The following is a 57,671-nucleotide window of genomic DNA, read 5'->3' on the forward strand; positions in this document are numbered from 1 at the left end:
GTTATCTGCCAGCTTTAACTCAGCACGGCAATCAATATGGGTATTGTTTAATTGCTGATAGCGCAACTGTTGTTGCTGCAAGCGCGCCTGCAAGTCCGCCAGTTCCTGCTCCAGCGCCTGGGTATCTGCCAAATCCAATTGTTGCAGCTTGGCATCCAGCGCCTGGATTTTATGCTGTGCCGTCACCATGGTTTGCAGGATCTCGGCATAAGCAAGGACTTTTAATTGATCGATGGCAAATAATAGCGATTGGCACTCCTCTGCATGAGCCTGCGCTGACTGCCATTCGCTAACCAGATTGTGGAATTCCTGGCGTTTTGCCTCCAGAGCGCGTTCGCGCGCGCCCTGGCCAAACACCAGATCGCCCTCTGCCATATCGCAACGGAACATAGCGTAGTTACCCGACCCCATGGCATCACGCGTTATTCCACGGCGCGTATTTTTCAGGTCCCTGGCAGTTTCTACCCGCTGTACATTGCCATAGCTGGCTTTGACATAGGCTTCGGCTGTTGCATGGGCAAAACGCATCACCTCGATAATGGATTCACGCCCGTTGTCCGTGAGTTTCTCCAGGTCAAGACGGGCTTTATCGCCCTGGATAATCCGCGCGCGCTGCCCTTGCCCACTCAAACCGCGCACCAGTGCAATCGCTTCTGCTTCGTATTCCGACTCCACAATAATGCCAAAACGCGCAGCCCCCAGATAACCCTCAATTGCAGCCTGCCACTCTGGCGCTGTGACTTCTACATAATCGCAGAGGACCCTGGCATCGGCTTTGGGACATTGTGCGCCAATTGCCTCCAGTGCTGCCCGCACAAATCCGGGATAGCTCACCTGGCGCGCTTCCAGGGACTGGATATCACGGCGCTTTTGCTCCATGGATTTCTGCAGGCGCTCGGCCTGCTGCTTGCGTTTGTCGCGCTCTTGCGCCAATTGATCGCGCAGGTTAAGACGAATGGTGCCAGCATTACTGTCAATCTGGAACAGACTGGCCACAAAATGGTTTTGGTGCTTTTGTAATGTCAGAATTGCATCCAGGTGCTGATCTAACGGATTGTTATCCAGCCAGTCGCGGTTTAATAACTGGTGTAAATCCGGCAGGGTGCATTCTGTTTCCAGTGTCTTTGCAATTATTGATAAACCGGCCTCTTTTAAACCGGGCACATCGAGGCTGATGGATGTTTGACGCAAAGCCTGGGCTAACTGGCCTGCAGCATCCTGATTGGTTTGTGCTTGCTGGTGCTGGCGACGCAGCTCCGGTATTTGGGTTTGCAGGAATTTTTCCTGGGTTTGTTTTTCCTGCTCTAACTGGTCTTTATCGCGCAGTGCCGGAACACCCAAACGACGTGCTGTGGCTGCCAGGATTAATTGATGGATTTCATCGCGCTGGGCCTCGCAGGCGGACAGCGCTTGTTGTTGGGTATTCGCCGTTTCACGCAACAATTGTTGTTTATGTTTGGCATCCAGATACAAGCGCTGGGAATCATCAAAACGACGTTTGGCCAGGGAGTATTGCAATACCTGCTGTTCCAGCCAACCGGCAATAAACTGATCGGCCAGGTTTTTACCTTGTGCCATCCGCTCTATGCCCTGACGCAACTGGCGCGCATCAGTCTCCATCGTGTGAATACGTTTAAGCATGGTGGAAACAGTGCGAATAGCTTCACCCAGGTCGCGGTATTCCAGGATTTCATTCGCAACAAATTCGTCAATGCCCTTGATTGGCTTATAGGCCATAAAGCGGGAAAAAGCGCGCGCCGCACTCATGGCTTCGCGCTCTGATATGGCATCTTTTTTGCCGCGTAAAATACCGTAGAGACGACAGAGATAAGACTTTTTCTTATCGTATTTTTCCACCTGCTGCTGGCCATATTGGCGGCGCAGGCTGGCATAGAGTTTATCCAGGGGCATCACATACTTGTGTGTTTTTTCTTCCTTGAGGAGATCTTTTAAGCCAAGCACAACATCCGGCAGAATATAGAATTCACTGTCCTCCAGGCGCGCCACCTTTTGCAAAGCGCTCCCCTGCCCGGTTGTTTCCAGAAAAGCGCGCATGGCAATCAGTGCCGTAAAAGGTTCAGCGCTTTCACCCTGGGTTGGATAGAACACAGCGGCGAGGTAACCATCACACCCCTGGGGGCGCGCATAGGCACCATCATCACATCCCAATACATAGGATGCCAGGGTTCGTACCAGTTTTCCGCCACGGCCGCGTTGACTCGATTCATCTTGCCCAGGATTAAAGTGGAACAGATTGTCATGGGCAGCCGTCATAATCGTTTGTATGGCATCTGCCGCGGTGGTCTTGCCTGAGCCATTACCGCCGGAAAACAGATTGATGGGGCCGAATTCAAATTCGGTATTAGGTACATTACCCCAGTTAACGTAAATAAATTTCTTCAGGTACATAATCAGTTATCAACCGCGAACAGGGAACGTGACAAGTGTGGTGATTGCTTTCCTGGGCCCCTGTCATCTTCCTCATTCACGTCAGGTTCACTATGGGCTTCACTGTCATCCAGTAATAGCATCGAATCTGCCAAATGGCTGCGAATCTGTGCCAGCCATTCATTACTGACCAGATTGATAATCAAGGGACGGATTTTGATCCAACTCTCTGCGGAATCTATATCGGCTTCCGCCAGGAAATGAATTAAACGCATTTGGCGTAAACGGCGGAAGGTTTGACGACGCTCCCCCAGGTTTTCCGGTAAGCTGCGACGCAACAGGCTTTTCATTGCCAAGGCAATTGCTTCAAGAGACAAGGTTGCACCCCCCTGCTCATCAATACTGCCTTCACGCAATGCCTTGTCATATTCCGCACGCAACACCAACACCAGGGCTACCTCATGCTGGTTGAGGCGATTGCGCAAGCCCGCATTGAGTGGCTCATCACTTTCGTCATCCATACCAGGCATACGCGCACCCGGCGGTAATATGCGAACAAAACGAAAATGGGGATCGTGCTGGAAACGCAAGCCGATCAACCCCAGGTATTCATTAACTGTCGCCTGGATACGGATAAAGCGATCGTAGAGCTCAGCTTCTACCTGGCTATCATCGCGACAGAGTACACCATAGTCGAGCAAGCGCTGGATAAGCTCGCGCCAGTTATCCAGCGATATATTATGTTTGTCCAGTTGTGCCTGGAGTACCTGGGTCAGGGAATCACTCATGAGAAAATCTCGGATAAAGCCTGGTTGTCCAACAGGCGAATTATGAATTCATCGCGACGCATAAAATACTGGCCATCCTGTACACGCGGAGCCACTGCCAGCCAGGCATCCTCCTGTTCTACCCGAAAATAGTATCGGGAGGACAAATTACCCGCAGCGCCAACCTCAACCGCATGGGATAGATTCAGCAGTGCTTGCATGCTGTCAGCCACCAGTTCACGACTGCTGATTTCACCGCGCTCTCGCAGCGCCTGATAGACATAATCGCGCAGGTTGCTGGATTGGAAAATAAACGCGCGATCCAGTGCCTGTTGGATAAACAAGGTTTTTTGCGCGTCGATATCCAGGGCCTTTTCTTCTTCCAGGGTAGAGCGAATAAGCTGGGGGTTACGCCTGGCGCGCAATTGGATTTGCGCAGGGTCGATAAAGCCCATGTGCAACCCGGCAATGGCCTCACCCTGCTGCAACAAAACGGCATCCTGCTGTTCGACCGGCAAATGCGCCAGGGAGCGATAAATATCCATCAAGTCATCCTGGCCACGACTATTGATATAGCTCAACTGGCGAATAATGATGTCAGCGCGCTGGGTAAAAGTATTTAAGGCGCGACGCAAGGCAGGCAACATAATATCGCAAGCATTTTTCAGGCGGGAATCTATTGTTTGCAACAAGGTTTCCAACAGGGATACCCCAGATACAACCTTTTGTGGCAAGGCTTTACGCAGGCGAATTTCCATGACGGCCCGCCAATCTTTGGCAGCCGTTTCAGGATCGCCCTGGCCATATTTTCGCTTGCGGCGAATTTTAGTGATGATATCGCCGATTTGGTCGCGGTACTTTTCCACACTGTCAGCAGATAAGCGCACTTCCAGGTCTGGCTTGAATACCGTTTCCATAAAATCGAAAAACTCATCGCTGGCCTGCTGGATTAGCTGGCGCGACTCAACCTCACGTACCAACTGGCGCTTGCGCTCTTCCAGTTCGGCAATCACATCGGTGAAATCACTGATAATCCGCTCGGAATACTCATAAGCATCGAGCAAGTCATGTATTTCACCCTGTTCATAAAACGCTTGCAAACTGTTGCGGGTATTGCGCGTGTTGCGATTGCGCGTGCGAAATTCATTGGCATGGTGATCAGCAAAGGGCTGGGTAAACAAACGCCCCATACGACTGAAACCATAACTGCTCTGCAAACTGGTTTCGTCCACTTGTTTTTCAAGCCAGCCGTTGTCAATCAGGCGGTTGATGATAAAGATCGCCAGGTCTCGCTGGCTTTTAAAGCGTCCCTCAGTGGCTTCCTCACCGTCGTTTAGTTCCCCATTATCAATATCCAGGATCGGGGCTCGGGCAATGGCTTCCTTAAAAATATCCACAAGCTGTTCGCGATTCATGGCATGGCCATAATCGCGCAGATCAGTATAGAGGCGTTGATATAGTAAACGCAGGCATTCGGCCACCAACTCCCGGTATTTTCCAGTGAGTGGATTGAAAAAATGCGTGCGGGAATCGGAGAAAAACATCAGTGAATCATCAAAATAGCGGAGGAGGTCAAATACAGTGCCGGGCAAATAGACTTTGCTCTTCCAGTGTCCAGCTATCGGCATCCTTAACCATCATCCAATGACACCAATCTTCCGAGCCTTGCGCCGGCGCCTGGCCATTCATCGCTTTTACTTTTTCCACAGACTCTTGCGGGATAACATCCTCTATGGGTTCTTCAGCATGGGCTGCAGTGTCGAGTAATGTTTGCGTTGCCTCTTTAGCAATCTGATCCAGACGCTGTAACTCTTGTATTTGTGCCGCCTGTTGCTTATTGGTGTAACTAATCGTTAATAATCCGGCAATAATGACCAACACACTGGCTAGCATCACAATAACCAGCCATTTATGCTCACGAACAAAGCCCATAGATACGTCCAACTTTTTAGGGATTACAACCAATCGGCCATTTTTTCGGCGTAATAGGTAATAATTAAATCTGCACCTGCCCGTTTAAATGCTGTCATGGTTTCCAGCACAATCGCTTTTTCATCAATCACACCTGCCTGGGCGCCAGCCTTGATCATGGCGTATTCGCCACTCACCTGGTAAACCGCCAGCGGACGAATGGAATGTGCACGGATATTGGCTAACACATCCAGATAGGCCAGTCCGGGTTTCACCATCAAAATATCCGCACCTTCAGCCTCATCCTGCAATGATTCAGCTAATGCCTCGCGGCTGTTAGCAGGGTCCATTTGATAACTGCTGCGCGAACCTTTGAAATTGCTGTCAACCGCATCGCGGAACGGCCCATAAAATGCGGAGGCAAATTTGGTGGAATAGGACATCACCGGAATATGGTTAAACCCGGCTTCATCCAGTGCCTGGCGAATCGCAGCAATCATGCCATCCATCATGCCGGACGGGGCAATCATATCCACACCGGCCGCAGCTGCAAGCACAACCTGTTTTTGCAGATTGGCTAATGTTTCATCATTGAGCACATCCTGTTCGTGGATAACACCGCAATGCCCATGGCTGGTGTATTCACAGAAACAGTTGTCGCTGATCACCAACATTTCCGGCTGCGCCTGCTTGGCAATACGGATCATGCGCGCCATCAACCCATCGCTATGCCAGGTATCTGACCCTGTCTCATCTTTATGGCTTGATACACCGAACAAAATAATAGCGCGCACCCCTTTTCGCCAGGCGCGCTGGACAACTGCTGCCAATTCACTTTCCGGATAGCGGAACACATCTGGCATGGACTTGATTGGAACAGGTTCGGCTATACCCTCTTCCACAAAGATGGGCAGGATAAAGTCATTCATCGACAATTGGGTTTCGCGCACCAGGGCGCGCAATACCGGGGTGCGGCGCAAACGGCGAAAGCGAAAATCAGGTGTAACCAGTGACATAGAAAAAACCTACAAAATTTTATAAGTGCAGGCCACCTTCATGGCTCCACTCACAACGAACACGCATATCGCCAGAACCGGGACGGTGATAACTGCTCTTCGTCTCCCAAGTAAATGTATGCGTACCAGATAACTCGGTTTCCAGATGCACGGTGGCAGAGACCCAATACATCTTGCTCAGCAAGGCTTCAAACTGGGCGATCCATTGATCCCATTCATATTCAACAGCCTTATAGGATGCACCAAAGTGCATAACTTCTGTTTGGTAATTGCTATTGGGTGAATCCAGTTGTGGAATGGCGAACATTTCCTGGCTGATAAACGGCCACTCATCAGCATGAGGTAAAGACAGCATGGCCTCGCGATTGGCCCGAATATGTTCGGAAATTGCTAGTGTCGAGGCAGTATCTTTGATACAGCCGTAGACAATAGATTCTTGATCCATAATCACCTCTGTTTGTGGTTAAAATGGCCACCACCAACTACGTTTAAAGCGCGCTTCACAACCTTGCAGCTGCGTAGCATATTGCTTGGCCCGGGAGTCCACATTGCGCGCTGTATTGATTAACCAGGACTTTTTCTGATAAGTAGCGCGATTAAATCCACCATGTCCTTCGTGGTAAGCCAGGTACAGACTGTATCCATCATTCAAGCCTATGCGGCTGCGACGCTGGCTCTGCCTGTTATACCATCCGATAAAATCGATCGCATCCTTAAAACTGTCCCGCCTTGCCCAGCGACTGCCAATGGCATCCTGGTATTCGTTCCAGGTATCCGTTTTTGCTTGCGCATAACCAAAGGCATTGCTCGGGCGAGGCCCGGGGATAACCCACAAAATCTTGCGCCTGGCAGGCTTAGCATTATGTTTGAATTGTGACTCCTGATACATGATGGACATCATAACCGGGATGGAAGAGCCCCAGTTTTTTTCTGCATTACGGGCGTATTTGTACCAGGAGGGTTTATCATCAAAGATATCGCATAGGTTATTGGGATTGGATGGTGGCAGGGTTGAACAGCCACCTAACAACCCTGTACACACCAGGATAGCCAGCAACATCCACTTTTTTAGTTGGTTATTCATTCCAATCGCCCATGTTTGCGCAAAAGATCGAGTAAGGCCTCTTCATCCATAACATTCAGATTTAACTCCCGGGCTTTTTGCAATTTTGATCCCGCACCTGGCCCGGCAACTACATAATCGGTCTTGGCAGAAACGCTGCCGGCGACCTTTGCCCCCAGGGCCAATAGATGCGCCTTGGCGTCATCACGCGACATAACCTCCAAGGTTCCGGTCAACACATAGGTTAAACCCTTGAGCGGTAAATCCTCGATGGTAGAAACATCCAGGTCTTGCCAGTGGATACCCGCCGCGCGTAAATCGGCCACAGCCTGGCGATTGGACTCCTGCGCAAAAAACTCAGCAACAAAATGAGCCCCCACTGGACCTACATCGTTAACCTGGACCAGGGTTTCCTCATCAGCTTCTGCCAACTTTTCCAGACTGCCGAAATGATTAGCCAGGTTGCGTGCTGTCGCTTCACCAATCTCGCGGATGCCCAAGGCATAAATGAATTTTGCCAGGGTGGTATGCTTGGATGCTTCCAGCGCTTGTAACAGGTTATCCGCTGACTTTTCCCCCATGCGTTCCATTGCAGCCAATTGCTCACCAGTCAGCTGATAAATATCAGCGAGCTTTGAAACCAGTCCAGTATCCACTAACTGCTCAACCAGCTTGTCCCCCAGCCCCTCCACATCCAGTGCTTTGCGTGAAGCAAAATGCTTGATGGCCTCTTTGCGCTGGGCGGCGCACACCAGCCCACCGGAACAGCGTGCAATAGCTTCATCTTCAAGGGTTTCTACCGGCGAGCCACACACCGGACAATGGTCGGGAAATAAAACCGGACGGGCGTCTGTGGGGCGACGTGATTCAACCACCTGCACAATCTGTGGAATTACATCCCCGGCACGCCTGACAATAACGGTATCGCCGATCATGATCCCCAGGCGCTGGATTTCATCACGATTATGCAAGGTGGCATTGGAGACAGTAACACCACCGACAAACACGGGCTGTAAACGCGCTACCGGTGTCACTGCACCGGTACGTCCTACCTGAAACTCCACATCCTGGAGGACGGTCATTTCCTCCTGGGCGGGGAATTTATAGGCAATTGCCCAACGCGGGGCGCGGGAAATAAATCCCAGGCTCTCCTGTAACTCACGCGCGTTAACTTTAAAGACGATGCCGTCAATATCATAAGCAAGGCTGTCGCGCCGGGCCTGGATGGATTGATAAAATGCAATGCAATCTGCAATCGTGCTTGCCGTAGCAGTTTCCTTGTTGGTTAAAAACCCCCAGGATTTCAGTGCTGCCAAAATACCCGTGTGTGTACCTGGCAATTCACCGCCCTCGACCAAGCCAACACTATAAGCACACATTTCCAGCGGTCGACTGGCAGTAATGCGTGAATCCAATTGCCGAAGTGCACCTGCAGCGGCATTGCGTGGATTCACAAATAATTTTTCACCGGTACTCCTGGCTTTTTCATTGAGCGCATTAAAACCAGCCTTGGGCATATAGACTTCGCCGCGCACTTCCAGCACGGCCGGGTATCCCTCCCCCAATAACTTTAAGGGCACCGATGCAATGGTGCGCAGGTTCTGGGTAATATCCTCGCCTTTACTGCCATCGCCACGGGTCGCCCCACGCACTAAAACTCCGTCGCGGTACAACAGGCTAACCGCCAGGCCATCCAACTTTAGCTCGCAGGCATATTCGATGTTTTCAGTGGATTTAAGGCGATCCAGAATCCGCTGGTTAAACGCGATGACATCGGCCTCCTCAAATGCGTTGTCCAGGGATAACATGGGGATTTGGTGCTCAACGGTCTGAAATGCACTTAATGGCGCTGCACCAACACGCTGGGTGGGGGAGTCAGGGGTAACTGAGGCGGGATATTGCGCTTCCAGTTCGCGCAAACGCTGCATTAAGCGATCGTATTCCGCATCGGGGATTTGCGGCTCATCCAGCGCGTAGTAGCGATAATTGTGATAACGAATCTGCTCGCGCAATTGCGCAATTTCAGCGGAAACATCATCAAACAGGGAAAGGTTGGACATGAATAAAAACCAGAGTAATGTTGCGACAATTCATGTCTGTGCAGGCCGCACACTCCTTGTGCCGGCTGCTTGCTTAACGGGGGCGACGAAACAGGCGGCGGCGCTCAAAATCGAGGATACGCTGGCGACAATGTTCAATCGTTTGGCGAGTCATCACACTGCGCTGCTCATCTTTTAATTCACCATCCAGTGCGTCTGCAATGGATTTTGCCGTCTCAACCATCAGTTCAAAAGATTGCATGGAATCGGCATCCAGGGGCAAGGTCATAAATAAACTGACTCCCGGTGTTTCAAAGTCTTCCATCGCATCCAGATCAAAGGTGCCGGGCTTGACCATATTTGCCATGCTAAACAGCAAGGCGCCTTCGCCTTTACCGTCGGAATGGCGATGAAAAATATCCATATCACCATAGCGCATACCACATTTCAGCACGGCGTCCAGCAGGCGACCGCCAGGTAACATCTCACCCTTGTGAGCCATGATATTAATAATCAGGACTTCTTCCGGCTCATTGTGTAATTGGGATTTATTGGCTGCCCCCTGGGTGGTATGAGGGTCCTCTTCCTCAATATCATCTTCGTCATATTCATAATCGTCATCATCGCGGTTGTGGTCTTCTACATCGCGACCTTGCTGGCGATCGTATTCCAACTCATCCTCATAGGCGTGATCGTCTTCGTCATAGTCCTCGCCTTCATAAGGTTCATCTTCGTAATGCTCATCCTCATAGGTACCATGCGGGTCATCATAGTCATCTGCAGGGTAATCATCTTCACGGGCAGCAGGCGCCGACGCAGAGATGGTAGGCTCAATCCGCTCGTGTTTTTCATCTCGCCCATATGCTGCGTCCGGGATTTCTTCCATGAGCAATGGGACAGACTCACCCAGATTAAGTCTGGCCTGTTCCGGCTCGCGTAAAGGACGACGCGGCTCAACAGGTGCCAGTGGTTGGCGCTGTTGTTTTTCCAGATAGGATTTAGCCGCTGCTTTTTTCTCGATACTGGGCGCAGATGCCAATGGATCCCTGTGACCAACAACACGCGCGCCACCATTAGGTAGCTCACTGGTATAGGATGGCTCTTCCCGAGGCTCATCTTCTTCGTACACTTCCGGTTTGGATTTAGTGCGTTTTTTCATGGACGGCGACATGCGAATTTTACCGTAGCGCGCATTGCGCATACGTCGCCAGCCATCAAAAACAATGACGATAATCAACAAAACGATGATGAGGGTTAGCCACTCTTTCATAGCGTCATCCGTTAATTGTGATTCTGTTAGACCGCTGCCAATTCAGCAGCTTCATCGACGTCTACCGTTACCAAGCGCGATACACCAGGTTCGTGCATGGTAACCCCTAATAACTGATGCGCCATCTCCATCGCATTTTTATTGTGTGTAATATAGATGAACTGTACGTGTTCGGACATTTCTTCCACCATGCGAGCATAGCGCCCTACGTTAGCATCATCCAGTGGCGCATCCACCTCATCCAACATACAGAAAGGTGCGGGATTGAGACGGAAGATTGAGAATACCAGCGCAATAGCCGTCAAGGCCTTTTCACCACCGGATAGCAGATGGATAGTGCTATTACGCTTACCCGGCGGGCGAGCCATGATTGCAATCCCGGTATCCAGCAGCTCTTCCCCTGTCAGCTCCAGATAAGCATGTCCTCCGCCAAAGACTTTGGGGAAAAGCTCCTGCAAACTTTTGTTGACCTGATCAAAAGTTTCCTTAAAGCGCGTGCGTGTCTCACGGTCAATACGCTTGATCGCATTCTCCAGGGTTTCCAATGCCTCCACCAGATCGGCGTTCTGGGCATCCAGATAACCTTTACGCTCCGACTCGGTTTTGTATTCATCAATAGCGGCAAGGTTAATAGGACCCAGGCGCGCTATACGTCCGGCAATGGCCTCCAATTCTTCTTCCAGCGGTTTGATCTCAGTACCGTCCGGCATTTCTGCCAAAATGATGTCGAGATTCAATTCCTCCTCCGCCAGCTGCTCGGCAATACCGGCACGCTGCACCTCGAACATTTGCGCTGTCAATCGCTCCTGCTCAAGGTGGGCACGCACTGCCTGTACCTCTTGCTCGGCGCGATGACGCGCCTGCTCGGATTGACGCAACTCCTGTTCAACGGTTTCCAACGCGCGGCGGGCTTCAGCCAGTGAGCTTTCAACAGCCAGGCGCTTGGCAAGGCTAGCCTCCAGCTCCAGCTTAAATTCTTCCACCGGGTCGCGGTTATCGGCAATCGATGCCACCAGTTGCTCCCGGCGCTCCTGCAAACGCGCCGTTTGTTCACGCAACCGGCCAATACCCAGGCGTATAGCGTCCAGTTGGGTTTTCACAGACTGGAAACGCATTGCTAACTCATGGGCCTTGTCTTTATCGTGGCGTGCACGCTGGCGGGCGGTATCCAGGCCAGCACGGATATCATCGCGCTGCTGTAACAGGGATTCCCGCTGGTCAGTATCCTGCTCCATCATATCGATGGCTTCACTGAGGATCATCCGCGCCTCAGACAAGTGCTCAGCCTCCTGCTCCATTTGTTCGCGCGCTTCGCGAATTTCATTATCGAGGCGCTCACGGCGCATGTTGGTTTGCTCAACGCGAACCTGCCTGGCACTCAGTTGCGAGCGCAATTCACCATAGCGGCGGTTTTGCTCATCAGCGTCCCGGCGCAGTTGTTCACGCTGGTTTTCCAGCGTCTTGATAGTGGAGCGCGCCCCTTCCAATTGTTCACTGAGGTCGGCAACTGCCGCTTCTGCATCCTCAATGGCCGCCGTCAGCTCTTCAAGTTCCTGGCGACGAGCAATAACACCGGAACTGGCATCACTATCACGTGCCACGCGCACCCAGTGCGCACTTAACCAGATACCATCGCGAGTCACTACAGACTCATGGCCGGAGAGTTGTCGGCGCAACGCCAATGCCGTTGATAAATCCTCTGCGATATAAATACCCGCCAACAAACCAGGAACATCCCAGCTGGCAGTGACCTTGTCCGCCAGCAAGGGAGCTTTTGTTGCTGAATCGGAGAGAGCACGTTGTCGGGTGTCAAATAACACCAATTCACCCTGGGTAAGCTCGCCGAGCAAACCCGCACTAGCGTCAATCCCGTCAACACACACAGCCTGCAGGGCATTACCCAGCACGGTTTCCAGTGCCTTATCCCAGCCCTCGGCTACGGAAATAGTCTCCGCCAGGCGCGCGTTGGCAGTGAAGCCTTGCTGTACCAGCCATTCTTTAACAGCTTTATTTTTTTCACCGAGGGCGGCTTGTTGCAGGGCCTCCAAAGAGGCATGGCGACCGCGCATGGTCTGCAACTTACCGCGCGATGAATCCAGTTCACCTTGTAGCTGTTGGACACGATTGCGCTGTTGATCCAGTTGCTCACCAATCAATTCAACCTGTTCACGTTTTTCATCGGCCACCAAATCCAGCTCCGCAAGCTGTTCTGTCAGTTGGCCGATAGCCTCATCTTCGCCATCACTTTGCAGGCTGTTTTTCTCTTCACGCAATTTTTCAATGCGCTGCAACAGACGCTGTTGCACTTGCTCCAGGTGCTGGATGCGAGATTGCTGCACTTCGGCACGCTGGCGCGGTTCGGCGGCACGCTGGTTGAAACTGTCCCAATCATTTTGCCAGCGCTGCATGGATTCTTCGGCGTCGATCAGGGATTCACCGGATGTTTCTTCCGCGGCTTTCACCATCTCCAGCTCGGGTTCAAGCTCCAGTAATTCCGCTTCCCATGCTTCGGCTTTTTGCGCGTCGATTAACAGGCTTTCCTCTGCCTCTTTGCAATCGCGGTTGGTTTGATCGAGATCAGTTTGCAACTGGCGGGCGCGCTCGTTGGCGTGCTGGATACTTTGCTCAAGGCGGGATATATCGGCGCCTATCGAATAGTAACGCCCCTGTACTTCATTAAACTTATCGCCCAACTCTGTGTATTGGCTGCGATACTTTTCAATTTGGGTGTCCTTATTAACCTGGTCGGTAATAAAAGCTTCCATGCGCAATTCAAGATCGCGAATCCCCAGTTGCTTGGCCTTGGCCTGATCATCCAGTTGCTGGTATTTCAAGGCTTGCAGTTGCGCTTTTAACAAGCGCTCTTCCTGTTTGTACTCGGCGTATTTTTCAGCCGACTGTGCCTGGCGCTGCAAGCGGGACAACTGGCGCTCCAACTCTTCGCGGATATCAGTCAAGCGCTCCAGGTTTTCCTGGGTGCGACGCATACGCGACTCGGTATCGCGGCGACGCTCCTTGTATTTGGAGATGCCCGCCGCCTCTTCTATATAAACACGCAGCTCTTCCGGCTTGGCTTCGATCAGTTTGGAGATCATGCCCTGCTCAATAATGGCGTAACTGCGTGGCCCAAGGCCGGTTCCAAGAAAAATGTCGGTAATATCGCGGCGACGGCACTTGGTGCCATTCAGGTAGTAGGAGTTTTCACCATCGCGCGTCACTTTGCGCTTGATAGAGATTTCCGTAAAGCTGGCATATTCGCCCAGCAGAGTGCCATCACTGTTATCAAAGACCAGCTCAATAGAGGCCTGACCAACCGGTTTGCGCCCGCTGGAACCATTGAAAATAACGTCAGTCATGTTTTCGCCGCGCAGGTTTTTGGCGGATGATTCCCCCATGACCCAACGCACGGCATCGATAATATTGGATTTGCCACAACCATTGGGGCCAACCACAGCGCAGAGGTTGCTGGGAAAGTTGACCGTCGTTGGATCAACGAAGGATTTAAAGCCTGCCAGCTTGATGCACTTTAGCCGCATAGATCCATTTCACTCTACTCATTCGAAACGGGTGTCCACTGATCACCCGCGCCTGGTTTTACTAGCCTTTCCCAAAGCTGACACTATCTGCTGGCAGCATTGGACATCGTCAAGCCCATAATTAATGACTGCCTATGGAGCTGCCGACACCACTTGAGAGATAAGATCTAGCTAGTTGATTTCGTTATGATTTTTACAGAGGTTCGGCTTGAGGCAAACCGATATAAAAGCGGGATTCTACACATTTGTTGCAGGCTTTACACCCGCGGGGCCGGCAAAAAACCAAAACCGGCCCCGAAGGGTTATATTTTAAACAGAAGGGTCAAATAGGCAGCAACAATCCCTGCCACTGCCACTTGAGATTACTGGGCAACCTGGTGATCTATACGCACCTCAAGGTTGGATGGCAAAGACTTAAGCTCCACGGGGCCAAGGGTTCCCTGCCAATCACCCGGTTTTGCCGTGGCACTGCCATCCTGGGATACCCGGGCCACAAGTTCCAATTGTGGAAAACTGGTCAGTGTTGCGGAAGGCGTCATGGACATGGCCTCTGTCAGGGTTACCTGGCGAGGCAGGTCACTTGCTTTGATGCGGGTAATTGCCAAAGGCATTTTGGGCCCTTGCCAGGCTCTGACGTATACATAAACCCACTGGTCTGGCGACAGCTGAACACCATTCCCCAAAACAACAGAGAAGCTTATTTGCTTACCCGTCATGGTTTCTTCCAGGAGAGCGGCATCACCGCCTTTTTGCAGATGCATGGTGCGCGCCCGTTCAATACCGGCCTCAAGTGACAGGGCTCCGGCAGATTCCATCCCCATGATTTTGACTGCGCGCTGCCAGTGACGTATGGCATCCAGGTAATCATTGCGATTGAATGCAACAATACCTGCCAACCCCAGGGCCATGCTGTTATCAGGTTCCAGCGCCAATGCCTCGCGCGTTAAATCCGCCACTTCGTCAGACACTTTGTTGCCATCGCGCAAAAAGATAGCCTGAGCCGTTTCTGCCAGCACCATCCCGGATTGTTTATCCCTTGCCAGGACTTGTTTGTATACCTCTGCAGCTTTGCCAAATTCGTTTAGCTCCATGTGATTGCGTGCGAGGATAAACCAATACTGGATATTTTCAGGCTCAGACACAAGGCGTGACTCAAGCGCCTTAACCAGATCCCGGGTAACTGCCGGATCAGCCGCCTGCCCTGTGCGCATGGCCTCCTTTATCTGCTGTTGCTTGGCCTGTTCCAAGCCCTGAATCCTGACATCCTCGCGGTTACCCAACTGGTCATAGGCGATCAGGGCAACCAGGATCAGCACTGCTGCCAAACCCCCAAATACCCAGCTGCTTTTATTCCCTTGGGGTTTAGCCTGGATACGTACAAGCGCCTGCTCATCCTCAAGCAACGCCCGCTCCTGCTCCAGCTTAAGCTGGTTAAACTGGGCTTCATCGATACGACCATCCGCCTTTTGCGTTTCAAGTTCTGCCATGTGCTCACGAAACAAGCGAACATTCTCAGCCAGACGCTCATCCACCTGGGCTTGGGTTAGCAAGGCAGCGCCAGAGGCAACCTGGTGGCGATAACGCAACCAAGGCCAACACAGGAATAGCAAGGCAAGCAGCAACAGCAGTGCAAGCACACTCCAAAGCAGTAGCATTATTGAGACTCCTTACTTGAGTCAGTTGGTGGCGGATTTTGCGCGAGCAAGGCGTTGAGCCGATCGGCTTCATCAGCGGATAGACCCGTCTCGGTAGGTGTTTGTACGCGGCGACGACGAACAATCATCACCAACACCCCGGCACCTACCACTAAAAGCACCAGCGGCAGTCCCCATAGCAACAGAGTCGCCGGGGTTAAACGAGGTTTATAAAGAATGAAGTCGCCATAGCGCTCCACCATGAAATCCACAATCTCTTTATCAGAGCGCCCCTCCTGAATCTGGAGATAGAGTTCATTGCGCAGATCCTTGGCAATGGGCGAGTCCGAACCCGCCAGGTTTTGATTCTGGCACTTGGGACAACGCATATCCTCAATAAAACTTTCGTAACGATGACGCTCGGTATTGTTGGTAAATTCCCGAACCTCAATGGAGGCCTGGCACGGTGACACCCAAAATACACAGGCCAACAACAGGCCCGCCAGATGCGCAAGCCCTCCTTGAAAGCCCTTTGCCAGAGAGATGAAGGAAAATCGGGAATAGAAGTTTTTTCTGCTCACGCTGATCTTCTCGCACAGTAGGATGAAAATTTGCGCGAGTATAACAACTCCGCACCCGCGCCGGGGAGAATTACCCTGCAAGTTCAAAACTTGTGCGCAAGCGTTTGTTTTTTCATCGGTTTTTGAAAAAATTGCAGTTTTTGTCAATACCCGTAAAAAAAAGGTTGACCAATGAATGGGGATGATTAGAATACGCGCCACCAACAAGGTACGGGTAGTCATACCCGGTCTTGGGCGGTTAGCTCAGTTGGTAGAGCAATGCCCTTACAAGGCATGGGTCACAAGTTCGAGTCTTGTACCGCCCACCACGATTCACCCACAAAGTAAATCGTAAATCTGAACGCAGCGGACCGGTAGTTCAGTCGGTTAGAATGCCGGCCTGTCACGCCGGAGGTCGCGGGTTCGAGCCCCGTCCGGTCCGCCACTTTATTCAGGTTGATTTATCTGACGACCTGCAAAAAGCCGAGCAAGCCCCCTACCCGGGAACGCAGCTCGGCTTTTTTGTTATGCAGACATGGTAAAAATCCTAAACTGAGTTCACGCGCAACAATAAAAAAAGAGGCGTTTCCGCCTCCCTTTACTTTTCGTTCTGTTTACTGCCTAAGCAATCTGCCTTTCAGTATCCCATCAAATCATGGGTTAACCATCACGAATTAGCTACTCTTCGCTGTGAATGGCAAACGATCCAAAATGCCATCCAGGAAGCTTCCCGTTGAATTCAAACTGCGCACAATAGCTTCCATCGCCTGGAACTGTGACATCAGCCGTGCCCTATAGGCTTCACTACGACGCTCTAATGCCTCTTCATCTTTACCAACTCTGGTGATATCTCTATTAATAGAGTCCTCACGCTCTTTGATAACACCAGATGACTTCAGATAGTCATTGATCAGATTGCTCATGGTGCCCGAAAAACCACGCGAAAAAGTGACACTACCCGAAGTAGTTCCTGGCTCAATCGTCATGGTCAAACCTTCTGCCGGACTACCCAGTGCCGGTAAGAGCACGTTGCCGTAACCAAAAGCGGCAACACCGCCGACAGTACCTGCAACATCTTTACCTGATACACCGGTAGCAACACTCAACCCCAAATCCGCCAGGTCGTCACTGGCTTCGGTAATATCAATACGGGTGGATGAGCCATAAGCATCAGAAATGAATTGTAATGTCCCAGTGTCTGCATCATAGCTAACCGCCAGGGACGCACGCGCTTCCTTCACATTGGAATCAAGGTTAATCAGACTTTGCAGATCCATGGCTAACTCAGCCCCGGAAGCGTATACCTTGTCACTTGGCAAGCTAATCAAATTGGTTTCTATACCATCGACACGCATCTTAAAGCTGTAATCTTTTCCGGTAGTATCCAGAGGAAAAGTTAATTGGAGTTCATCACCTGTCAGCTTGCCTTTGGATGGCTGCTGGCTGATCACAACATCATAGGTACCGGGCTTGGTATTAGCCGTATATTTGGTGATGTCAATCTGTGCAGTTGAACTACTGGTTTTGGGAACAAATAAATCACGCACCAGATCAAAATTGTTATCAATAGCTGCACGAAAACCCGTATTGCCTTCGTTTTCAATAATTTTTAATGAACCATCCAGCTCTGTGCGGATACCCAGATACGAAAGGTTGGTAAAACCACCGCTCAGACCGGCAACCGACGATGACAATATATTGCGGATACCCTGCACAAGATTTTTTGCCAAGGGGTCAGTACGCAAACTACCGTAGTCTTTTTTCTCGGCATCAAACCCTACCAGTTTTTCAACTTCTGTTTTAAAGGTGTTATAAGCTGTGACAAAATCGCGAATAGCAGTTTCCGCGACGGTTTTATCCTCGGTGATATTGATGGTTATCGTTTCTGTGGTAGATGCAGCGAAAAGATCGAACTCCAGCCCTTCTACAACATCCTTAACCTGGTTGGACTCTCGACTAACCAGCAGGCCATTTACACGAATTTTTGCGTCCAAACCGCCCTGTTGTTGAGTGAGATTCTGGGTGGACTCATTAAAACTAAAACTGGACAAACCCGAAGAGCCGTCGGCCTCTGCTACAGAGATTTCAATTTCATTTTTGGCACCAGATTTCGCCGTTAACAGCAATTTATAACTGCCACCATCACTCACAATACTGGCGCTCACACCAATACCGGCTTTGTTAATAGCGTCGCGCAACCCCATCAATGAATTATTGGAGTCATCAATAACAATTTCTGCACCGGTTTTCGTAGAGTCAACACCAAAGCTGGTAAGGTCATCGTTCCACTCACCCAATCGAATGGTGAGGGTGCCCTTGCCTATCGGCGCATTCATCGAAGCGAACGTCCCCGAACTCAACGATTGGGCCTGGGCAATCTGCTCGACTTTCAGTTGGTAATCTCCCGCATTGGCGGAAGCATTCAGTTTGGTGATGCTGAGCAAGGAGGTGCTGGGTAGAGAGACGGCCTTGGCATTAAAGGTATCCGAGCTGCCCAATGCCGCTGCTGCACTTTCCAGCTTGGCCAGTGAGCTGCGCAACAGGCCGTAATCGGAAATCTGGGTCTCAAGCAGGGTTTTACGTGTTGTAAGACGCTGGGTCTGGGCGGCCTTGTTGATTTCAACCAGTTGATTGGTTAATGCATTGGTATCGATACCAGAACCCGTGCCCAGGGCACTGATAATACTGGAACCTGTCGCTGCATTCGTACTGTTGGTTGTCGTTACCATGGATACCTCCCAGGCATGGATTTACCGCTTATCACATTGTTTAGCGGCTGCACACGCATAAACTTTAGCCGATTTTGCCGCTTTTTTTTCACAAGTCCTTACTATTCGGTGACACGCCTTAAATTATAACCAAAAGCCACGGAAAACATTTTTAATATAACCAGGGCCTCGAACAAAAAACCGCAGTCAAGCTGCGGTTTTTTGTTGATCACCGGGCGATTAACGCAAAAGTGACAACACCTGTTCAGGTCTGGCATTTGCCTGGGCCAGCATCGCAGTAGCGGCTTGCTGTAGCACCTGGGCCCGGCTCAATGCTGCAGTCTCCGCAGCAAAGTCCGCATCCACGATACGCGAACGAGAGGCAGAGGTTTTTTCCGAGATATTAGCCAGGTTGGACATGGTAAAGTCCAATCGGTTGTTGATCGCACCCAACTGCGAGCGAGCATCATTGATGGTCGCCAAGGCTTTATCAATCACACCGATTGCCTTTTGCGCACCGGCTACCGTATCGATACTGATAGAGGCAATAGCGGTTCCAAAGGCTCCCTCAGCAGTCACATTTGACTCAAGCAAACCAATCGTTGCCGGTACAGCGTTAGCGCCCAGCCTGATGCTGATTGGAGCTCCGTTGACACTGGTCAGTTTGATACCACCAGGCACTGTCTCTGTCGTAGCACTAATAGTGGTTGCCGCACCTGTACCTGACTGGATTTGCAGAGTAGCGGCGTTCAAGTTCGCCAAGCCATTGTTGGTACCATCGACACCGAAGGTAATCGCCGCGGCATTCCCCTCAAGTACCACACGGGTTCCCAGCAGGGTCGCACTAATGCCGGTAACATCTTTTTTGGCATTAAATGCATTTACAATATCGCCAATACTGGTGGCACCGTTAATATTGATCGGTTCACCGTTCATCAACAGCGCGGATGTAATCGTAGAAAGGTCAACACTGCCAAAGTCCAGGGTTGTTGCCGAGAAAGCTTCTGCAGTAACACCTGTATCAGCCTGGGCAGCATTTATTGCAGCGATTTTCCCGGCAAGGCTATTGGTATCCTTATTGGAAATCACTACGCCATTGATCGTTAAGTCGCCCACATTCCAGGCAACGTTAGGTGTCGTGATACCGACACCTTCAACCTGGCCAGCATTGGTATTTTCGCGGAAACCCAATTGATCCAGTTGTGCCAGGGTACCGGTTGAGCCACGGGTAATGGTGATGGGATCACCGTGTTTGGACTCCAGCACCAGGCGACCATTATACGCCCCTGCCACTGTACCGCCGGCATTACTGGTATCTGCAACTGTCAGTGACTGTACATTCTGGGCGGCAATACTCAAGCGGCCGCTTTCCGTCACCATGGCATTCAACAAACCACCGCTTTCCGCATTAATTTTTTCTACCAGTTCATCCATATTCTGGGTATTTGTTACCTGGATGACGCTGGTAGAGCCATCCAGTTTGGTGATTGTCACTTCAAAGACATCGCCGTTCTCCAGAACACCGGTGCCAACACCCGTACCGGTTGCCTGGGCGTAGGTAGATGCAGCGACACCCAGCACGTTGGTGTTGATATAACCCAGCAATTCATCCCAGGTATCCGAAGCACCATCAAAGGTTTCCAGGGCTTTGACGATGGACTGGCCGTTGATCAGTACATCATTTTCATTCAATACCAAGGCAGGAGGACCTGCCAGATCCATTTCACCCCCCAGCATATCGACGCCGACAAAACCCATACCCAGGGTTTTCGCATCCATAGCAGGGATTTTCATGGTGATAATTTGACCGGCATCGGCACCTACTTGCAAATTCACTTTGCCCAGTGAGCCATCCAACAATTTTTGCCCGTTAAATGAGGTTGAGGTCGCAATACGATCCAGTTCCTCGATCAATTGCTTGACCTCAGCATTCAAAGTAGCGCGGTCTGCATTGGAATAGATACCGTTCGAAGACTGGATCGATAATTCGCGCATACGCTGCAGGATGTTGGTGGTTTCCTGCAAAGCACCTTCTGCGGTTTGAATCAGCGACACACCGTCATTCGCGTTGCGGATTGCCTGGTCGAGGCCGCGGATCTGGGATGTCATGCGGTTGGAAATCGCCAGGCCTGCGGCATCATCTTTGGCAGAATTAATGCGTTGGCCGGAAGACAAACGCTCACTGGCTCTGTCGAGAGCGCTGCCCGAGTTCATCAGTTGACGCTGTGAATTCAAGGAAGCGACATTGGTGTTAATGACTAAAGGCATAATGAATCTCCTAATGATTGTTCCTGTTCACAGTTGCGTTTGCTGTGACAAGTCGACTGATGAAGTTCAGGAACAGCGACGAACAGCGGGCTATCGCGGACCATTGGAACTTCGTGGCAAGACTTGTAAGAAATTTGCTAACAAACCGGTTTGTTACAAACAGGATTTCTATACGGGCCGCCTGAGTCGACTTTTGCACAGACTGTGCCAAGAAAATTGAAGGAGATTTGGAGGCTGTGCCGAAAACACACAAAAAAGGGATTAATCCAAACTAAAAACCTGTGCAGACCACATCCGTTTTACACCGATAATAGAGCGGTATTTTTTGAAAAAAATCGAATTATTTTGGGATAAAAAAAAGAGCAGTCTATGCTGCTCTTTTTATGTGGCACATGTTGTACCCAAACCAGGAAAAACACCATAACCAATTGATAAATAAGGCCTTTAAGCCTCCGCACTAAACAGCCTTACAGGCTCCTCTGAGCTCAGGTGCTGGGCAATTCGCAAAAAAGTTTCATCGGGGATTTGACGAATTAACTCTTGTGTTTCGCGATCCAAAACCTTCACTACTGTCTCCCCCGAACCCGGGTCATAAGTAAATTGCAAGTCACGCTGGGTTGATTGAATATATTCATTCATTTGAGCAACAGCAGCGGTAATTTTTTCCTGTATCTCCTGCGGATCAACCCCTTCCAAAGGACGGGATTTTGCCGCTTCGACGGCAGGCGGCAAAGGATTGCCGGTTTTTTGACCTTGCCCACTACCCGCTAGTTGAATCTGGCCAGGCAACGACGAAACCGGCACAGACTTGGTCTGTACCGGGGTCGAAGTGATTTTAGTGACTTCGTTCATAACTTAGTCCTCACTTGTTAACCCACCCTGCCCTTGTGGGGCCGGGTGGGTGTTAGCCTGATTATCTCAACAGTGACAATACTTGCTGCGGACGGGCATTGGACTGGGCCAGCATCGCCGTTGCGGCTTGTTGCAACACTTGTGAACGGCTCAGAGCAGCAGTTTCAGCAGCGAAGTCAGCATCGGTGATACGTGAACGGGCTGCCGAGGTCTTCTCAGAGATATTCGCCAGGTTAGAGACGGTAAAGTCCAGACGGTTGTTAACCGCACCCAACTCAGAACGCACATCACTGATAGTCGTGAGCGCGTTGTCGATCACCTTGATGGCTTTTTGAGCGTTGGCCTGGGTGTCAATGCTGATAGAGGCGATTGCAGTACCAAAGGCGCCGCCAGTCGCGATGTTGGAATCCAGCAAGCCGGTTTTGGTTTGCGCAGCGGTATCTTTGTGCTGTACGGAGATGGGGTTGCCGTTGTTGCTGGTTAATTTGATACCACCGTCTGCCGAATCGCCATCGGCAACAGCAACGGCGCTACTTTCATCACCGGCTTTCGCTAACAGGGCAACGTTATTGGTGTCTGTGAGCACATCTTCAACCGCATTAGTCGCTGTTGTGCTGGTACCAAAGGAAATTTTTCCTACATTGCCCTCAAGGACAATACGAGTCCCGGAAACAGTGGCGGTGATGCCGGTTTCATTGGTCTTGTCATTGAACTCTTTGGCAACAGCGGCCAGGCTGGTGGGGTTTGCGGTAATGGCAATATCAACACCGTTAAGCGCAAAAGTACCGCCAGCCAAGCTGGTAACTGCAACTGAACCAAAATCCAGAGACACAGAAGTGAACGCGGTAGCAGAAACTCCCGTCTGATCTGACACAGAGTTAATAGCCGCAACTTTAGCGGACAAAGCACCATTAGGCACAGTTTGATCTGTGGTTGTGGCAGGTATATCCACGCCATTGATTTTTAAATCGCCTGCAGCCAGGTTGCCATTACCTACAGCAAAGCCTTCTACAGTGCCAGCTTTATCATTTTCACGGAATCCAAAGGCATTCAATTGCTCAAGGGTGCCATTTGAACCGCGGGTAACAGTAACTGGATCACCATTATCTGCCTTAAGCACAATACGTGCATTGGCAGCTGTTGTAATACCAGCCCCCAACGCAGTTGCGGCTGTTGCACCTGTAACCGCAATACTGCTCACATTTTCTGCAGAGATGGACACTTTGCCATCATCACCGATAGCAACAGAGAACTTGCCACCACTTTCTGCATTCATTTTCTCAACCAGCTCTTGCAGGCTGCTGGTTCCATTGACACCACCACCGATATTAATGGCAGCGGTTGTACCATCAAGGTTGGTAAGGGTTACAGTCACTGAATCAGAGGACGTTAATATACCGTCACCTGAGCTGGTTGCTGTTGCGACAGCATAAGTAGAGGCAGTAACACCATTAACATTTTTATTAATGTGGTCAATCAACGCCTGGTCACTGTTGGTTGCACCGGTGCCTGCACCGTCAAACTCATCAGTGCCTTTAATAATGGACTGGCCATTGATCAAAATGCTGCCTTCACGCAATACCAGATCACCAGTGAGCGAATCAATGTCTGATGCGCCCCCCATCAAATCCACACTGGTAGAACCCATACCCAGGGTTTTGGCATCCATTGCAGGGACTTTCAGGGTAATGGTTTGGTTGGCACTGGCACCTACTTGCAGGTCAATGTTACCCAGTTTGCCGTCGAGCAGGTTTTGGCCGTTGAAAGAAGTGGTTTTAGCGATACGATCCAGTTCGGATACGAGTTGCTTCACCTCAGCGTTCAAGGTGGCACGGTCGCTGGCGGTATAGATACCGTTCGCAGACTGGACGGCCAGCTCACGCATACGTTGCAGGATGTTGGTGGATTCGGACAGCGCACCTTCAGCGGTCTGGATCAGCGATACACCGTCGTTGGCGTTACGAATCGCCTGGTCAAGGCCGCGCACCTGTGAGGTCATACGGTTGGAAATTGCCAAACCGGCAGCGTCGTCTTTGGCGGAGTTAATACGCGCACCGGATGACAAACGCTCGGTTGCACGGTCAAGCGCGTTGCCTGAACTCATCAACTGACGCTGAGCATTCAGAGAGGCAACGTTTGTGTTAATGACTAAAGCCATGATGAATCTCCTGGATTAATGTCTGTGTGCAGGAATAACTGCTCAAACTAGTCGGTTGATGAAGTCTGAGGGCAACTGCTTTATCAGCACTTCTGAACAGGTTATCGACACATCCGGGAGTAGCTTTAGGGGATTTTTAGGCAGGTTTTGAAAATCTTACGCTATGAGAAACCAATTTAATAAACAAAAAGTTATAAAAAATCTGTTTTCGTCAAATTATCGACCATAGGCATCAATAGCCTTTGCTGCATGACCAGCCTGCCGCAAATCCGACACCAATTTTGTTTTACGTGTCTCCGCCAAGTTGGCCAGTTGTTCATTAATAGTCTGGATCTCACGCACCAGGGCTGCAGCGCGCTGGCCCAATTCCGCTGCCGCCAGTGATTGCAGGTATTCGGTATCCTGGATACTCAGCAAACCCTGTTGGCGTTGCTGTACCAGCGTCTCGAAGGATTCCCAATCATCCGCCCGGGCAAGGGATAACAGGGCTTGGGACTGGCTCAGTGCACGCTCCAATGGGGCCAGCAATGTATCGGTATTCATAGGCAGCGCTCTTAGCGGATAGAGTTGGCAGATAGGATCATTGCGATTTTTATCACACATTGAACCTGTGTGGGCAAGCCTAGCAAAAAGATTGTTGTAGCGAGGAAAATATCCTGGCCCACGCCAAGTGATCAGGTCATCCCTGCCCAATTGGAATTCGCTTCAGCCAGGTTTAGAAATAAGAGAACAGGGATAACTGGCTTACCTTAACAAAGCTCTGCTGGGCGGCACTCAATACAAAGGATTGCATGGAAAGCTGGATTGACGCTTCGGCATAGTCAAGGTCCTGCAAACTGGAAAGCACCGTTTTGGTGGTCAGGGTAACATCCAGGTTCAGATCCCGTGAACTTTCCAGGGTATTCAGGCGAGCCCCCACGTCGCCCTGAACCGCAGCCAGGTTAGTAATGGCACTCTCCAGGTTGGTCAGGGTTTTAGCCACCAGCTCCGCCAATTTTTCCTTGCTCTCAGGGCTATCTTTTACCTCGCGCATTGCCTGGGCAAAGCGCGACAAGGTCGTCAACAAACCTTGTTTGTCGGTAGATTCCACAAAAAAACTATCGCCATTAACTGCGGTTACGCCATTGGTAGACGCACTTCCCATCCCCTGGCTTGGAAAGCCCAAGGCGGCATCTGTATCGGGATTGCCACCGGAAACCGTGATATTCAGGCCATTAGCCACAGTAAAACCTGTGGGTGTCAGGGTGACCCCCAATGCAGCCAACTTCGCCTGGTTGCTAGGGGTTCCCGTGGTACTGTTGAGTAAGGCGGCCATATCCGCCGCGCTGTTCACATTCGCATCCAGCAACAGCGTCTCTGTGCGAGCCCCCACGGTCACGGTGAGGGTTGTTGGCGCTGCCGAAAAATCGACAGGAAAACTCGCACCAGAGCCAAAATTCAGGGTTGCAGGAACAGCCGGCTCACCCGAGTAGGGATTGCCAACAATACGGAATCGCGCACCAGCCACTTCAATATCCTGGCCGGCGATATAAGTCTGGTTAGTAATAAGCTGCTTGCCGGATGTTTTTTCCGTCACACTAAAAACGACACCAAGCCCTGTACGGTTAAAGCTGATCACCAGATCATCGGGATACAAACGGTCAAAGGCTTCCTGATCAATAACTTCGCCTACGCTGATCATTGCAGGAGGCAGCGCTTTGTTAGCGGTGCTGGCAGATGTTGTGAAGGTGTTGTGTCCGCTGGGTACATCGACAAACAATTTTTTGCCGGAATCGCTTACCGGAACACTGACGGATGCGGACGCTTGCAAACGCAGCTGGCCTTCATCACCCAGGTAGGAAAAATTGCCGCCGCCATCGCTGGTAAAAGGCTTGGTCGAACTCTGGTAACCCGCAAAAATATATTGACCGGATGCATTGCGGGTATTTTGTAAATTGAGCAATTCATCCATGCGTGCTTCAACTTCAGCGGCATAGGCCGCATAGTCTGCCTGTGTCAGAACGGCGGTATTACCTGCAGAGACAGCAATCTGGCGCATACGTTGAACCAGGCTGACAATCGTCTGGAGACTGGACTCTTCAAGATTTAAATTATTTTCAGCGATATCAATATTTTTTTTATATTGCTCAGTGCGCGCCAATTCCTGGTTAAGCTGCAAAATCGTCGTCGCCGCCACCGGATCATCGGCGGGCGATAGCACTTTTTTCCCCGTGGCCATCTGCTCCTGGATTTTGGTGACCGACGATTGCGCCTGGCTGATGCCCAAGGTGGCGATGTTGTAGATTTGCGAAGTGGATACGCGCATGACTAGGCTCCGTTTAATATCGGCAATTTATTGCCGCTACCAAGACAATTACAGAGACTCATGCACAAACTGATCCAAACTGATTGGGTAAGGTTTTTACAATGCATTCAGCAGCGTATCAAACAACTCACGCGCTACCGTAATAACCCGCGCATTCGCCTGATAGAGTTGCTGGAAGCGAATCAGGTCGGCAGCTTCTTCATCCAAATTGACGCCGGAAATTCCGTCGCGCATGGACTGGGTTTGCTCAAGCAAGCTTTTACTGGCCTCGGTATTGATTTTTGACAGGCTGCTGCGGGTTCCGATTTCCTCCACCAACTTGCCGTAGGCATCGCCAAAACTCATGGTGCCATTTTGCATGGTTTTGGCGGTTTCAAGTCCTACCAGCGCCAAGGCATTGCGGTTGTCGTTAGTGCCATTGGTATTAAAGCCCACTGTAAACGTATCACCTGCCTTGGGTTGGCCACTGATATACACCTGGTATCCAATATAGGATGACAGTGCAAAATCACTGGCAGTACTGTCGCCAAACAAGGGGCTGTTGGACGGCGATGTATTCAGGCGGACACCATTGCCCATGGTGATATCGATACGCCCCCCCACCACAATCCCCTGTTGCTCACCCGCACCGGTATCTGCACCTGCCAGGCGGACACTGGGGTTGCCGGTACCATCGTTCACATCAATACTGCTCGAGTTAGTACCGGAAGCAACCAGGCGTATATCCAGATCGACACCGGAAGACGCTACCAGTTGTAACTCCGCAGCACCCGTTACCGGGTTGGTACTACTGACAGCGCGCAATCCCAGGGTTTGCAAATTGGGATTTGCATTAATGCGCTGGGCCAGGTAATCGTTAAATGCCGCTTCACCCATGGTGTTGGGATTGGGTACATCACCTTGAAAACCGGTACCGTAAGCATCGTATTCAATCAGCGGCTCGCCATTCACATAAAGTTGGGTTGGCGGTGCGAAATCCGCATTGTCGAGTTGAATATTGGTGATATTGGCCGTGGTAAAGGCGCGTGCGGTAACACCCGGTATGGTGCTAATTTGCGCAGCCGTTTGCGCGGCTGACGCACCGGGTACGGTTGTCAGGGTTTTGGTGGATACCGATCCGGTTGTCGGGTCTGTTATGGTAAAGCGCAATTGCTCTGCCAAATAACCATTGGACATGGTGTTACTCAGGGACGCGAGCGTTTGCGGTTCGCGACCGGCAGGCAAACCAAGGCGACTTCCCTTACCTACTACCAGGGTTTCCCCCATGTCACTCGTGAAAACAGCATTGCTGGTACCGGGGATAAAAATTTGCTCGCGCAAGGCAGGCGACAGTGGCTTGGGGTTGGCAGGATCAGAATTATCCAGCACCTCATAGGTTGTCTCTGAAGTAAAGCGAATCAATATTGGCGGGGAAAGCTGACCGGCAGTCTGATAGGCCGGCAAGGTATTGCCATTAATATCCACCAGGCTCAACACGTCACCTGCACTGATCAATCCACTACCTGAGTTACTGGTGCTGGATGCGGTGCGAATAGGCGATGCAAATGCCAAATCCTCCGGGCGACTGATCACAGATTTAATATCGCGCGCTGCGTATTTAGTGGGTTGTAAAACGAAGCTATCGCCCCCCTGGAAAGAGCCGCTGTTCAAACTCAGTGTCAATCCTTCAAAGCTGATCGTTTGGGGATAAGCCCCGGTCAATGCGCCCTGTGCGACAACACTATTGTCACCTACACGGGTAATCAGATAGTTAGAGGTATTGGGGATAATTTCAAAGCGATAATCATTGACTCCCAACGCGTTAACATCATCGATACGCAATGTCAGGTTGCGATCATACGGCAAGGCATTATTGCTGCCATGGACAATACGGCTGCTCATGGCATCCAGTGTATTAATGTCCGAAAACAAGGGCTGTCCATAATCGCCGTCCAGGTCTAACCCTTGTTGCTGCATTTTGTTGAACTGGTCAGAGATCGCCAGTGCAACCCGGCCCAACTCATTCTGGGCCGGATATAACACTTCATTGCGATAACTTAACAAGCCGCCAATCTGGCCACCGGAAATCTGGCTGGTAATATCGGCTGCAGAGCCATTGCTGACCAACTGGATTTTGCCATCATTGGTTACCGAGAAAGAACTGACCTGTGAGCCGACGATCAATGGCTGTCCATTACCAATAAAGACATTGACATCCCCATCACCCTGGTTAACCACCTGAATGGAAACCAGCCCGGATAATTGCCGCAACGCCTCATCGCGTTTATCCATCAGGTCATTAGGCATGTTTCCCTGGCCTGATGCCCGCTTTTCCGCAATGGATTGGTTTAGCTCAGCAATGGATTTTGCCAGTGCCGTCATTTGGCTAGTGATTGTTTTAACTTCGCCATTAATGCTCTTTTCAATATCCGCCAGGCGTTGGTACAAACTATTAAAGCGGACACTCAGGTTATTAACCTCTGTGACAATCAACTGGCGCGCCGGTGTAGAGGCGGGGTCATTGGCACCATTTTGCAATGCAGCAAAAAACGTTTGCAGCCCACCACTGAGCCCTGTGCTGGTGTCAGCAAACAATTTGTCAATTTTGCTGATATTGACATTGTAAGTGTTCAGCTGGTTATAGGTTGATGTATCCAGGCGCAACTGGGCAGTCACAAAATCATTAACGATACGCTCTATCGATGTGGTAGTAACACCAGACCCCACAAAGCCGGCAGCACCTGCACTTTGTTCCGGGCGTGTGGAATAGACAACCTGCTGACGGGTGTATCCGGTGGTATTGGCATTGGAAATATTGTGCCCGGCTGTGCGCAATGCATTTTGGCTAGCCTGTAAACCGGAGATGGCATTGGAGAGGATACCGGACATGGGATTACTCCATTAGTCGCTCGCGCGCCTGGCTGGCGAGCGATAACAGGGATTGTGCAGATTGCGCCAAACCGGACAGGGTACTGATCGCTTCGTTTTTCAGTAGGCGTTTGATCTTGTTAGCATATTGCGGGTCTGTTGCATAACCGGCCTCCTGCAGGGCCTCTGCATAAGCGGGGGAGTTTTTACCGACTGCCAGTGCAGGCTGGTAACGTGCATTATTTTTCATCAGGGCAACATAATCAGCAAAGCTTTCGGCATAGCTGCTGTATTTTTTGAAATTGGCGCGCTCGTATTGGGGCATACCCTGCTTATATTCGAGGGTAGCCACATTAACACTATCGCCCTGCCAGCGACTGCTTGCCTTGATATTGAATAAATTAAAACTGTTCTCACCCTGGCGAGTATGGATAACGTGCTTGCCCCATCCGGTTTCAAGCGCTACCTGCGCAACCAGTACATCAGGATTAATATCCAGGGCCTTAGCCGCCTGCTCTGCATGGGGCTTAAGCATGGCAACAAAACTTTCCTGCGAAGGACTGACCGCCAACTTGCCACCGGCCGGATGGATGCGGTTGGCATATACAGGTCCAAGGTTTGAACGATCAACACCTGTGTGGTACGCATTTAACAAACGATTTTCGCTATCGGCAGCCTCATCCTCTTCGACAACAGGCGCCAGTGTACGCAGGGCTTCGCCCCACTGCTGATACTTGACCACGTCTGCCAGTTTGCCATCGGTTATCGGTGACGATGCCAATGGCAATGCAGCCGTAACCCTGTTTTCGGTTTCCTGCCCAAGGTGTTTGCCATAGTTCAGCAGCATATTTTGGTAAAAGTAATCAGCCAGTCCCAAGCCGCGGCCATTGGTCAACTCGATAGACATTTGCTGGTCGAGCATATCGCGATGAAACTTTTCCTGCTCACTGCTAAATAAACTGCCCTCTGCAAACACCTCATTGGTCGCGCGCATGCTTTTGAGCATTTCCTGCACAAACATAGCCTCAAATTTTTTGGCTACTTCACGCAGGGCTTCCGGGCTTTGTTCACGCCCCAGGGCGCGAATAGCATTCATACCACGCTGGTCGAATACTGTGTCCTGTGCTTTGGTCATGGCGCCATTGATGTCGACAGGTAACATTTAAATCACCACCAACTCAGCTTTAAGTGCACCGGCTTGCTTTAACGCCTCCAGGATGGCCATCAGGTCACTGGGCGATGCACCTACGTTATTGACCGAGCGCACTATGTCATCCAGGCTGGCACCGGGTGCAAATTTGAACATGGGGTTAGTCTTTTCTTCCGCGGTGATATTGGTACTAGGCACGACTACGGTAGTGCCCTGCCCCAAAGGATTGGGTTGGCTTACCGTCAGGCTTTCAGCCACAGTCACCGTCAAGCTGCCATGGGTTACCGCCACCGGGGAAACGCGCACATTTTTGCCCACTACAATAGTGCCGGTGCGCGAATTGATAATAACCCTGGCGGCTTCTTCACCGGGGGTCACTTCCAGGTTTTCCAGCATGGCAATAAAATCCACACGCTGCGCCGGATTTTGTGGTGAATCCACCATCACTGACACCGCATCCAGTGGGCGGGCTGTGTCAGGTCCCAAAAATTTATTAATGGCCTGGGCCAAGCGATTTGCTGTGGTAAAGTCTGCACGGTTGAGGTTAAAAACAATCGGTTGCCCTGCGGTAAAGTTGGTTTCGACCATGCGCTCCACTAAAGCCCCACCGGGAATACGACCTGCACTGGGCACATTCACGGTAATCCTGGAGCCATCGGCACCGGTTGCGCTTAAGCCGCCAACCACCAGGTTTCCCTGGGCCACAGCGTAGACTTTCCCATCAAGGCCTTTTAACGGTGTCATTAACAAGCTACCACCGCGCAAACTTTTGGCGTTACTAATCGATGAAACAGTAATATCAAGTGTCTGGCCCGGTTTGGCAAACGCCGGCAATTCTGCCTGCACCATAACAGCGGCAACGTTTTTCATTTGCATACGCGCGCCTTCAGGCACAGTAATACCGAATTGTTTGAGCATGCTGTTGAAAGACTGCACGGTAAAAGGAGACTGTGTGGTTTGGTCCCCAGTGCCGTCCAGGCCAACAACCAGACCGTAACCAACCAATTGGTTAGCGCGCACACCGGCCACACTAGCGATATCTTTAATGCGTTCCGCCTGTGCTGCCACACTTATTGCAAAGAGGGCAATCGCTGTTATCCAATAAAGACTACGCATAGAAAACCTCACTACAACACCAAGCATCGACATGACAAGCTCCGATTACAGTGGCCACAAATCACTGTTAAAAAAGCGCGATAACCAACCCATCTTTTGTGCATTGGCCAGTTCACCGGTACCACTGTAGGAAATTTTGGCATTCGCCAGGCGGGTAGACACAATCGTGTTATCAGGTGCTATATCTTCCGGGCGCACAATACCGCTGATACGAATAAATTCATCACCACGATTCAGGGTGATCCACTTTTCTCCACGCACAATCAGATTGCCATTGGGTAATATCTCGGCAACAGTCACCGTGATATTGCCTTGCAAACTGTTGCTCTGATCCGCATCGGCACTGCCATCAAAGGTCCTATCCTGTGTCAGGGTAGTGGTTAGCTCACGATCTTTAATAGTCGGATTTGCTCCCAGCAACGGGCCGGCATTGAAATTCACACCACTTTTTTTACCGGTGGTTACACCGGATGATTTCCTGGAGACAGTTCGCTCACTCAAGGTAACGGTAATAACATCACCCACAAAATGTGCCTTGCGATCATTAAACAGGCTGACACCATAGACATCCTGGTAAAGCGAGCCCTCTGTGCGCTGCGGAACTGACATATTGGATGCAATGGTAGGCGCATATGCCGGATCATCCGCAATGGGTTTGCGATTGCCACCACAGCCGATCAACAGCGAGACTGCAGATACCATCAGTAACCATTTACACATTGCAGGAATGTTCATAATCAGTCACTCACCTAGAGGTTCTGGGTAATGTATTGCAACATCTGGTCTGCGGTGGAAACAACCTTGGAATTCATTTCATAGGCACGCTGGGTGGTAATCATATTCACCATCTCTTCCACGATATCCACATTGGAGCTTTCCAACATACCCTGCTTCAAGCTGCCCATACCGTTCTCACCGGGTATACCCTGTACCGGGTTACCACTGGCGGGAGTCTCCAGAAATAAATTTCCACCGATAGCCTGTAAACCGGATGGATTAATAAAATCCGTCAGGGTGATATCACCCAATTGTTGAGGGTCAGCAACACCGGGAGCAAACGCATTAACCGTACCATTACTACCGATGGTGATTTTATTCACTCCCTCGGGAACAATAATGGCAGGCTCCAGCAAATAGCCATCGGCATTAACAACCTGCCCTTCACCGTTAAGCTGTAACTGGCCGTTGCGCGTGTAGGCGATGGTGCCATCGGGTAGCAGTACTTGCAGGAAACCGCGGCCATCAATAGCAACATCCAGCGCTTGTTCAGTAACCTGGATATTGCCTTCGGTAAATTCTTTCTGGGTTGCCACCACACGGACACCCGTACCCAATTGCAAACCGGAAGGCAGTTGGGTTTCCTGGGTTTCCTGCGCGCCCGGTTGGCGTTGATTCTGATATAACAAATCTTCAAAAATGGCGCGATCGCGTTTAAAGCCCACAGTTGCCACGTTAGCAAGGTTGTTGGAAATCGTCGCCAGTTGGCGATCCTGGGCGGCCAAACCGGTCTTACTGACATAAAGCGCTGAGTGCATGATTTTCTCCTCAGGTTGGCAAACAACCTTGCTGGACTATCGACTTAAGACATTTGCAACAATTGTGTAGAGGCAGCGCTATTTTCCTCAGCGGCCTTCATCACTTTCACTTGCATTTCATATTGGCGTGCAAGGCTCATAATTTGGGTAAATTCAGTAACGGCATTCACATTGCTGGCCTCAAGCATGCCAGCGCGCAGGGTGACATCGACGGCGGGCTGGGCATTCAATCCATCACGCTGGCGAAATAAGCCGTCATCCCCCTTCTCAAGGTTTTTAACATCGGGGTTAACCAATTTGATACGCGCCACTTCCACCATAGCTTCAGGCCCCTGCCCCAAGCCCACCATGGAAATGGTGCCATCAGCCCCCACCGCCACACGTTCGTTTTCAGGGATATTGATAGGACCTGCCGCGCCCATGACCGGCAGGCCATTGGCAGTGCGCAACATACCTGCGGCATCAATCGTCATATTCCCGGCGCGGGTATAGGCTTCGGTACCATCCGGCGCCTGGATGGCGATAAATCCGGTCCCCTGGATGGCAACATCCAATTCATTACCGGTCGTTATCATGGGGCCGGCGGTGAAATCGGATGACGGAGACTCGGTTAAGGCATAGGCACGGGTGGGCTGGCCATCGCCGTAATACACGCCCATACTGCGCGATTGCTCAAAATCCGCACGGAAACCTGTGGTATTCAGGTTGGCCAGATTATTGGCGCGATTGGTCTGGGCCAGCATGTTGTGCTTGGCACCAGTCATGGCGATAAATAAGGCTCTGTCCACTGCGCTTGCTCCGCATAGCGTTAATTTTCTGGCATTCGAGTTGCCGCTGGGAGGGATTTTGCAAGAGGGGTGCCAAGTCGGATTAATACGGGCTTTGATTATAAAAAATGCGCTAATTACATGATTGGCAAAACATTTTCCCAACCACGGCGATAGCTAAAACAGACAGGTGACAGAAAAAATAAAAAGCAGCGGCAAATCACTGCCGCTGCTTGCCGCTGAGGTGGATCAACGCGGAAATTAACGCAGGTTGATAATGGTCTGGGTCGTGGCGTTAGCCGTTTCGATGGTTTTGGCGTTTGCCTGATAGTTGCGCTGGGCAATAATCAGGTTAACCAATTGCTCGGACAGGTCTACGTTGGATTCCTCTACCGCACCCGCCGTGATATTCCCCAATTGTGCAGAACCTGGCGCACCAATCACAGCTTCACCGGACTCAAAGGTTTGCGTCCACATGGTATCGCCTGTTGGCTTGAGGTTATCAACACTGGCAAAGTTCGCCAGGGCTACCTGCCCTAATATTTGTGCCTCACCATTGGTAAAACGCGCAAACACAATACCGGTAGTGCTGATATCCAGGCCGGCCAGACGTCCGGTCGCATAACCATTCTGATCCAGGGATTCCACCGCAAAGACACTACCAAACTGGGTGCTGCCGGCCAAATCAACTTCAAAGTTAGAGCTGGTTGGTGGCTCTACAACAGGAACACCACCCCCTTGCAGCACATTCAATGGCCCCAGTGCTCCCACTGGCTGCCCGTCAGTTCCCAAAGGTGTCCAGTTGGAAATCAACATGGTATCGGTTGCGAAGGGATTCAATGAACCATCCGGATAAAAGTGCACATTGAATGATGCCATGGTTGGCTGGGTATTTTGTGGCGATGGCAGTGATGGATTGGGATCACCCACATTCTGGCCATCGATTTGCACATACATAACCCAGTGGTTAGGTGAGGTGCTGGGATCGGCAGGATCATAAGCCTGCTTTACAAAAAACTGACGCATTACATGCGGGTTACCCAGGCTGTCATAAACTGTTGTTGACGTGGCATGGTTATAGGTTTTTTGATCATTGGGATCAAATGCATTAATCGGTACCGGTGTGAAAAAATTCGGTACGTTGATAGAACCGTACAAGCTGCCACCATACACAGGTACAGTAGGTTGGCTACTGTTAATGGAGTAGCCCTCTTGAAGGGTTACGGTTACCACACCGCCAATTTTTACTTTTTCGGTGGCGTTATTAACAGTTTGGGCGGGACCTTGTGCTCCCTGTACTTGGGCAACACCGCCGCCGACATCAAAAGAAAAGTCCAGGTCGCGTCCGGTTGCCGAGGTAATCTGCAAATTACCTGCATCATCCAGCTGGGCACTGATACCAAACAATGTCGAGGTACTGAGTGCATTAATCTCATCGCGCAGCGCGGTCATATCCGGCGTGCCGGTAGATGTCAGGTTAACACCATTCAACCGGAAACTGCCGTTATTGCTGAAGCTGCTGCCTATCAGGGTTGCAGTGGTATTAGCGGTAGCACTCACACCAGCCAGGGCATTTAATTCCGATGCGGTTTTATCTGCAGAAGAACCATACTCACTGATGTAGGTAACATCCGTACCACCCGGGTTGCGGATAACCAGGGTATGGGACCCGTAATTATTGGTAACCTCCGGCACCCCAGCCTGGAACGCCGTGGGATGTGCAACACCGACACTGGTAGCTGCACCATTCAATGCCGTAGTTAAGGGGTTGGCATCAGAAGCCGGGTTGACTTCAACAGCAATAATCGACGCAACACCTGTTGCCAGGTCGCGGAAACGCAACTCGCCCGTTGTTGCATCGGCATAGGCCTCCACGTTGACAGGAGACGGCGAATCAAAGTTTGCAGAGTTAATCAGGTTAGCCAACGCCGAGGTAGAAGCAGCAGAACCTGAGTTAAGCTGTATGGTTGACGACGTCGTTGCCAAGGTCACCGGATCGGTGCGATACAGGGTAAAGGTCGTGGTATTGCTGGGAGAGAAGGTGATACTTCCGCTAGGAGCCAAAGAAACTGCACCCACATTCAATGTTGATGTTGTTGCGGTTTTCGCCCCCTGCTGGGCTTCGTTGACACCCGAACCATTGGAACTGAAACGCTGGCCGGTTGTTTCCAGCACACTTTCGTTGGCATTCAGGTTGAATGAAGCATCCACAGCGGTTGTCTGGCGAGGGGCCTGGGAGCTGACATCAACACGCAAATCACTTAACACACCGCTGATATTGCCATTTGCATCGGCAACAAAACCTTGCAGCAAGGCGCCGGTACCATTAACGATATAGCCATTTTTATCAAGGCCGAAGGTACCGGCACGGGTGAATAAACGCTCACCGTTTTTTTCTACCACGAAAAAGCCTTCACCATTAATCGACAAATCCAGTTCGTTCTGGGTGAATTTAAGGTTGCCCTGGGTAAACTGCTGGCGAATATTTTGAATGGTCACACCGCTACCGGGCGTATTGGCCCCTCCCCCCAACAGGGTGCTGGTGTATACATCACCGAATTCAGCACGCGAACTTTTAAAACCGATTGTGCTGGCGTTGGCAATATTATTACCCGTCACTTGCAAGTCGGTGTTGGCAGCGCGAATTCCGCTTAAAGCTGTATTAAAGGACATAGTACACCTCGACCTGTAAAAGGTTTTTTATCGACACTAGTTAAATTGTTTAACCTTGCTGGCTTCCACTGCACCTATGCCTGCCAGGTTGAGGATCAGCTCGCCATTGTCACCAATGGTCACGCTGTTCACATTAGCGCTCAGCGATGTTGCGATTGCCTCGGATTTGCCATTCTGGGTCGCGGTGACTTCGAAGCGATATTGACCAGCAGCAGCGGCATCATCTCCGGCTTCCCAATCCAGCAGGTTGCCGTTGATTTCAATATTCTGACCATCCCAGCGGAATACAGACTCACCACTCGGCAATTCACCAACCGGAATAGTTTGAACCAGGGCACCATTGGCATCATAGATACGCATTTGCGTATCGGTAGTCGCATAATCCAGGGTTACGCTGCCCGCCACTATGCCACCGCTATACAGCGTGCTCTTATCCGACTCCACGCTAACGCTGCGGCCAACCAATGACGATGCCTGGAGTGCGTTGTTCGACATAAAGCTGTTAAAACTTTTATTTAAACGCTCCAGGCCCTCTACAGAACTGAACTGCGCCAGTTGGGCCACAAACTCGGTATTATCCTGAGGGCTCAGTGGGTTCTGGTTATTCATTTGCGCAATCATTAATTCCAGGAACGCCGCTTGTCCCAATTCATTACTATTGCGCTTGGTTTCCTGACGCTTGGTAATGCTCAGGTTGTCAACAACACTGGAATTGCCGGTAACAGTTGTCATCACTTGTCTCCCTCGGTTACTGACCCAGAGTCAATACGCGCTGAACCATTTGCTTGGCAGAATTCATGACCTCGACATTCATCTGGAATGAACGCGACGCAGAAATCATATTGGCCATTTCCTCAACGGGATTTACGTTGGGATAAAACACATAACCATCGGCATCGGCCTTGGGGTGACCAGGCTCATAACGGCGCTGCAAAGGTGCATCACTTTCAACAATTCCCAATACCTGCACACCGGCATTGGCATCAAGCTCGTTTTGGCTGTAACCAGCGCCATTAAGGTTGCCCATCGCCTGTTGTGCAATCGCTGCAAAAACAGGCTGGCGGCTGCGATACACCTCATCCACACTGGAGCTGGCAGACTGTGCGTTTGCCAGGTTGCTGGCGGTTGTATTCAGGCGCAGGCTTTGTGCGTTCATGCCAGTGCCTGCGATATCGAAAATAGTGCCAAGTGCCATAATGTGTTTCCGCCTTATTCAGTTACCCTGCCCGTTACTCACCGCGAATCGCGGAGCGCAAGCCGGAAAATTTACTGTTCAGGAATTGAAAGCTGGCCTGGAATGCCAATGCGTTTTTCATGTACTCCGCATGTTCAATCTGATCTTCCACCGTATTGCCATCAATCGAGGGCTGCTGGGGAACGCGATAGAGCAAACCCTCATCCACACCGACAAATGTTGACGCGGGTATGTGTTTTTCGTTGGTGGTAGCCACATCAAAGCGCTCGGCTTTTTTCATTTGCTGCCCCAGGGCCTGTTTGAAATCAACATCGCGCGCCTTGTAATTGGGGGTATCTATATTGGCCAGGTTATTGGCCAGCACCGAAGCGCGTTCAGAGCGAAACTTGAGTGCTGATTCATGGATACCCAGGGCTTTATCGAAAGAGATGGACATAAGGCATTACCTGTAACGATCAATGGGATGATTTCCCTTGAGTGATCCACAGCAATGCGTGTGCCAACACCTACAACACACATTAACTTATTGATATTTATTGTTTTTTAAACAAAAATGGGTTTTAAAACAGAAGGCGGCAACGGCAAAGCGGCAAGAGATTACCGCCAGGATGGCCGATATGCCTGTCGCCTATAATGTACCTGCGCAGCAACGCCCCACCCTTCAACAGGTGGGAGCAGGCAAAATGCTTAAGGCGTTTTAGAAGATAAAGAAAAGGATAATGACAGGCAGGACACAGGTCAGATAGCGCGATAAACAATACCTGGCTCGCAGCGAACCATTTCAAACAGATCAGCTACACCGGCCAATCCTTCTGAAGAACCCAGGAAGAGAATGCCTCCCGGACGGAGGGACGCATGGATTTTTTGCAAAATCTGACGTTTGAGTTCCGCGTTGAAATAAATCAGTACATTGCGACAAAACACAATATCGAATTTACCCAGCACAGCATAAGAGTCCATCAAATTCATTGGCCTAAATTCAATGCGTTCCTTGATGGCAGACTTAACACGCCAGGTATTATCAGACAACTTGTCAAAATAGCGATCCAGGCGGTCCTCTGTCAGACCGCGAATCACAGAAAGGCGGTCATATTCCCCCTTGCGCGCCTGCTCTAACACGGTAGAGGATAAATCCGTAGCAATCACCTGCACCGGACGGGACAAATTACCCATCTGCAATCGCTTGTATTCCTCCACCATCATACTGATGGAATAAGGCTCTTGTCCCGAGGAGCAGGCGGCAGACCAGATACGGATTGGGCCAAACATGCGGTTGTTGGGAACCATCAATTGCGGCAAAAGAGTGTTACGCAGGTATTCATAGGGGTAGATGTCGCGAAACCAGAAGGTTTCGTTGGTTGTCATGCAATCAATGACTTGCTCACGCAACTTACGGTTAAAGCCCTGTTTAAGCACTTTAACCAGCTCGCCAAACGAATGCAGATTGTTTTCCTCCAGGATGCGACGAATACGGTTAGTCACCAGGTATTGCTTGTTGTCGCCCAGCGATATACCGCAAGCGTCCTCAAGAAACTGGCGAAACTGGTCAAACTCTCCCGGATCAATACGATCGCGAGGGTTAGGCTGACCAAAGGGGGGGGATTTGTTAATCATAAAAATCCAAAATCAGGATTACCACCTGAACACCGGGAGCATCCGCTCCCGGTATCGCGACCTATACAGGTTGATCAGGCGCCTGGTTGAACCGCAGGCAAGAGGCTCTCACCGGTCATTGCCAATACACGATCATTGACACGACGGGCCAGCTCATCCGGGTGGAACTTGGCAAGGAAATCATCCGCGCCAACCTTGCGCACCATCGCCTCATTAAACACCCCACTCAGGGAGGTGTGCAAAATAATATGCAGGTTTTTAAGCTCAGGATTATTGCGCACTTCGGCAGTAAAGGTATAACCATCCATCTCCGGCATTTCAATATCGCAGATGATCATAATCAATTCACCGTAGGGGTCCTTACCTTCCTTCAACAAGCTTTTAAGGTACGCCAGCGCTTCGGCACCATCCTTTTTCAGGGTTGTGCGAATCCCCATACCCTCAACGACACGCTGGATCTGCTTGCGCGCAATGGTTGAGTCATCAACGATAAGGACATGCCGCTGTACCGCGCGCTCGGCAATGCCATCCTGGATGACGCCTGCACTGACCTCTTCGCGGATTGGCGATACTTCAGCCAGGATTTTCTCAACATCAATAATTTCTACTAACTGGCCATCGACCTGGGTCACAGCGGTAAGGTAGTGCTCCTTACCTGCCCCCTTGGGTGGCGGGTGTATATCTCCCCAGTTCATATTCACAATTCGCTCGACCGAACGAACCAGAAACCCCTGGGCGGTACGGTTGTATTCAGTGATGATGACAAAACAACTTTCTATATCTGGTAGCGCCCGCTTACCAATCGCCAGATTCATATCCATGATTGGCAAGGTTCCACCGCGAATGTGCGCTACACCGCGCACAACGGAACTACGACCGGGAATAGCATTCAATTGCGGACATTGCAGGACTTCTTTGACCTTGAAGACGTTAATGCCATAAAGCTGCTGTCCCCCCAAACGGAACAGGAGCAGCTCGAGACGATTTTGACCAACCAGCTGGGTGCGCTGATTGACACTATCCATTACGCCAGCCATGTAGCTACCTCATTGATAGGGTGGGAAGAGGCCCCAACCAGAAACCGGGATACCGGCATAGTCTTTGCTTTTTTACCACTATCACCGCTTAGCGGCCTTAAAGCGTCAATCTTTAGCGATATACCGCTGCTGGCGACAGCTCTCTGATATACCACCGGAGAAGTTCAGTGACGCCAATTCTTACCTAGAGAGAATAGGACAAAATATGGAACTTCCTAGTTTTTATAAAACTTTCTTTGCCGCCAAGGCCAGTATTGGCCGGCAGCGGCAGCTATTTGCCGCACTCTTCATCAGTTTGGTGTTTTTATGCTCTAGCCCCGATAAAACCCAGGCCTCAGTGGTAAATCATCACTTCTACCCATTGGCAGAACTCAAACAGGATACAGCCAATTTTTTGACATCCTATTACCAGCATTTAGGAAGTCTGGAGGTGAGTGTCGGCAACCTGGATAGGCGCTTGCGCCTGAACCGCTGTAACGATCCAGTTGAATTTACCCCGCGCGACAGCTCGGGCACTGGAGGAAATATCAGCGTACAGGTGAAATGCCAGACCCAAGGTGGCTGGACTTTACATATCCCTGCGCAGGTTTCTGTATTCCGCTCTATTCCTGTCGCCATGCGCGACCTGGCTCGCGGCGAGCAAATCTCAGCAAGTGACATTCAATGGGAAACTATCAACATCAGCCTGCTGCGCCAAAGCTATCTTCTTGAAACAAAAGAAATTATTGGTCTGGAGGTCAAACGCAACATCGGTTTGGGAAGCCCGTTTCTGAGCGCATCCCTGGATGCCCCCAAGGTCATATATCGCGGTGAAACCGTCGACCTGGAGTCTTCCGTCGGCGGTATTAACGTCAGTGCCAGCGGCACGGCCCTGGCGGATGGGCGCCTCGGACAAAAGATACGGGTAAGAAACAACCAATCCGATCGCGTAGTAACAGGCACGGTTGTTGCTTCAGGAAAAGTCAGTGCACGTTAACAGGCCAATCGCGCAACAGGATTTTGTAAATAAGTTGCTAAAGTATTTGCTAAAGCGGCCGATAGCAGAAGTAAGCGCCCTAAAATCCGTCTCGGACAAGCCAATATCAAGGCTTCCTGGAACGGCCTGGCCGCAACAGCAAGACATAGCAACTGAAATACACTGGGGAAACACATGAACTTTGATACCAACAACAGCATAGGCGCCCTGGGTTCCAAAACAACCCGTGGCAAAGTCTCTGCCCCGACTACTGAGGGCAAATCCACCACGCCGGAAAAGGCAGCTGCCCGCACGGATATCGGCGACCAGGTTGTCTTGAGCCAGGAGGCGCAAAGCGCTGGCCGCCTGCAGGCCAAAATCAACAGCCTGCCCGATGCCAACCTGGAGCGAGTTGCAGAAATTCGTCGCGCCATTGCCGAAGGCCGATTCGAAATCAATCCTGAACGCATAGCCGAAAACATGCTCAACCAGGAAGATTTATTGAATTAACAGGGGCTAACGCACCCTCAGGTACTGCCCCCCAGTCATTGCCTGTGGAATAAAACCCCATACACAAAACGCAGAGGTTGCTATGTCTCTTGATGCTAACCAATTGCGCCAGATGCTGGCGCAGGATACCGACGCTGTCCATCAGCTCAAAACCCTGCTTCTGCAGGAGCGCGATTTACTTCCCAGCCGCAACCACGATCAACTGAGCCAAATCCTCGAACAAAAAACGGTATTGGTTGACCAGCTCAACCAACACGCCCAGATTCGCCAGCAACTCCTGCGCACATTGGGACTGCCAGAAAATGCCGATGGCTGGGATCTGTTTCTGCAGCGCAATAGCCTCACCCTGTCGCTGCGCGACGGCTGGAAACAATTAATGGAAGATGTTGCCGAGTGCAAAGCACTCAATGAAATCAATGGAAAACTTATTGCCCGCTCACGCCAGACACTGGATCACCTGCTCAACCTGCTGCGCGGCAAGGCACCCGCACCGAGCCTCTACACGGCCAATGGCGAGCAAACCCAGCAGAGCCACTCCCATACCCTCGCTAAAGCCTGATCCACTTTCTGCTGCTAATCCATGCCCTGTTGACAGCCCCATTGCCAACAGGGCAACACAATCTGCGCTAACGCCTTGGATTCTCACGCAAAACTACCTACAATGCCGTCTCTTTTTTTCCTGCTCCGGTAGCTCAGTTGGATAGAGCAGCCGCCTCCTAAGCGGCAGGTCGGACGTTCAAATCGTCTCCGGGGCACCATCTCTCAATAGCCTGATTGGCCGGCAAAACACTCGCGGTGCAACTCCCATGAATCTGGTGCTTCTCACAGAACAAGACCTGGAGTCCAGTCATGGCAACCTCTGGCGAGCGCGCATCCGGGATGTCCGTCGCTACTCCCATATCACCCGTATCCACGGCGCCAAGGTGGGCGATAGCCTCAAGGCCGGCATCCTCAATGGCCCCATAGGACAAGCACAAATACTGCAACTAACCGATCAGGAGATTCTGGTTGAGCTAAACAACCTGGAGCTGGTATCGCCACCAGCGCTCCCCCTGACACTGATGCTGGGGCTACCGCGCCCTAAAATGCTCAAGCGTATTTTTCAAACCATTGCCACGCTGGGTGTGAAGCAGCTCTACCTTATTAATTCCTATCGCGTGGAAAAAAGTTATTGGCAAACCCCCTTCCTGCAAGACGATGCCATACACGAACAGCTTATTCTCGGCCTCGAACAGGGATGCGATACCCAACTCCCGGAAGTCCACCTGATCAAACGTTTTAAACCCTTTGTTGAAGATCATTTACCCGACCTGATTGGACATTCACGGGCACTGGTTGCCCACCCCTACACAGAAGCACCCTGTCCACGCGAATTGAATAAACCCGTCACATTAGCGGTTGGACCTGAAGGTGGATTTATCCCTTACGAAGTGGATATGCTCGTCCGCAACGGCTTTACGCCCATCACCCTGGGGCAGCGGATTTTGCGTGTCGAAACAGCCATTCCCTTTCTCTTAAGCCGCCTGTTTTAACAAAACAAGCCCATTGCGAAAAACAACAAAAAACGCACAAAACGTACATTTTTTATATTCACAAGCCTAATAAATAGTGCGAATATGCGGCGATAGTATTTATAAGACCCGCCATCATGAACCGCTTGATAACCGCCAGTGAGCTGAAACAACACATCAACAAAGGTGCGATTATTTTCGATTGCCGCTTCCGCCTGAACGATCCCGATTGGGGGCGCCAGGCTTATCGCCAAGGGCATATTCCCGGCGCTTTCTACCTGCATTTGAATGAAGATCTTTCATCACCGGTTCAAGCCCATGGCGGTCGCCATCCTCTTCCCCAATGGCAAACACTGGTTCACACACTGAACCGTGCAGGGGTTACACCACAATCCAGCATACTACTTTACGATGATGCGCGTTTTGCCTATGCAGCTCGCGCCTGGTGGTTATTAAAACAAATAGGATTGCACGATGTTGCATTGCTCGATGGTGGATTTGAAGCCTGGGTAGCCATGGGTGGAGCCCTGGACAGGAGAGAGCCCAATCCCAGGGCTGGCAATTTAAAAATAGCCTCAATCACGGCAGCCATACGTGAGCGTACCGACATTATTGCTAATGGCGATCAATATCTATTGATCGACTCTCGTGAACCCAAGCGCTATCGAGGCGAAGAAGAGCCTATCGATCCGGTTGCTGGCCATATCCCGGGAGCCTTGAATTTTCCATGGCAGGAGGTCACCGATGATAAAGGCTTTTGCAAACCTGTCGAGCAACAACAAGCTCGTTGGCAAACCGCCAATACATCAAAGGAGATTGTGGTCTACTGTGGCTCCGGCGTAACTGCTTGCGTTAATTTATTCTCCCTTGAGCTTGCTGGTATTCCCGCCACCCTCTATCCAGGAAGCTGGAGTGATTGGTGCAGTTATACAGACGCACCGATTGCTACAGCAGAATAAAAACCACTCTTCCCCTGAAAATAAAACGGAGGCAATTGCCTCCGTTTTATTTTGCATCAATGACTATTGCGCATATTCATACTCAATACGGACATCCCACGGATTACCATCATAATCATCCAGGTTGGAGCGGCCATGGTAGCGCATCAAATAACGGCCATTGGGATCGTAGGCGATGTAAATCGGGTCGGCAAACAGTGATGCAAAAGCACGCGCAGGAGCAATACGGAAATAAATCCAGTCCTTGCCATAATCCTTATCGTACGCGGGAGAATCCGTACCTTTAACCACACGAACCTCAAGAGCGATAGTTGTCATACGGATAGGATACGCAAGGTCAAAACGCAGACGCTTACCCGCAACCAGCTGATCCCAGTTCAATTGGATATAGGCATCAAAGCCGGCATCTATCACAACACGGGCATTATCAAACAGGGTCTTACTGTTATTCACCTTGCCCTTACGATAGTTCAGTATCAATCGGGGACCATCAAACTTGGCCGAGATCTGCTCGTTATCACGAATATCCGTGAAATCAAACTCCGGCTGGAATAAAGCCCCGTTATAAGTCAGCGTCTTACTGGCGAACCTGTCACCGCCAGGTGTCAGATAGTGGACACGAACCTGGCGGTTTTCATCAATATTGGTGTAAAGCTCACGATACACCAGCTCGCCATTAGCCAGGTTATAAGCACTGCCAGCGACAATGTAATTATCCTCAGCCGTCGCATAGGCTCCCATCAACAACATGGCAGCCATCACCAAGTTGCCCATCAGCTTCAGAATGTTTTTATCCATGCAATAACCTCAAATACCTCGATAATGTTAGATACAGAAACCTGTGCAAAGGTAAAAGCAGCAACCACATCAAAGCGATGACAGAGAAGAAGCTGCCAAAGTTCTGCATTACACGGTGCATGAATAAGCATACACCAGCTGCACATACCCAAACACAGTACACATCAACTTTAAGCCAGGGAAGGTAATTGTGAAAATAATGCGATGGTAGATTTACGGCTCTCTGCCAGATCCACCATCGGTGCCGGATATTGGAGACTGGAAAAAGACTTATCTGCACTTGGATTGTGAATATATTTGAGTGGTACATCAGCCAACTCCGGAATCCAGCTACGAATAAAATCACCCTGTGGATCAAACCGCTCTGATTGGCTAATAGGATTAAAAACCCTGAAATAGGGAGCCGCATCGGTTCCGGTTGATGCACTCCACTGCCAGCCACCATTGTTGGCCGCAAAATCGCCATCAATTAAGTGCTCCATAAAAAAGCGTTCACCAAGGCGCCAATCGATTTGCAGATTCTTTGTTAAAAACATGGCAACTACCATTCGCAAGCGATTGTGCATCCAACCGGTCATTACCAGTTGACGCATGGCAGCATCGACCAAAGGAATACCCGTATTGCCCTGACACCAGCGAGAAAATTGCTTTTTATCCTTCTTCCAGGGAAAAGCCTCTGTATGGACCTGCATAGCGCGATGTTTACAAACCTGGGGAAAATCGACAACAACATGCTGATAAAACTCGCGCCATATCAACTCGCTGATCCAGCAACTTGCGCCTGCATTAGACTCCCAGTCACCCTGTGTATAACAAAGCACAGAGGATATGGCCTGGCGAGGCGACAAAGAGCCTATTGCAAGGTAGGGAGACAGTGTTGATGTCCCCTGTAAGGCAGGAAAATCACGTTTATCCTGGTAGTGTGTTAACCCGGATTCAATAAAGGAATCCAGGCGCGCACAGGCTTCGTCTTCTCCCGCAGGCCATAAATGTTCAAGATCGCGCACACTGTGTTCGCCAAACAGACGGTTGATATCTGCCTGGGTAACAGGTTTTACAGGCATGGGCTGCGCTTGTTTATCAGGTAGGCCCAAGGGCTGCAAATGGAGGGGCATTACGGTTTGCAACCATTTGCGCTTAAATGCAGTAAAGACTTTATAGGGTTCGCCATTGCCTGTGCGAATCATCCCTGGAGGAACGATTACCCTGTCATGGCATCGTTTTACCAACACCCCCTGCGCTCGCAGCAATTGGTTGACTTGATGGTCCCTGGCCAGTTCATCCAGGGGATACTCTGCATTAAAGAAACACTTGTCGATATTATATTGGGTAACCAGTGCCGCTAACGCCGGCGCTATTTGCTCTGCCCGGTTAACAGCAATTAACCGCAGCGGAATATTCAACTGCGCAAGTTCACGTACAAGTACCAGCAGATGGCGTCGAATAAAATCAAGCCGTGCGGGTGCGATGGGAAATCGCCCCACATAAGCTTCACAATGCACATAAACGGCAAGAACACCCTGCTTTTCTTCGGCAGCTTTATACAGCGCCGGATTATCGCGCACACGCAAATCATTCCTAAACCAGACAAGGGCAGTCATTGGATATCCATTCTCCGTTTGAGGTGGTGAATCATACCGTCCGACACCGGAACATACTCATATCCGCAGCATAGATTTCCCTTAAGCCCTTCCAGCAATCCGGATTCAAAATGCAGATACAGCTTGCGCATGCGTTGAAGTAAATTAGACATAATCCGGCATTTCCCGAGAATAACAACTGGTATCAAGTGGACTCCACAATATGATTGCGAAGCCCTAATCGCTCAGGGTGTGGAGACCAGAATGTTTGCGATTTGAGATAGGGGTTATCCAATTTTCCCAAATGATGCCTGAGCAAGGTCAAGGGGACAATTAAAGGTACAAGGCCTTGCTGATACGAGTCTATTAATTGTGACAACTCCTGCTTTTCATGCGGTTTTAAAATGGTTTTTAAATAACCGCGCAAATGGGCCATCGCATTAGTATTGCCTTTGCGGCCTGCATGGTGAGCCAGCGCTTGCATAAATAACACCAAAAATTCACGGGAACTTACCTGGAGGTCTCGCCCAGCCAAATTGGACAGATAACGCCCAATCGTGAAATAGCTGGGCACATGATGTGCCATTACCTGATATTTATAGCGGGAGTAGAAATCGATCAGTTTTTTAGCCGTCGGAGCAGGCCCGACTGTCGTTTTGAAGTCATGATAGGCAAATACACGGGTTATAAAATTATCCCGCAATCCCGCATCCTTGAGACGTCCCGCTTCCTCTACCGGCAATAGTGGCATTAATTCCATTAATCGCCCTGCAAATGCCCCCCTACCCTGCGAATCCAGCGGAAAACCATTGGTACCATAGCGCTTTATGCCAAAGACACCACAACTGGGCGAGTTTTGCATAAAGACATAGCCACAAATGTCCGCCAACCCGGGAGCGATTTGCCCGGCGTATTCTATCAGGGGTTCCGTGACATCCAGTTCCGGATTTACGACTCCCCGGACACGGGTTTCACCACCGATTGCCATCAATCGAATAGGTTTGCGCGGAACACCCAAGCCTATGGCAACTTCCGGACAAAACGGCCTGAACTCAACATAGGCACCCAAGGTTTCCACAAGGAAGCGATTGCGTTTATGACTGCCATCGTAACGAACCTGATCGCCCAGTAAACATTGACTCACTCCCAATGGTATTTTGGCAGAGGGCGATGTTTTGGTAGCAGGTTCCATGGATAGCCTTTACAAGATCAGCGTGATGTACAAATGCGAGTGCGAAAACCCGGCACCGGATAAACAAACAGCTTGTATAGGTTTGCGACGATAAACAATACCTGGATGGGTAAGGATGAAAAAAAACCGGCATTTTATTGCCGGCCTTTTAATTTTCAGCAGTAGGCAGCGCCTTAATGAACAGGCAGCTCTATATGTTCGAATAACTCATCCAATTCAGCACGGCTGTGACGATTGAAGGCTTCATTAACGATATCTTTAGTAAGGTGGGGCGCAAACTTCTCAATAAAGTCGTACATGAATCCGCGCAGGAACGTACCGCGACGGAAACCAATCTTGGTCACACTGTGTTCAAACAGATGACTGGCATCCAAAGCAACCAGGTCAGAATCGACAGTTTCGTTGTAGGCCATCTTCGCAATGATCCCAACCCCTAAGCCCAGGCGAACATAGGTCTTGATGACGTCTGCATCCGCCGCGGTAAAAACTACCTTAGGGGCAAGGCCACGGTTGATAAAGGCTTCATCCAGCTTGGAGCGTCCGGTAAAGCCAAAGACGTAAGTCACTATCGGGTATTTAGCGACATCTTCCAGCGTCAGGCTGGAAACCTGGGCCAGCGGATGGCCTTTGGGGACCACCACACAGCGATTCCACTTGTAGCAAGGCATCATGATCAAATCACTGAACAGCTCCATAGCCTCGGTTGCAATAGCAAAGTCTACAGTGCCATCTGCCGCCATTTCAGAAATCTGCATGGGTGTTCCCTGATGCATATGCAGGGAGACATCCGGATATTGCTTGATAAATGAGCCAATAACCGGTGGCAACGCATAACGTGCCTGGGTATGGGTAGTCGCAAGTGTCAGGGTACCTTTGCGTTCATTACTGAACTCTTGGGCAACCTGCTTGATACTTTCCACTTTACGCAGGATCTCCCCCGCTGTTTTGAGGATTGCCTCACCTGCGGGTGTGATACGGGTCAAGTGTTTGCCACTACGAGAAAATATCTCAACACCCAGCTCATCTTCCAGCAAGCGGATTTGCTTACTGATTCCAGGCTGGGACGTATAAAGGCTCTGGGCTGTCGCAGAGACATTCAGGTCGTGATGGGCGACCTCCCAGATATAACGCAATTGCTGCAGCTTCATAAGCCCTCCGATTGGCTCATTCACTGAATCGGCCCTGGGGCCATTTCATCGGGTTATCGGGTAACCGATAACAGTAAATCACACTGACGGACTTGCACTCGCTAACCGTCCATGTACCGGACACACATTAAGAAATGTACTACGGACCGGCCTTGTTACAACTTTAGACTATATCTAGAAATTGCAAAGTCTTTTGGAGGTGCAATATTACAAAAAATGCGAAAAAAAGGCGAAAGACACCCTTTATTGGCTATATACGGCTATAAGAAAAGGTCAAACATCACGACGATTGGCAATACCGTGGGGAACATGGCCAGTTGCCACATGCTCGCTGGCTGATTCACAGTGCATTTTTTGATCATCGAAAAATACATCAGCACCATAGGCTTTGAGGAAAGCTCCCTTGGACAGCCCCCCCAAAAACAGGGACTCGTCGATACGAACATTCCAGGCGCGCAAGGTGCGGATCACCCGTTCATGGGCCGGTGCTGAACGGGCTGTTACCAGGGCCGTGCGGATCGGGCATTTATCGCCAAATTCAGCCTGGAGCCCCTGCAAGGCTGCCAAAAACTGCTTGAAAGGCCCACCACTCAGGGGTTCTTTTGCCGCCGCTTTCTCAGACTCAGTAAAAGCCGATAGCCCCTGGGTTTTATAGATCTGCTCTGCCTCATCCGAAAAAAGTACGGCATCGCCGTCAAATGCAAAGCGCAACTCATCCTCGTTATCTTCAATTTTCCGGGAGGCTATCAGGGTCGCCGCCGCCATACCATGATCCAAAGCCTGGCGCACATCTTCCGCCTCGGTAGACAGGAACAGATGGCAACCAAAGGCCGAGGCGTAACGGTAGGGGGAGGTTCCACCACAAAAAGCAGCACGGCTGATCTTGAGGCCATAATGCTCGATGGAGTTAAACACCCGCAGACCGGTATCGGCACTGTTGCGCGACAGCAGGATGACTTCTACACGCGGATCACCACCCAAGCGCTCATTCAGGCGCAGCAGTTTTTTGACCAGCGGGAAAGCATCTCCCGGCGCCAGGATCTCGTCCTCATGGGCAATCTGGTACTGGGCATAGGCTGCCAATCCCTGGTTGATATAGACCTGATGGCTGTCATCCAGGTTAAAAAGGGCACGAGATGAAATTGCAATCACCAGCTTGTCACCAAAACCGCTAGGCATGAAAAATTCCCTTACTAAACAAACATTTGTCGATAAAAGTTAAACCAATATACGAAATTCGTCAGCGTCCAGGTATGCAGGAAACTTGTCGCGATATTCGCGCAGGCGCTCCCCGTATAACTCCAGGGTCAGGCACTCTGCCTCCTGGCTGGTACCAATCAACTCACCGGCCGGCCCGTAAACACTGGAATCACCCGCATAATGCTGCCCGGCCTCATCCATGCCGACTCGATTTACGCCAACGACATAGCTGAGGTTTTCAATCGCCCTCGCCTGCAGCAGTCGGTTCCAATGCAGGGCTCGGGCACTGGGCCAATTGGCCACATAGAGCGCCAGATCGTAATCGGTGCGATTGCGGCTCCATACCGGAAAGCGCAAGTCATAGCAGATGAGCGGTAAAACCTGCCAGCCTTTTAGCTCCACAATTAACCGCTGGTTTCCCATGGCATAACGGGTGTGCTCACCCGCCATGCGGAACAAATGGCGCTTATCATAAACCTCAAATGTTCCATCCGGGCGCATCCACAACATACGGTTGTAGTAGGTATCCCCTATTTTCACAACCAGGCTACCGGTCACTACCGCCTGGTGTTTCTCGGCCTGCGCTGCCATCCATTGCCAGGCGCGACCACCAACCTGTTCAGCATATTGGCGGGCACCGGAACAGAAACCGGTGGTAAATACTTCGGGCAGGACAATCAAATCAGTCTCTGGCAAGCTCGCCATGGCAGAGGCAAAGTGCTCCAGGTTTTGCTGGGGATTGTTGGGCTCGATTACCTGCTGGATCAAACTAACCCTGAGATTATTCATAGCGCGGTAAAACCTGTGGTGATGAATCCGGATACAACCAGAAGCAGCTTACAACAAACGCTAAAAATGCAGCCAGTGCCGCCAGCAAAAAGGTGTGTGCCGGATTGAAATCCCACAGTAAACCAGAGATTAACGCCCCTATTGCACCACCAGCACCATAGCTCATCGAACTGTACATTGCCTGCCCCTGCCCTTGATGCCCACCGCCGAACTGGCGTCGCACAATCTCAATGGCTACCGCATGGGCAACCGCAAAACTACAGGCATGCAGTAGCTGCGCCACCAACAACAGCGACAAAGACCAGGCACCGTAACCAATCACCAACCAGCGGACACCGCTGAGCAGCAGTGTCCACAACATCAATTGGCGCAATGAGTAGCGGTGAAAAAGACGCGCTATATACACAAACATGAGGACCTCAGCCATAACCCCCAAGGCCCACAACAAGCCTGTTGCCATAGGGGAATAGCCGTAATTTTCCACCAGGTAGAGTGAATAAAAGGTGTAGTAAGGGCCGTGGCTGAATTGCAATAAAAAGCTGGCCACCAAAAAACAGATGACTGATGGCTGCAGCAGTCGCGCCATAAAACCTTTTCCCGGCACGGCTGTGCCAGATGTAGGTTGCTCATGGAAGCTGAGGCTGGACAGCCAGATCAAAATCAAAAAACTGAGGATAAATACCGGTAAATAGCCCACTGGGAGATAGTCAAAAATCCATCCCAAACCAACAACAGCGGCCACAAAACCCAAGGAGCCCCACAGGCGGATTCGGCCGTAGCGGTGATAGTTATTCCCCAGATAGCCGAGCGTGATGACTTCAAATTGCGGCAAGATTGCATGCCAGAAAAAGGTATAACCGGACACTACCAGCACCAGCCAGGCATAGCGTTGGTCAACCAGCACACCGGCAAAGACCAGCGCAGCCAAAAAGCTGCCGAGCCGGATAATCTGCAAACGACGCTGTGTTTTATCCGCTAACCAACCCCAAAAATTGGGCGCAATAATGCGCGTTGCCAAAATGATGGCTGTAATCACGCCAACATCGCGGGATGAGTAATCCAGGGATTTCAGATAAATCCCCCAATAGGGAACCAGGGCCCCCACGACCGCGAAATAAAAAAAGTAAAATCCCGATAGCCGCCAATAAGGCAAGGACGCAGAGGTTGGCATAGATGGTGTCATAGACAGCAAAAATCACCCGCTAAAAATAACAAAGGCGCAGCATGGCTGCGCCTTTCGTCGACAAGGCACATGTTATTTTGCACTGGCCGGAATCACCGGAATACGATGCTGGACTCCACCGTTCTGGCCGCGATGACGCAGCAAGTGATCCATCAGCACCAAGGCCAGCATGGCCTCGGCAATAGGGGTTGCACGAATCCCGACACAGGGATCGTGGCGCCCTTTGGTAACCACTTCCACCGGATTACCATGGACATCGACACTGCGCCCGGGGATATGCAAACTGGAGGTGGGCTTAAGGGCAATATTGGCAATGATATCCTGCCCGGACGAAATGCCGCCTAAAATCCCGCCCGCGTTGTTGGACAAAAAACCTTCCGGGGTGATTTCATCGCGGTGCTTGCTGCCACGCTGCTCCACAACAGCAAAGCCCTCGCCAATTTCAACGCCTTTAACAGCATTGATACTCATCAGCGCATGGGCTATTTCGGCATCCAGGCGATCGAAGATTGGCTCGCCCAATCCTGGCGGTACGCCGGTAGCTACTACTGTTATTTTTGCGCCTATGGAATCCCCTTCCTTGTTCAAGGTTTTCATGAACTCTTCCATTGCCGGAACCTTGCTGGCATCCGGGCAGAAGAAGGGATTCTGGTCAACCTGGTCCCAATCGACAGTTTCAATTTTGACAGGGCCCAGTTGTGATAAGTAGCCACGGACTTCAATACCGTGGAAATCCTTGAGGTATTTTTTAGCGATAGCACCTGCCGCAACACGCATCGCGGTTTCACGCGCCGAAGAGCGACCGCCACCGCGATAATCGCGAACACCGTATTTTTGCATATAGGTGTAATCCGCATGGGCAGGACGGAATTGGTCTTTGATATTGGAATAATCCTTGGAGCGTTGGTCGGTATTTTCGATCAACATGCCAATAGGTGTGCCGGTGGTTTTACCTTCAAAAACACCGGATAAAATCTTTACCTGATCATCTTCGCGGCGCTGGGTGGTATAACGCGACTGCCCCGGTTTGCGGCGATCCAGGTCAATCTGGATATCCTGCTCACTCAACTCAAGCCCGGGTGGGCAGCCATCCACTATGCACCCCAGAGCCGCACCATGGCTCTCACCAAAGGTGGTCACTGTAAACAGCTTGCCGTATGTATTGCCTGACATTCTTGCTTTCCTGATTCTGGTCGATGAAAACGCTGGCCGATAAAAGTGGGCGGATTATACGCAAGTTGGCAGGCCAATGCTGCCTGCGATGGTGCCAGTGACTACAAAACCCCCTGCTCCCTGGCAAAGCGCAGATCCTGGGCCGAAAGGACAAAAACGCCGTGGCCGCCATTTTCAAACTCAACCCAGGTAAACGGCAGTTCGGGATAGGCCTGTGCCAGCGCCGGCCAGGAGTTACCAACCTCCACTACCAATAATCCTGCTTCTGTCAAATGATCAAGTGCACAGGTGAGAAGCTGGCGGGTAAAATCCAGGCCATCAACCCCTGATGCCAACCCCAATTCCGGTTCTGCCCGATATTCATCCGGCAAGCCGGCCATATCCTCAGCATCGACATAAGGCGGGTTGGAAACAATCAGGTCAAACACTTGCCCCTGCATATGTTCAAAACCATCAGATTGCAGGGCAAATACCCTGTCTTCCAGGCCGTGCATCTGGATATTCTGCTCTGCAACGGCCAGCGCATCGTAGGAAATATCACTCAACTGGACTTCTGCCTCCGGAAACATGTAAGCACAGGCAATCCCGATACAACCACTGCCCGTGCACAAATCCAGGATACGTTCCGGGCTCTGGATCAACCAGGGCTCAAAACGTTTTTGTATCAGTTCGGCGATCGGTGAGCGCGGCACCAAAACCCGCTCATCCACCTGGAAGGGCAACCCGGCAAACCAGGTCCGACCGGTAATATAGGCAGCGGGAATACGCTCCTGGATACGCCGCTGCAAATTAGCCAATACCCGGCCGCGTTCAGTGCGGGTCAAACGGGCATCCAGCCATTCATTCGCCAGGGGCGGCGTTAGGTGAATAGCATGTAACACCAGTTGCTCTGCTTCATCCCAGGGATTATCCGTACCATGGCCATAAAACAAATCCGCTGCGGTAAATTCACTGGCACCCCAGCGCAAAAAATCGCGAACGGTCAATAATTCATCAATCAAACCAGACATAAAACCCACCCCTTTTCATTCATACCTGCCCCCGGCTATACCACTAAACAACAGGAAAATAAGCCCGGCATTCTACCCAATTAATCAGGTTGATCAGGATTTATTGTTTTTTTAATGGCGCCTGCACGGTTACACTAGCGTCCTTTTTCACCCGGCAGTCATATCGCCATCGGAGGACCATCCGTCATGAGAGAACATTTCGCCAATATCATCGCCAGCATTGGCGAAGATTTAAACCGCCCCGGCCTGCTGGATACACCGGATCGTGCCGCCAAAGCGTTTCAATTTCTCACCCGAGGCTATACCCAAACGCTGGATGACGTTGTCAATAATGCCCTCTTCCCGTCAGACTCCCAGGAAATGATTATGGTGAAGGACATAGAGTTATATTCCCTCTGTGAACATCACTTATTGCCCTTTATCGGTAAAGCGCATGTAGCCTATATTCCTACCGGGAAAGTATTGGGTTTATCCAAGGTTGCACGTATTGTCGATATGTTTGCACGCCGCCTGCAAATCCAGGAACAGTTAACGCTGCAAATTGCGGAAAGCATCCAAAGTATCACCGGGGCGTCCGGCGTGGGCGTTATCATCGAAGCCAAACATATGTGCATGATGATGCGCGGGGTTGAAAAGCAAAACTCATCGATGAAGACATCCGCCATGCTTGGCAGCTTCCGCACCAACCAGGCAACTCGCAACGAGTTTTTATCATTATTGCGCTAGTTTCCTGACAACCCCAAAGTAAAAGTATCAGAGGGCGTTCTTTGGGGTTTCTTTCCTTAACATGACCTCCATTCAGGCACGGTTACATTCAAGTTCCACGGTATCCAGCAATTGCTTGCGCTGAATCCTGTATTCTTCTGCTGTGATTTGCTGCCGATAATAACTCAGGGCCAACTGTCGTATTAGGCTATACAGCGGTTCCAGGTTATCCGACTGTGTATTGCTGTTATTAATGATAAGGGCTTTATCCGCAGTACCTTTGACCACAATGAGAGAGACATTGTCTTCCGCACCATTCAAGAGTGCCTGGCTCAGCAGGTACCGGGCATTGGCCTCCACCGACACCGCTGCCAGCCCTTGAATCACATCTTCATGGGACACCACGTTATAGAGCCCGTCACTGCACAGTAAAAAACTATCGCCCGACTGCACACGAAAAATATTAAGGTCAACATACAAGGCTGCACTCGCGCCCACTGCTCGGGTAATAAGGTTGCGCTGCAATTTTTTCGCCCCACTTCCCTGGGCTGAAACAAGCCCTAAATCGATCAGTTCTTCATATTGGCTGTGATCACGAGTTAACTGCTCCAGCTGCCCATCTCTCAGGTGATAAAGGCGGGAGTCACCTACCCACAGACAAACGCCCAGGTTGCCCCTGATAATCAGGATCACTGCTGTACTGCCCATCAGGCTGCCATCACCACGAACCTGGGCCTGTTGAACCAATTGTTGATTAACCTGGCACAGTGCGTTTTCCACAGCACCAACACCATCACCAAGGTTGGTAAATACAGGTAAGGCTCCTATGGCGTCAATGATGTTGCGACTTGCAACATCTCCGGCATGATGGCCGCCCATGCCATCCGCAACAACCCATAAACCCTGTTCAGGCCTGGCAAGGATCGCGTCCTCATTAACCACTCGCAGGGTACCAACATCCGTACAGGCATAACTACGCCACAACAAGGAAGATTGACCGGGGATAGATGACATGACAACTCCTTTCACTTTGGCTCTGCGAAGATAAGCCGCAAGAATTTCCTATAGTTATCTAAGGCAGTTTAACAACCTCAACGCGCGCACTGCGATCACCGCGCCCCGCAGGTGCAAGACTGCCCAAACCGAAGGTCTGAATACGTTTTGCATCAATCCCTTTCTCCACGAGTGCCGCCTTAAGCTGATCGGCGAAACTACTGGAATTAGCTTGCTGCTGTGCAAGTGATTGGGGGGCATAATCATGGCCGACCAACGCCAGGCTCCAGGCAGTCTGCTGGTTTAATACATCAACCAACACTTGTACATGCGCAGGTTTGAACTGGATACTTGCCTGCCCCTTCCCTGCATCGGCAATTAAATCCGGGAACACATAATAGCCATCCTGGTTTAACGCCTTGACAATAGACACCGGACTGGAGGCAACGCCCAGGGCAAGCGCCTGGTCTGCATGCAGGATATCAAGTTGCAAATAAACCCGGCGATTGCCGCGCTGCACAACATAGAGCGAGGCATAGTAAGGTTTGGCATCCGCAACAATAACCTCATAGGCGGCGTACTGCTGGTGTTGATCCAGCCCATACAATTGCAGCACATTAAAATGATTGTTAGCCCAGCTATTACTGGTTCCGCAATCGCGACCTGCACAATAAAAAAGCTCACGGATACTGTGGGTCTGCAACTGGTCCAGATAAAAATCAAAACCGTTCTGCGGTGTATGGCCGACAGGTAACTCCAGCGTATAGCGAGTCAACTTGCCTTTTAAACGCTCCGAGCGCTCAGGTTGCCAACTGCTACCAGCCACTTTTTTGTAACTTCCCAAAGCCAGGACATAATCGTCTGAGTCACCGACAGTTTGATAAATAACACGAGCCCCCGGATATTGTTCAATATTCAAACCTTGCGCCAACAAAGAAGCAGAGCAAAGCAACAGCAAAACCATGGAGATTATACGAATCATAAGAAAAGCTACTCCTGTCGATAGGGATGCGTATTATTCATCATATCCCGCAGGAACCCGGACACATGTCCTGCGACCTGCGCATATTGTTCTTCAAGGTGCAAGTGATGGCCACCCTCCAACAGGTGGTACTTGATATGCGAATAATGACCCAATAGCTCAAGATAATTGGGATAGAGTTGTGGCAAGCCTCGCGTTGCCAACACCAGGCACAATGGCATGGTTAATTTTTTAAGGAAGGCATCAACATGCTCTTTCGTTAGCCTTATTGCAGAAGGAGCGAGCAGGCGCGAATCCGATGTCCAGCTCAACCCACCTTCAACCGGTACAACACCACGTCGCGTCAATAAAGATGATGCATGATAGCTCAGTGGAAAAAGACCGCGCTCACGCGCTTTAATAGCTGTTTCAAGATCGGGATAAACCGTATGCTGCTTCTGTGCCAGTTCTTTCAGGTTTTTAAGTGCGCTGGCCAATTGTTCGGGGGCATTTTCAGCTTTTACTGGCTCAGGCATTAAACCTTCTATCAAGGCCAGTGCTTTAATGCGCTCGGGAAATGCAACGGCGGCCAGGG

The 57,671-nt window shown here is 50.7% G+C and carries 48 protein-coding genes and 3 tRNA genes (2 of these 51 running past the window's edge); 9 read left to right on the forward strand and 42 right to left on the reverse strand.

Annotated elements, in window-relative coordinates:
- The 12 genes from CJA_RS09270 to CJA_RS19050 all read right to left on the reverse strand — a co-directional run.
- Positions 1–2,409: the 5' portion of an ATP-binding protein gene (locus tag CJA_RS09270; RefSeq protein ID WP_012487519.1), read on the reverse strand. It extends 1,245 nt beyond the left edge of the window; 2,409 of the gene's 3,654 nt are visible here — the first part of the coding sequence; the start codon lies at positions 2,407–2,409; its stop codon lies off the left edge, out of view.
- A gap of 2 nt (positions 2,410–2,411) precedes the next feature.
- Positions 2,412–3,176, reverse strand: coding sequence for a DUF4194 domain-containing protein (locus CJA_RS09275; protein ID WP_012487520.1), 765 nt, complete (start codon positions 3,174–3,176; stop codon positions 2,412–2,414).
- Positions 3,173–4,699, reverse strand: a complete 1,527-nt coding sequence (locus CJA_RS09280) for a Wadjet anti-phage system protein JetA family protein (RefSeq protein ID WP_041552189.1) — start codon at positions 4,697–4,699, stop codon at positions 3,173–3,175. Before CJA_RS09280 ends, CJA_RS09275 begins: the two co-directional genes overlap by 4 nt.
- A gap of 28 nt (positions 4,700–4,727) precedes the next feature.
- Positions 4,728–5,087: a DUF3012 domain-containing protein gene (locus CJA_RS09285; protein WP_041551397.1), complete on the reverse strand. Its 360-nt coding sequence runs from the start codon at positions 5,085–5,087 to the stop codon at positions 4,728–4,730.
- A 23-nt stretch (positions 5,088–5,110) separates the two neighbouring features.
- A complete protein-coding gene (gene hemB / locus CJA_RS09290; protein ID WP_012487523.1) occupies positions 5,111–6,082 on the reverse strand; it encodes a porphobilinogen synthase in 972 nt (323 codons plus the stop codon).
- A 19-nt stretch (positions 6,083–6,101) separates the two neighbouring features.
- Positions 6,102–6,527, reverse strand: coding sequence for a hypothetical protein (locus CJA_RS09295; RefSeq protein WP_012487524.1), 426 nt, complete (start codon positions 6,525–6,527; stop codon positions 6,102–6,104).
- Between the two features lie 18 nt (positions 6,528–6,545).
- Positions 6,546–7,166, reverse strand: coding sequence for a transglycosylase SLT domain-containing protein (locus CJA_RS09300; RefSeq protein ID WP_012487525.1), 621 nt, complete (start codon positions 7,164–7,166; stop codon positions 6,546–6,548).
- Positions 7,163–9,205, reverse strand: a complete 2,043-nt coding sequence (gene ligA, locus CJA_RS09305; RefSeq protein WP_012487526.1) for an NAD-dependent DNA ligase LigA — start codon at positions 9,203–9,205, stop codon at positions 7,163–7,165. Before ligA ends, CJA_RS09300 begins: the two co-directional genes overlap by 4 nt.
- Before the next feature lie 73 nt (positions 9,206–9,278).
- Positions 9,279–10,454 carry a cell division protein ZipA gene (gene zipA, locus CJA_RS09310; protein ID WP_012487527.1) on the reverse strand — a complete coding sequence of 392 codons (1,176 nt, stop codon included), beginning with the start codon at positions 10,452–10,454 and terminating at the stop codon, positions 9,279–9,281.
- 26 nt (positions 10,455–10,480) lie between these two features.
- Positions 10,481–13,990 (reverse strand): chromosome segregation protein SMC, encoded by a 3,510-nt coding sequence (smc, locus tag CJA_RS09315; protein ID WP_012487528.1) that lies wholly within the window; start codon positions 13,988–13,990, stop codon positions 10,481–10,483.
- A gap of 362 nt (positions 13,991–14,352) precedes the next feature.
- Entirely contained in the window at positions 14,353–15,645 is a 1,293-nt protein-coding gene (ccmI, locus tag CJA_RS09320; RefSeq protein WP_012487529.1) for a c-type cytochrome biogenesis protein CcmI, read from the reverse strand.
- The gene (locus CJA_RS19050; RefSeq protein ID WP_012487530.1) at positions 15,645–16,427 is read right to left on the reverse strand and encodes a cytochrome c-type biogenesis protein; all 783 of its coding nucleotides are present in this window, start codon (positions 16,425–16,427) and stop codon (positions 15,645–15,647) included. Before CJA_RS19050 ends, ccmI begins: the two co-directional genes overlap by 1 nt.
- A gap of 10 nt (positions 16,428–16,437) precedes the next feature.
- Between CJA_RS19050 and CJA_RS09330 the strand changes: the two genes are divergently transcribed.
- A tRNA-Val gene (locus CJA_RS09330) sits at positions 16,438–16,513 on the forward strand.
- Positions 16,514–16,552: 39 nt separating this feature from the next.
- A tRNA-Asp gene (locus tag CJA_RS09335) sits at positions 16,553–16,629 on the forward strand.
- 229 nt (positions 16,630–16,858) lie between these two features.
- On the opposite strand, the gene fliD is transcribed toward CJA_RS09335, so the two are convergent.
- The 18 genes from fliD to CJA_RS09425 all read right to left on the reverse strand — a co-directional run bounded on the left by fliD (position 16,859) and on the right by CJA_RS09425 (position 40,409).
- The gene (gene fliD / locus CJA_RS09340; RefSeq protein ID WP_012487531.1) at positions 16,859–18,913 is read right to left on the reverse strand and encodes a flagellar filament capping protein FliD; all 2,055 of its coding nucleotides are present in this window, start codon (positions 18,911–18,913) and stop codon (positions 16,859–16,861) included.
- A 219-nt stretch (positions 18,914–19,132) separates the two neighbouring features.
- Positions 19,133–21,160, reverse strand: a complete 2,028-nt coding sequence (locus tag CJA_RS19855) for a flagellin N-terminal helical domain-containing protein (RefSeq protein WP_012487532.1) — start codon at positions 21,158–21,160, stop codon at positions 19,133–19,135.
- A 444-nt stretch (positions 21,161–21,604) separates the two neighbouring features.
- Positions 21,605–22,012: a flagellar protein FlaG gene (locus CJA_RS09350; RefSeq protein ID WP_012487533.1), complete on the reverse strand. Its 408-nt coding sequence runs from the start codon at positions 22,010–22,012 to the stop codon at positions 21,605–21,607.
- 61 nt (positions 22,013–22,073) lie between these two features.
- Positions 22,074–24,170, reverse strand: coding sequence for a flagellin N-terminal helical domain-containing protein (locus CJA_RS19860; protein WP_012487534.1), 2,097 nt, complete (start codon positions 24,168–24,170; stop codon positions 22,074–22,076).
- Between the two features lie 216 nt (positions 24,171–24,386).
- Positions 24,387–24,713 carry a flagellar protein FliT gene (locus CJA_RS09360; protein WP_041551399.1) on the reverse strand — a complete coding sequence of 109 codons (327 nt, stop codon included), beginning with the start codon at positions 24,711–24,713 and terminating at the stop codon, positions 24,387–24,389.
- Between the two features lie 172 nt (positions 24,714–24,885).
- Positions 24,886–26,475: a flagellar hook-associated protein FlgL gene (flgL, locus tag CJA_RS09365; protein WP_012487536.1), complete on the reverse strand. Its 1,590-nt coding sequence runs from the start codon at positions 26,473–26,475 to the stop codon at positions 24,886–24,888.
- Positions 26,476–26,571: 96 nt separating this feature from the next.
- Positions 26,572–29,343 (reverse strand): flagellar hook-associated protein FlgK, encoded by a 2,772-nt coding sequence (gene flgK / locus CJA_RS09370; protein WP_012487537.1) that lies wholly within the window; start codon positions 29,341–29,343, stop codon positions 26,572–26,574.
- Positions 29,344–29,347: 4 nt separating this feature from the next.
- The gene (flgJ, locus tag CJA_RS09375) at positions 29,348–30,484 is read right to left on the reverse strand and encodes a flagellar assembly peptidoglycan hydrolase FlgJ (protein ID WP_012487538.1); all 1,137 of its coding nucleotides are present in this window, start codon (positions 30,482–30,484) and stop codon (positions 29,348–29,350) included.
- Complete coding sequence (locus tag CJA_RS09380; RefSeq protein WP_041551402.1) at positions 30,485–31,588, reverse strand: flagellar basal body P-ring protein FlgI; 1,104 nt, start codon at positions 31,586–31,588, stop codon at positions 30,485–30,487.
- A gap of 45 nt (positions 31,589–31,633) precedes the next feature.
- Positions 31,634–32,323 carry a flagellar basal body L-ring protein FlgH gene (gene flgH, locus CJA_RS09385; RefSeq protein WP_012487540.1) on the reverse strand — a complete coding sequence of 230 codons (690 nt, stop codon included), beginning with the start codon at positions 32,321–32,323 and terminating at the stop codon, positions 31,634–31,636.
- 14 nt (positions 32,324–32,337) lie between these two features.
- Positions 32,338–33,123 carry a flagellar basal-body rod protein FlgG gene (gene flgG, locus CJA_RS09390; RefSeq protein WP_012487541.1) on the reverse strand — a complete coding sequence of 262 codons (786 nt, stop codon included), beginning with the start codon at positions 33,121–33,123 and terminating at the stop codon, positions 32,338–32,340.
- 44 nt (positions 33,124–33,167) lie between these two features.
- Positions 33,168–33,911 carry a flagellar basal-body rod protein FlgF gene (flgF, locus tag CJA_RS09395; protein WP_041551405.1) on the reverse strand — a complete coding sequence of 248 codons (744 nt, stop codon included), beginning with the start codon at positions 33,909–33,911 and terminating at the stop codon, positions 33,168–33,170.
- Positions 33,912–34,151: 240 nt separating this feature from the next.
- On the reverse strand, positions 34,152–36,563 hold the full coding sequence (locus CJA_RS09400) for a flagellar hook-basal body complex protein (protein ID WP_012487543.1): 2,412 nt from the start codon (positions 36,561–36,563) through the stop codon (positions 34,152–34,154).
- A 36-nt stretch (positions 36,564–36,599) separates the two neighbouring features.
- Complete coding sequence (locus CJA_RS09405; RefSeq protein WP_012487544.1) at positions 36,600–37,295, reverse strand: flagellar hook assembly protein FlgD; 696 nt, start codon at positions 37,293–37,295, stop codon at positions 36,600–36,602.
- A 16-nt stretch (positions 37,296–37,311) separates the two neighbouring features.
- Positions 37,312–37,758 (reverse strand): flagellar basal body rod protein FlgC, encoded by a 447-nt coding sequence (gene flgC, locus CJA_RS09410; protein WP_012487545.1) that lies wholly within the window; start codon positions 37,756–37,758, stop codon positions 37,312–37,314.
- Between the two features lie 34 nt (positions 37,759–37,792).
- On the reverse strand, positions 37,793–38,194 hold the full coding sequence (flgB, locus tag CJA_RS09415) for a flagellar basal body rod protein FlgB (RefSeq protein WP_012487546.1): 402 nt from the start codon (positions 38,192–38,194) through the stop codon (positions 37,793–37,795).
- Positions 38,195–38,496: 302 nt separating this feature from the next.
- On the reverse strand, positions 38,497–39,372 hold the full coding sequence (locus tag CJA_RS09420; protein ID WP_012487548.1) for a CheR family methyltransferase: 876 nt from the start codon (positions 39,370–39,372) through the stop codon (positions 38,497–38,499).
- A gap of 74 nt (positions 39,373–39,446) precedes the next feature.
- Entirely contained in the window at positions 39,447–40,409 is a 963-nt protein-coding gene (locus CJA_RS09425) for a chemotaxis protein CheV (RefSeq protein ID WP_012487549.1), read from the reverse strand.
- Between the two features lie 205 nt (positions 40,410–40,614).
- Here CJA_RS09425 and flgA point away from each other — a divergent pair, with 205 nt between their 5' ends.
- From flgA to CJA_RS09460, 6 genes are all read left to right on the forward strand, one after another.
- Positions 40,615–41,385: a flagellar basal body P-ring formation chaperone FlgA gene (flgA, locus tag CJA_RS09430; RefSeq protein ID WP_012487550.1), complete on the forward strand. Its 771-nt coding sequence runs from the start codon at positions 40,615–40,617 to the stop codon at positions 41,383–41,385.
- Between the two features lie 174 nt (positions 41,386–41,559).
- Positions 41,560–41,874 carry a flagellar biosynthesis anti-sigma factor FlgM gene (flgM, locus tag CJA_RS09440; RefSeq protein ID WP_012487551.1) on the forward strand — a complete coding sequence of 105 codons (315 nt, stop codon included), beginning with the start codon at positions 41,560–41,562 and terminating at the stop codon, positions 41,872–41,874.
- 82 nt (positions 41,875–41,956) lie between these two features.
- Positions 41,957–42,433 carry a flagella synthesis protein FlgN gene (locus tag CJA_RS09445; protein WP_012487552.1) on the forward strand — a complete coding sequence of 159 codons (477 nt, stop codon included), beginning with the start codon at positions 41,957–41,959 and terminating at the stop codon, positions 42,431–42,433.
- Between the two features lie 122 nt (positions 42,434–42,555).
- Positions 42,556–42,632: transfer RNA gene (locus CJA_RS09450), tRNA-Arg, on the forward strand.
- 48 nt (positions 42,633–42,680) lie between these two features.
- Positions 42,681–43,406: a 16S rRNA (uracil(1498)-N(3))-methyltransferase gene (locus CJA_RS09455; protein ID WP_012487553.1), complete on the forward strand. Its 726-nt coding sequence runs from the start codon at positions 42,681–42,683 to the stop codon at positions 43,404–43,406.
- Between the two features lie 116 nt (positions 43,407–43,522).
- Complete coding sequence (locus CJA_RS09460; protein ID WP_012487554.1) at positions 43,523–44,344, forward strand: sulfurtransferase; 822 nt, start codon at positions 43,523–43,525, stop codon at positions 44,342–44,344.
- Positions 44,345–44,407: 63 nt separating this feature from the next.
- Here the strand turns inward: CJA_RS09460 and CJA_RS09465 are convergent, their stop codons facing one another.
- The 9 genes from CJA_RS09465 to prmB all read right to left on the reverse strand — a co-directional run bounded on the left by CJA_RS09465 (position 44,408) and on the right by prmB (position 54,417).
- Positions 44,408–45,142: a hypothetical protein gene (locus tag CJA_RS09465; RefSeq protein WP_238526853.1), complete on the reverse strand. Its 735-nt coding sequence runs from the start codon at positions 45,140–45,142 to the stop codon at positions 44,408–44,410.
- Between the two features lie 170 nt (positions 45,143–45,312).
- Positions 45,313–46,743 (reverse strand): deoxyribodipyrimidine photo-lyase, encoded by a 1,431-nt coding sequence (phrB, locus tag CJA_RS09470; RefSeq protein WP_012487556.1) that lies wholly within the window; start codon positions 46,741–46,743, stop codon positions 45,313–45,315.
- A 184-nt stretch (positions 46,744–46,927) separates the two neighbouring features.
- On the reverse strand, positions 46,928–47,914 hold the full coding sequence (locus CJA_RS09475; protein WP_012487557.1) for a YbgA family protein: 987 nt from the start codon (positions 47,912–47,914) through the stop codon (positions 46,928–46,930).
- A gap of 173 nt (positions 47,915–48,087) precedes the next feature.
- Positions 48,088–49,062: an HTH-type transcriptional regulator CysB gene (gene cysB, locus CJA_RS09480; RefSeq protein WP_012487559.1), complete on the reverse strand. Its 975-nt coding sequence runs from the start codon at positions 49,060–49,062 to the stop codon at positions 48,088–48,090.
- Between the two features lie 273 nt (positions 49,063–49,335).
- Positions 49,336–50,241 carry a 5'-nucleotidase gene (locus CJA_RS09485; RefSeq protein ID WP_012487560.1) on the reverse strand — a complete coding sequence of 302 codons (906 nt, stop codon included), beginning with the start codon at positions 50,239–50,241 and terminating at the stop codon, positions 49,336–49,338.
- Positions 50,242–50,280: 39 nt separating this feature from the next.
- Positions 50,281–51,051, reverse strand: a complete 771-nt coding sequence (locus tag CJA_RS09490; protein WP_012487561.1) for an amidohydrolase — start codon at positions 51,049–51,051, stop codon at positions 50,281–50,283.
- Entirely contained in the window at positions 51,044–52,234 is a 1,191-nt protein-coding gene (locus tag CJA_RS09495; RefSeq protein WP_148208842.1) for an MFS transporter, read from the reverse strand. The genes CJA_RS09490 and CJA_RS09495 overlap by 8 nt, the downstream gene beginning before the upstream one ends.
- 72 nt (positions 52,235–52,306) lie before the next feature.
- A complete protein-coding gene (gene aroC / locus CJA_RS09500) occupies positions 52,307–53,407 on the reverse strand; it encodes a chorismate synthase (protein ID WP_012487563.1) in 1,101 nt (366 codons plus the stop codon).
- Positions 53,408–53,508: 101 nt separating this feature from the next.
- Positions 53,509–54,417 (reverse strand): 50S ribosomal protein L3 N(5)-glutamine methyltransferase, encoded by a 909-nt coding sequence (gene prmB / locus CJA_RS09505; protein ID WP_012487564.1) that lies wholly within the window; start codon positions 54,415–54,417, stop codon positions 53,509–53,511.
- A gap of 186 nt (positions 54,418–54,603) precedes the next feature.
- Between prmB and folE the strand changes: the two genes are divergently transcribed.
- Positions 54,604–55,143 carry a GTP cyclohydrolase I FolE gene (gene folE / locus CJA_RS09510; RefSeq protein WP_012487565.1) on the forward strand — a complete coding sequence of 180 codons (540 nt, stop codon included), beginning with the start codon at positions 54,604–54,606 and terminating at the stop codon, positions 55,141–55,143.
- Between the two features lie 72 nt (positions 55,144–55,215).
- Here the strand turns inward: folE and CJA_RS09515 are convergent, their stop codons facing one another.
- The 3 genes in view from CJA_RS09515 to CJA_RS09525 are tightly spaced (at most 58 nt apart) and all read right to left on the reverse strand, a layout consistent with a single transcriptional unit that may run on beyond the window.
- Positions 55,216–56,136 carry a PP2C family protein-serine/threonine phosphatase gene (locus tag CJA_RS09515; RefSeq protein ID WP_012487566.1) on the reverse strand — a complete coding sequence of 307 codons (921 nt, stop codon included), beginning with the start codon at positions 56,134–56,136 and terminating at the stop codon, positions 55,216–55,218.
- A 58-nt stretch (positions 56,137–56,194) separates the two neighbouring features.
- On the reverse strand, positions 56,195–57,097 hold the full coding sequence (locus CJA_RS09520) for a DUF4892 domain-containing protein (protein WP_012487567.1): 903 nt from the start codon (positions 57,095–57,097) through the stop codon (positions 56,195–56,197).
- A gap of 8 nt (positions 57,098–57,105) precedes the next feature.
- Positions 57,106–57,671: the 3' portion of an alpha/beta fold hydrolase gene (locus CJA_RS09525; RefSeq protein ID WP_012487568.1), read on the reverse strand. The gene runs 331 nt beyond the window's last position; the window shows 566 of its 897 coding nt (coding positions 332–897); its start codon lies off the right edge, out of view; it ends in the stop codon at positions 57,106–57,108.

Origin of the sequence: Cellvibrio japonicus Ueda107, from assembly GCF_000019225.1 — a bacterium.
In the GTDB taxonomy this organism is placed as follows: Bacteria; Pseudomonadota; Gammaproteobacteria; order Pseudomonadales; family Cellvibrionaceae; genus Cellvibrio; species Cellvibrio japonicus.

Bases quoted from the DNA above. Each gene is read 5' to 3' on its own strand.
- CJA_RS09350 (WP_012487533.1), bottom strand. From the start codon at position 22,012: ATGAACGAAGTCACTAAAATCACTTCGACCCCGGTACAGACCAAGTCT.
- CJA_RS09360 (WP_041551399.1), bottom strand. From the start codon at position 24,713: ATGAATACCGATACATTGCTGGCCCCATTGGAGCGTGCACTGAGCCAG.
- flgM (WP_012487551.1), top strand. From the start codon at position 41,560: ATGAACTTTGATACCAACAACAGCATAGGCGCCCTGGGTTCCAAAACA.
- flgG (WP_012487541.1), bottom strand. From the start codon at position 33,123: ATGCACTCAGCGCTTTATGTCAGTAAGACCGGTTTGGCCGCCCAGGAT.
- CJA_RS09420 (WP_012487548.1), bottom strand. From the start codon at position 39,372: ATGATTAACAAATCCCCCCCCTTTGGTCAGCCTAACCCTCGCGATCGT.
- CJA_RS09425 (WP_012487549.1), bottom strand. From the start codon at position 40,409: ATGGCTGGCGTAATGGATAGTGTCAATCAGCGCACCCAGCTGGTTGGT.
- phrB (WP_012487556.1), bottom strand. From the start codon at position 46,743: ATGACTGCCCTTGTCTGGTTTAGGAATGATTTGCGTGTGCGCGATAAT.
- flgJ (WP_012487538.1), bottom strand. From the start codon at position 30,484: ATGTTACCTGTCGACATCAATGGCGCCATGACCAAAGCACAGGACACA.
- cysB (WP_012487559.1), bottom strand. From the start codon at position 49,062: ATGAAGCTGCAGCAATTGCGTTATATCTGGGAGGTCGCCCATCACGAC.
- flgC (WP_012487545.1), bottom strand. From the start codon at position 37,758: ATGGCACTTGGCACTATTTTCGATATCGCAGGCACTGGCATGAACGCA.
- CJA_RS09280 (WP_041552189.1), bottom strand. From the start codon at position 4,699: ATGTTTTTCTCCGATTCCCGCACGCATTTTTTCAATCCACTCACTGGA.
- CJA_RS09460 (WP_012487554.1), top strand. From the start codon at position 43,523: ATGAACCGCTTGATAACCGCCAGTGAGCTGAAACAACACATCAACAAA.
- CJA_RS09275 (WP_012487520.1), bottom strand. From the start codon at position 3,176: ATGAGTGATTCCCTGACCCAGGTACTCCAGGCACAACTGGACAAACAT.
- CJA_RS09400 (WP_012487543.1), bottom strand. From the start codon at position 36,563: ATGTCCTTTAATACAGCTTTAAGCGGAATTCGCGCTGCCAACACCGAC.
- flgB (WP_012487546.1), bottom strand. From the start codon at position 38,194: ATGTCCATCTCTTTCGATAAAGCCCTGGGTATCCATGAATCAGCACTC.
- ccmI (WP_012487529.1), bottom strand. From the start codon at position 15,645: ATGCTACTGCTTTGGAGTGTGCTTGCACTGCTGTTGCTGCTTGCCTTG.
- CJA_RS09490 (WP_012487561.1), bottom strand. From the start codon at position 51,051: ATGAATAATCTCAGGGTTAGTTTGATCCAGCAGGTAATCGAGCCCAAC.
- CJA_RS09475 (WP_012487557.1), bottom strand. From the start codon at position 47,914: ATGGAACCTGCTACCAAAACATCGCCCTCTGCCAAAATACCATTGGGA.
- CJA_RS09455 (WP_012487553.1), top strand. From the start codon at position 42,681: ATGAATCTGGTGCTTCTCACAGAACAAGACCTGGAGTCCAGTCATGGC.
- CJA_RS19855 (WP_012487532.1), bottom strand. From the start codon at position 21,160: ATGCCTTTAGTCATTAACACCAATGTCGCTTCCTTGAATTCACAGCGT.
- CJA_RS09515 (WP_012487566.1), bottom strand. From the start codon at position 56,136: ATGTCATCTATCCCCGGTCAATCTTCCTTGTTGTGGCGTAGTTATGCC.
- flgK (WP_012487537.1), bottom strand. From the start codon at position 29,343: ATGTCCGGTATCCTCTCCAATGCCATCTCCGGTTTACAGGCTAGCCAA.
- CJA_RS09485 (WP_012487560.1), bottom strand. From the start codon at position 50,241: ATGCCTAGCGGTTTTGGTGACAAGCTGGTGATTGCAATTTCATCTCGT.
- CJA_RS09405 (WP_012487544.1), bottom strand. From the start codon at position 37,295: ATGACAACTGTTACCGGCAATTCCAGTGTTGTTGACAACCTGAGCATT.
- prmB (WP_012487564.1), bottom strand. From the start codon at position 54,417: ATGTCTGGTTTGATTGATGAATTATTGACCGTTCGCGATTTTTTGCGC.
- CJA_RS09465 (WP_238526853.1), bottom strand. From the start codon at position 45,142: ATGGATAAAAACATTCTGAAGCTGATGGGCAACTTGGTGATGGCTGCC.
- CJA_RS09380 (WP_041551402.1), bottom strand. From the start codon at position 31,588: ATGCGTAGTCTTTATTGGATAACAGCGATTGCCCTCTTTGCAATAAGT.
- CJA_RS09300 (WP_012487525.1), bottom strand. From the start codon at position 7,166: ATGAATAACCAACTAAAAAAGTGGATGTTGCTGGCTATCCTGGTGTGT.
- hemB (WP_012487523.1), bottom strand. From the start codon at position 6,082: ATGTCACTGGTTACACCTGATTTTCGCTTTCGCCGTTTGCGCCGCACC.
- CJA_RS09520 (WP_012487567.1), bottom strand. From the start codon at position 57,097: ATGATTCGTATAATCTCCATGGTTTTGCTGTTGCTTTGCTCTGCTTCT.
- smc (WP_012487528.1), bottom strand. From the start codon at position 13,990: ATGCGGCTAAAGTGCATCAAGCTGGCAGGCTTTAAATCCTTCGTTGAT.
- CJA_RS19050 (WP_012487530.1), bottom strand. From the start codon at position 16,427: ATGACTACCCGTACCTTGTTGGTGGCGCGTATTCTAATCATCCCCATT.
- CJA_RS09295 (WP_012487524.1), bottom strand. From the start codon at position 6,527: ATGGATCAAGAATCTATTGTCTACGGCTGTATCAAAGATACTGCCTCG.
- fliD (WP_012487531.1), bottom strand. From the start codon at position 18,913: ATGGTAACGACAACCAACAGTACGAATGCAGCGACAGGTTCCAGTATT.
- CJA_RS09495 (WP_148208842.1), bottom strand. From the start codon at position 52,234: ATGACACCATCTATGCCAACCTCTGCGTCCTTGCCTTATTGGCGGCTA.
- flgA (WP_012487550.1), top strand. From the start codon at position 40,615: ATGGAACTTCCTAGTTTTTATAAAACTTTCTTTGCCGCCAAGGCCAGT.
- CJA_RS09445 (WP_012487552.1), top strand. From the start codon at position 41,957: ATGTCTCTTGATGCTAACCAATTGCGCCAGATGCTGGCGCAGGATACC.
- CJA_RS09285 (WP_041551397.1), bottom strand. From the start codon at position 5,087: ATGGGCTTTGTTCGTGAGCATAAATGGCTGGTTATTGTGATGCTAGCC.
- aroC (WP_012487563.1), bottom strand. From the start codon at position 53,407: ATGTCAGGCAATACATACGGCAAGCTGTTTACAGTGACCACCTTTGGT.
- ligA (WP_012487526.1), bottom strand. From the start codon at position 9,205: ATGTCCAACCTTTCCCTGTTTGATGATGTTTCCGCTGAAATTGCGCAA.
- zipA (WP_012487527.1), bottom strand. From the start codon at position 10,454: ATGAAAGAGTGGCTAACCCTCATCATCGTTTTGTTGATTATCGTCATT.
- flgL (WP_012487536.1), bottom strand. From the start codon at position 26,475: ATGCGCGTATCCACTTCGCAAATCTACAACATCGCCACCTTGGGCATC.
- folE (WP_012487565.1), top strand. From the start codon at position 54,604: ATGAGAGAACATTTCGCCAATATCATCGCCAGCATTGGCGAAGATTTA.
- flgH (WP_012487540.1), bottom strand. From the start codon at position 32,323: ATGAACATTCCTGCAATGTGTAAATGGTTACTGATGGTATCTGCAGTC.
- CJA_RS19860 (WP_012487534.1), bottom strand. From the start codon at position 24,170: ATGGCTTTAGTCATTAACACAAACGTTGCCTCTCTGAATGCTCAGCGT.